The sequence below is a fragment of the Pseudomonas sp. ef1 genome, from assembly GCF_007293365.2.
Classification (GTDB): domain Bacteria; phylum Pseudomonadota; class Gammaproteobacteria; order Pseudomonadales; family Pseudomonadaceae; genus Aquipseudomonas; species Aquipseudomonas siliginis.
Window position 1 is genome coordinate 1,606,393 of sequence record NZ_CM129815.1, and the last position, 57,671, is coordinate 1,664,063.

Consider the following 57,671-nt stretch of genomic DNA (forward strand, 5'->3'; position numbering starts at 1 on the left):
GGCTGCCGTAGCCGAACAGTGGCATCAGGCCTTGCAGACTCAGCTGTTTGTCGAAGTCGGTACCACCGATGTGCACACCGCCGGTGGCGAGAATGTCATCGTGACGGTTGTCGAGACCACGACGCTCGGGCGACAGGCGCACCAGCGAGAAGTCGGAGGTACCACCGCCGATGTCGACGATCAGTACCAGCTCTTCTTTCTCGATGGTCGACTCGTAGTCGAACGCTGCCGCGATCGGCTCGTACTGGAACGACACGTCCTTGAAGCCGATTTTGCGCGCCACTTCGACCAAGGTGTCTTCGGCTTCCTGGTCAGCCAGCGGATCGTCATCGACGAAGAACACCGGGCGACCCAGCACCACTTGCTCGAATTCCCGACCGGCGGCGGTTTCGGCGCGGCTCTTGAGCTGGCCGATGAACAGCCCGAGCAGATCCTTGAACGGCATCGCCGTGCCGAGGACGCTGGTGTCGTGCTTGATCAGCTTGGAGCCGAGCAGGCTTTTCAACGAGCGCATCAGCCGGCCTTCGTAGCCTTCCAGATACTCGTGCAGGGCCAGGCGACCGTAGACCGGGCGACGTTCCTCGATGTTGAAGAAGACCACCGACGGCAGGGTGATCTTGTCGTCTTCCAGCGCGATCATGGTATCCATGCCGGGGCGCAGCCAACCGACGGTGGAGTTGGACGTGCCGAAGTCGATGCCGCAGGCACGGGCTGGAGAGGCGTCTTTCATGTCTTTCGGTTTCCGGTCAAAAAAACGGCCGCGCAGTGTATGTCAGTGCGCGGCAGATTCGAAGGCCGGTCATCCGCTATTTCGCCCCCAGACAGTTGAAAACCACCGCATCGCCCCAAACTTGCTGGCATGGGCCGGCAGACACACCGGCGGTCGCAAGAACCGTCGTCCACTGCCGATAAACTTCTGCGGCGCCACCCGGTCACAAACTTGAGATCGGTCAACCCGGCACGTGCCAATCGGCGCATGCTGGTCTCGGCGCGAAATCGATAACGGATGGTGATCCTTCCATGGACTTCAAAGACTATTACAAGATACTCGGCGTGGAGCCGACAGCCGACGACAAGGCCATCAAGGCGGCCTATCGCAAGCTGGCGCGCAAATACCACCCCGACGTCAGCAAGGAAAAAGACGCCGAGGCCAAGTTCAAGGATGCCTCGGAAGCCTATGAAGCGCTGAAAAGCGCCGACAAGCGCGCCGAATACGACGAACTGCGCCGTTATGGCCAGCACGGTCAGCCGTTCCAGGGCCCACCGGGCTGGCAGAGCCGTGGCGGCTTCGGTGGCGGCGGTGGCGACACGGGCGACTTCTCGGACTTCTTCAGTTCGATCTTCGGCAATCGCGGCCCCGGTTTCGGTGGCGCCGAGAGCCGCCAATCACGCGGACGCCGAGGGCAAGACGTGGAAATGGAACTGCCGGTCTTCCTCGAAGAAACCCTGTCGAACGAATCGAAGAAAGTCACCTTTCAGGTGCCGCAATACAACGCGCACGGCCAGCATGTCAGCAACACCAGCAAGAGCCTGAACGTGAAGATTCCGGCCGGCGTGACCGATGGCGAGCGAATTCGCCTGAAGGGCCAGGGCGCACCGGGCATCGGTGGCGGGGCGAATGGCGATCTGTACCTGACCATTCGTTTTGCGCCGCACCCGAAATTCGATGTCGAAGGCGAAAACCTGATCATCACCTTGCCCCTGGCTCCGTGGGAATTGGCATTGGGCACTGAAGTGGCCGTGCCGACCCTGACCGGCAAGATCAACCTCAAGGTCCCGGCCGGCAGCCAGAATGGCCAGCGCATGCGTGCCAAGGGCCATGGCCTGCTGAACAAGGCCGGCGAGCGCGGTTACCTGTTCGTGCAGCTCAAGGCCGTGATGCCCAAAGCCTCCGACGATGAGGTCAAGGCGCTGTGGCAGGAACTGGCGAAGAAAGCCGCCTTCAATCCGCGAGAGAACTTCTGAACCCGACGACGGAGTAGCCCATCATGAGCAGCCCCCTGATCGTTCAACTGGACCTGGCAGAATTCTGTGAGGCGGCCGACTTGTCGGCCGTCTACGTGATCGAAATCGTCGAGCACGGTATCCTCGAACCTCAGGGTGCGCAGCCCCGGGAATGGCGCTTCACCGATTACGAATTGGCCTTGGCCAAGCGTGCGGCGAAGCTGCGCCGTGATCTGGAACTGGAGTGGGAAGGCGTGGCGCTGGCGCTGGATCTGCTGGACGAGGTGAAGCAGTTGCGTGCCGAGAACCGCATGTTGCGCCAGCGTTTGGGGCGGTTGGTGGTCGAATGAATTGTTTGAGGCCGTGAGGTCCTAGCTGGCCTCATCGCGGGCCGGCCCGCTCCCGCCTGATTAATGTTTGCGGGTGTTTCGTCCGGTATGAACCGGCAGGATGGTCTGATAGTTTTCCGGGCACATGTTGGCAATGGATGCCGACTCTCGTAGCGCCAGCCATGCCGGCCAGCGCTGCGCAATCTTTGCAAGGAAGCCTGTCAATGCCAGTCAGACCCAAGCCGCCCAAGCCGGGCGCAGGCGATGTGAACACCCCTGTACGTACCACCCCGGATCCAGTTGCGCACGGTATCGAGTCGTTGCACCTGACCCCCGGTCCGTTCATTCGCAAGACCCCGCCCGATGCCAGTGAGCCCGGCAATAGCACGCAGCAAATGGAAACTGCAGTTGCCCCGCACAGCGTGTACGTCGACCCGACGCCGTCTACAACTGGTCCCGTCCCGAAGCTTAAAACCTCGGCTCTGGAGCGTTACCTGATTGCCTCGACAGCCCCTCTACCGCAAGCGGACGTTGACGGGTTTCGCGTATTCAAAGGACGCCAATACGCGGACCTGCAGGGCGGTGGTACGGTGCTGATCGGCGTCGATGCCGAGACCGGTCTGCATCGGGCCAGATTGTCCAGCGAGCTGCAGCCGTCCGGCCCTGTGCTTGCCTACGATCCGTTGACCAAGCACTGGTACGCGCTTGAAGAGTCCAGCGCGTTGCCGGACGCTGCCGCTGTCCCGGGTAAAAGCCGCAGGGTGGCGCGCCAGAGTGATGAAGACTATGAGTCTGCCGTTGAGGAGCTGCCCCACGATGGCGGTGCAACGCAGGAATACTTCTATCTGGCGTCCGAGTCGATGCCCGTCAAACCCTTCACCGCTGACGAATTGCGTGCAATGCGCAGCGAAACGCGGTTTTCGTTCCTTGCCAATCGGCCCGGGGTCTACGACCGTGCCAATAACGGCAAATACCCTTTCCGGGACATGGCCGGCCGGCCTGTCAGGATAAAGAAGCTCCAGACCCTGGCGCGTTTCGAAGACGGCAGCCGTTATACCTCCGAGCAGATCAAGCCTTACATCAAGTTTGGCGCCTACGAGCATGTCGCGCGGTTGTATGAAGAAAAGCTGCAATGGCGATTGTTCACCGAGGCCGACATGACGGTGCCCGGAGAGCGGGCCCTGGTCGGCCAGTCAATGGTGGTCGCCAACCGGCGCATCACCCGAGGCGAGGTGGTCGGTGTCTATGCTGGCGCGATCATGCCGGGACGTCTTGTGCCGCTGCCCCAGCAGTCATACACCATGAAGGTCGGCGTCCGTTATCAGCCGGGACCTGGATATTTGATCCCCTACGAATTCGCGCTGGTCGGTGACACGATTATTTCCCGGATCAACACGCGCTTTTGGTATGACGCAACGGGCAAGCCGGTTCGTCAGGCTACGGAGGGTTACAACGTCGAGTTCGTACCGTTCGATGTCGAAGCGCAACAGTGGATAGGCAAGGAACTGGTCACCCGCGACTTCATTCTCAACGCCATCTTCGCTACCGAAGACATTCCGGCGGGAACCGAGTTACGCATCGATTACAACTACAGCGATGCGGACATCGCGAAACTGTTCGCGTGATTGCCTGAGCGATCGCGACTGAATACGGACCTGCGCGTCCGTATTCAGCGCACGCCTTCATCAGAACAGAAAATAGCGCTGCGCCATCGGCAGCGTTTCCGCCGGTTCGCACCACAGCAACACGCCATCGGCCTTGACCTGATAGGTCTGTGGATCGACATCGATGTTCGGCAGATAGTCGTTGTGGATCAGGTCGGTTTTCTGCACGTCGCGGCAGCCCTTCACCACAGCGATCTGCTTCTTCAATCCCAAGGCTTCCGGCAATCCGGCCTCCTGCGCCGCCTGGCTGATAAAGGTCAGGCTGGTGGCGTGCAGCGAGCCGCCGTAGCTGGCAAACATCGGGCGGTAATGCACCGGTTGCGGCGTTGGAATCGAAGCGTTGGCGTCGCCCATCAGGCTGGCGGCAATCGCGCCGCCCTTGAGAATCAGCGTCGGCTTCACACCAAAGAACGCTGGACGCCAGAGCACCAGATCGGCCCACTTGCCGACTTCGATCGAGCCGACTTCATGGCTGATGCCATGGGTGATTGCCGGGTTGATGGTGTACTTGGCGATGTAGCGTTTGGCGCGGAAGTTGTCGTTGCCTGCGCCGTCCTGTGGCAGCGGGCCGCGCTGTTTTTTCATCTTGTCGGCGGTCTGCCAGGTGCGCGTGATGACTTCACCGACGCGGCCCATGGCCTGACTGTCGGAGCTGATCATCGAGAACGCGCCGAGGTCGTGGAGGATGTCTTCGGCGGCAATGGTTTCGCGGCGGATGCGGCTTTCGGCGAAGGCGACGTCTTCGGCAATGCTCGGGTCGAGGTGATGGCAGACCATCAGCATGTCGAGGTGTTCGTCGATGGTGTTGCGGGTGAACGGCCGGGTCGGGTTGGTCGAGCTTGGCAGCACGTTGGCAAAGCCGCAGGCCTTGATGATGTCTGGCGCGTGGCCGCCACCGGCACCTTCGGTGTGATAGGTGTGGATGGTGCGGCCCTTGAACGCGCCAAGGGTGGTTTCGACGAAGCCGGATTCGTTGAGGGTATCGGTGTGGATCGCCACCTGCACATCGTACTGGTCGGCGACGTTGAGGCAGTTGTCGATGCTCGCCGGAGTGGTGCCCCAGTCCTCGTGCAGCTTGAGACCGATGGCACCGGCCTTGACCTGTTCGATCAACGGCTCCGGCAGGCTGGCGTTGCCCTTGCCGGTCAGGCCGATGTTCATCGGAAAAGCATCGGCGGCCTGGAGCATGCGCGCCAGATGCCACGGGCCGGAGGTGCAGGTGGTGGCGTTGGTGCCGGTGGCAGGCCCGGTGCCGCCGCCGATCATGGTGGTGACGCCGCTCATCAGCGCTTCTTCGATCTGCTGCGGGCAGATGAAGTGGATATGCGTGTCGATGCCGCCAGCGGTGAGGATCATGCCTTCGCCGGCAATCACTTCGGTGCCGGCGCCGATGGCGATGGTCACATTGGGCTGCACGTCAGGGTTGCCGGCCTTGCCGATCGCGGCGATGCGCCCGTCTTTGAGGCCGACGTCGGCCTTGACGATGCCCCAGTGGTCGATGATCAGTGCGTTGGTGATCAGCGTGTCGACCACTTCGGCGGCGAGCAATTGGCTCTGGCCCTGGCCATCGCGGATGACTTTGCCGCCACCGAATTTCACTTCCTCGCCGTAGGTGGTGAAGTCCTTTTCGACTTCGATCCACAGCTCGGTGTCGGCCAGGCGCACCTTGTCGCCGACGGTGGGGCCGAACATGTCGGCGTAGGCTTGGCGGGAGATTTTCATGGGCATGCCTTGAGATTCAATTGGGTCTGAAATCGCTCGCATTACTCGCTTTCGCGAGCAGGCTCGCTCCCACATTTGATCGCGTTCTCATGTGGGAGCGAGCCTGCTCGCGAAGGGGCCAGAGCGGGCACCGTGTTGTTTAGAGATCACCCATGATGCGGCCGGCAAAGCCGAACACCCGGCGATGCCCGGCGTAATCGACCAGCTCGACTTCACGGCTTTGCCCTGGCTCGAAGCGCACCGCCGTGCCCGCCGGAATATTCAGGCGCATGCCGCGACTGGCGGCGCGATCGAAGGTCAGCGCGTCGTTGGTTTCAAAAAAGTGGAAATGCGAGCCGACCTGAATCGGCCGGTCGCCGCTGTTGGCGACTTTCAGGCTGACGGTGCGGCGGCCGACGTTGAGTTCGATGTCGCCGGGCTGGATCTGGTATTGGCCAGGAATCATCGCTGGGCTCCTTGCAGGACTTTGTAATAGAGCGCGGTCGGGCGATAGGTGCCATTGGGGTCGCAGGCGTAATCAGGGATTTCGCCGGCGCGCACGTAGCCCAGCGCCTTGTAGAAATCTTCCGCCGGCGAGCCGGCCTCGGTGTCGAGATAGAGCATGCCGCGCTTGTGCTTGGGCGCTTCGAGTTCCAGCGCCTGCATCAAATGCTGACCGAGGCCGCGCCGCCGGGCGTCTTCGCGTACCAGCAGCTTCTGCACTTCGGCGCGGTTCAGACCGTTGGCCTTTTGGCACAGGCCCAGTTGCACGCTGGCCAGCACCTGCTCGTCCTTGACCACCACCCACAGCAGCGTGCTGCCCTTGTTGATGTTGTCCTGCACCTCATCGAAATATGCGCGCGCCTGCACCTCATCGAGGTCGGCCATAAAACCGACGCTGGCGCCGTAACCGACGGCGTCGAGCAGCAGATCGATCAGGCCCTGGCGATAGTGGGCAAAGCTTTCAGCGTTGACGCGGCGCAACTGGGCGGCGTTCATCGACATCACTCCTTGTGAGTATCCGGCGGCTGTGCGCCGGGATTGAGGGTCAACTGCATGAAGGTCAGGTCGAGCCAGCGGCCGAACTTGGTGCCGACTTGCGGCATCTGCCCGGTGACGCTGAAACCGGCGCGCTCGTGCAGGCCGATCGACGCGGCGTTGCCACTCTCGATGGCAGCGACCATGACGTGTTTACCGCAGGCGCGGGCGCGTTCGATCAACGCGGTCATCAGTTGCGGGCCGAGGCCGTTGCCGCGTTGATCGCTGCGCACGTACACCGAGTGCTCGACGGTGTGGCGGAAACCGTCGAACGGCCGCCAGTCGCCGAACGAGGCGTAACCCAGCACCGCGTTGTGGCTGTCGACGATCACCAGAATCGGGTACGCCTGCAACTGACGCGCGTCGAACCATGCCTGGCGATTGCCGAGGTCGACCGCTTGTTCGTTCCAGATCGCCGTGGTGTTGAGCACGGCGTCGTTGTAGATGTCGCGGATCGCCGGCAGGTCGGCCCGGGTTGCATCGCGAATGGCGTAAGTCATGGCGCGGCCTCAGACGATCGGCTGGTGAACGGTGACCAGTTTGGTGCCGTCGGGGAACGTCGCCTCGACCTGGATTTCCGGGATCATTTCCGGGATGCCTTCCATCACTTGTTCGCGGCTGAGCAGGGTGGTGCCGTAGTGCATCAGCTCGGCCACGGTCTGGCCGTCGCGTGCACCCTCCAGCAGCGCGGCGGAGATGTAGGCCATGGCTTCCGGGTAGTTGAGTTTTACGCCACGGGCCAGCCGCCGCTCGGCGACGAGGCCGGCGGTGAAGATCAGCAGCTTGTCTTTTTCGCGTGGGGTCAGGTCCATTGTTGGAATCCAATATCGGCAGTTAAGAATGATCAGGTCGATCGCGATCTGTAGGAGCTGCCGAAGGCTGCGATCTTTTGATCTTGCTGTTAAAGATCAAGATCAAAAGATCGCAGCCTCGTTTCACTCGTCAGCTCCTACAGGGCAATGCATTTCAGGTGTTCCAGATTCGGGGGGCATAGCCTCGCGCCCCAGCAGCACAGGCCTTAGCAGTCGCCATAAATCAATCAGCCAGGCGCGGGCGAGCAACGCCTCACTGGCCAGACAACGGGCCACCAACAATCCCGGCAGTTGAGTCAAATCGCCGCGCACCTCGTGCCCCAGCGAGCGGCAGCGCTCAAGCAATTCAGCATCGATTTCACCGGTGACCAACAACGTCGCAAACACCGGATTACCGTCCAGGCCGATCGGCGAATCGAGTAAACCGTCTGCACCGACAATGCGCTGCCGTTCGTGCCAGAGCAACCGACCATCGCGGCGGATATCCAGGTGCGCCTGAAAATGCCCGAGGTCAAAACGCTCGCCGCTGGCCGGCCGACCGAGCGCGACCACGTCCCAATAGAACAGCCGTGCGTCACCTTCAAGGTCGATGGTCGTGGTCAACTCGGCCTGCGCGGCGCTGTAGACGATGGTTTCCTGCGGCAGCCATTCCAGGGTCGCGCCGGCAGCGACTTTCAAGTCGAGCTGTTGATACGCCGGCCCACCCGCGCGATACCACTTGGCGGCGCCGGGGCTGGTGATCTGTGCCCAGGCGTTGTGTTCGACGCGCGCGCTGATGTCCAGCCGATCACCACCGGCAATTCCGCCCGGCGGATGGACGATGATGTGCTGGCAGACCTCGGGGCCTTCGGCGTACAGATGCTTTTGCACGCGCAGCGGGCCGAGGTGGCGGCGCATGACCGGGCGCGTGCAATCGCCGAAACGCGCGTAGGCCAGTTCCAGCTCGGCGTGCCAGCTCGGGGTAAAAAGGGCAGGTGCAACAATCGAATTCATGGTTTGTGATTATCGTTAGGAAGCTACAGATTAGACCGGCGGGTTAGATCGTGACCAGCCCGCGTACACCTTCGGCCTCCATATTTTCACCGCGACCCTGTTGAACGATCTCGCCCCGCGACATCACCAGGTATTGATCGGCCAGTTCTGCAGCAAAGTCGTAGAACTGCTCAACCAGCAGAATCGCCATGTCACCGCGCGCCGCGAGCTGCTTGATTACCGCGCCGATTTCCTTGATCACCGACGGTTGAATGCCTTCTGTTGGCTCATCAAGAATCAGCAGGCGCGGGCGGCTGGCCAATGCCCGGCCGATCGCCAGTTGCTGTTGCTGACCACCGGACAGATCGCCGCCACGGCGCTGCTTCATTTGTAGCAGCACCGGGAACAGTTCGTAGATGAAACCCGGGACTTCTTTGGCTTCTGAGCCTGGAAAGCGCGACAGGCCCATCAGCAGATTTTCTTCTACCGTCAGGCGCCCGAAGATCTCACGGCCCTGCGGCACGTAGGCGATACCAGCATGCACGCGCTGATGCGGTTTGAACGTGGTGATCGGTTTGCCTTCCCAGTTCACCGCGCCTTCCTTGGCCGGCAGCAGGCCCATCAGGCATTTGAGCAGAGTGGTCTTGCCCACGCCGTTACGCCCGAGCAGGCACGTGACTTCGCCGACTTTCACCTCGAAGCTGAGGCCGCGCAGGATGTGGCTACCGCCGTAGTACTGATGAAGTTGTTGGACTTGTAGCATCGGAACTCCGTTAGTTGGGCTTCAAGCCGCAAGCCGCAAGCTGCAAGCAAGAGCAGTGCTGTTTATGACTTTGCTTTTACTTGCTGCTTGAAGCTTGTCGCTTGCAGCTGGCCGATTCATCGGCCGAGGTAGACCTCGATCACCCGCTCGTTTTCCTGCACTTGCTCAAGCGAGCCTTCCGCCAGAACGCTGCCCTGATGCAGCACGGTGACGTGGTCGGCAATCGAGCCGACAAAGCCCATGTCGTGCTCGACCACCATCAACGAATGCTTGCCCGCCAGCGATTTGAACAGCTCGGCGGTGAACTCGGTTTCGGCGTCGGTCATGCCCGCCACCGGTTCGTCGAGCAGGAGCAGTTGTGGGTCCTGCATCAGCAACATGCCGATCTCGAGGAACTGCTTCTGGCCATGGGACAGTAGGCCGGCCTGGCGATTGACCGAGGTGGTCAGGCGAATCGTCTCGAGCACTTCGCTGATGCGGTCCTTCTGTTCGCCGTTCAGGCGTGCACGCAAACTCGCCCACACCGACTTGTCGGTCTTCTGCGCCAGCTCCAGGTTTTCGAACACGCTCAAGGCTTCGAACACCGTCGGTTTCTGAAACTTGCGGCCGATGCCGGACTGGGCAATCTGCACTTCGCTCATCTGCGTCAGGTCCAGGGTTTCGCCGAACCAGGCCTTGCCGTGACTGGGCCGGGTCTTGCCGGTGATCACGTCCATCAGCGTGGTCTTGCCCGCGCCGTTGGGGCCGATGATGCAGCGCAGTTCGCCGACGCCGATGTACAGGTTGAGATTGTTCAGCGCACGAAAGCCGTCGAAGCTGACGCTGATGTCTTCCAAAGTCAGGATCGTGCCGTGACGCGTATCGAGGCCGGGGCCGACGCGCTGGCCGAGGCCGATCGAGTCGCGGCTGGTGCCTTCGTCCTTGTTCGGTTCCACGGGGAAAAACGCCGGCTCCAGCATGAATTCAGCACTCGCTGTGACTCTCATTGTTCACCTCGTTTCTTCAGCAGACCGATCACGCCCTTGGGCAGGTACAACGTCACGACGATGAACAGCGCGCCGAGGAAGAACAGCCAGTATTCCGGGAAGGCCACGGTGAACCAGCTCTTCATGCCGTTGACCACGCCGGCGCCGAGCAGCGGCCCGATCAGCGTGCCGCGCCCGCCAAGGGCGACCCACACCGCCGCTTCGATCGAGTTGGTCGGCGACATTTCGCTGGGGTTGATGATGCCGACCTGCGGCACGTACAGCGCTCCGGCCAGACCGCACAGCACCGCACTCAGCACCCAGACGAACAGCTTGAAACCGCGCGGGTCGTAGCCGCAGAACATCAAACGGTTTTCCGCATCACGCAACGCCGTCAGCACCCGACCGAACTTGCTCTGCGCCAGGCGCCAGCCGATGAACAGGCTCGCCACCAGTAGCAACACCGTGGCCAGAAACAGCACCGCGCGGGTGCCCGGTTCGGTGATGCCGAAACCGAGGATCGTGCGGAAATTGGTGAAGCCGTTGTTGCCTCCGAAACCGGTCTCGTTGCGGAAAAACAGGAGCATGCCGGCGAAGGTCAGGGCCTGGGTCATGATCGAGAAATACACGCCTTTGATCCGCGAACGGAAGGCGAAGAAGCCGAACACCAGCGCCAGCAATCCCGGCGCCAGCACCACCAGACACATGGCCCAGAGGAAGCTGCTGGTGCCGGTCCAGTACCACGGCAATTCGCTCCACGACAGGAAAGTCATGAACGCTGGCAAGCCATCGCCGGCCGCCTGACGCATCAGGTACATGCCCATCGCATAACCGCCGAGGGCGAAGAACAGACCGTGACCCAGCGACAGCAGGCCGGCGTAACCCCAGACCAGATCCAGCGCCAGGGCGACGATGGCGTAGCAGAGGATTTTGCCGACCAGGGTCAGCGTGTAGGCCGAGACGTGCAGGGCATTGTCTGGCGCGAGCAGTGAGAGCAGCGGCAGAACGATCAGCAGCGCGAGGATCACCCCGCCGACCGCGAGCGTGACTTTCGGCCCGGCCTTTTGTGTGGCCGTGACTAACAGAGGCTGGTTCATCAGTCGATCACCCGTCCTTTCAGTGCGAAGAGGCCTTGCGGACGTTTCTGAATGAACAGAATGATCAGCGCGAGGATCAGGATCTTGCCGAGCACCGCACCGATCTGCGGTTCGAGAATCTTGTTGGCGATCCCTAAGCCAAATGCGGCGAGCACGCTACCGGCCAGTTGGCCGACGCCGCCGAGCACCACCACCAGGAACGAGTCGATGATGTAGCTCTGGCCAAGGTCGGGACCGACGTTGCCGATCTGGCTCAGCGCCACGCCGCCCAAGCCGGCGATGCCCGAGCCGAGGCCGAAGGCGAGCATGTCCACGCGCCCGGTCGGCACGCCGCAGCAGGCGGCCATGTTGCGGTTCTGAGTGACGGCGCGGACGTTGAGGCCGAGGCGGGTCTTGTTCAGCAGCAGCCAGGTCAGCACCACCACGAACAATGCGAAAGCGATGATGACGATGCGGTTGTACGGCAGCACCAGATTGGGCAGCACTTGGATGCCGCCGGACAGCCACGCCGGGTTGGCGACTTCAACGTTCTGCGCGCCGAACAACAAACGCACAAGCTGAATCAGCATCAGGCTGATGCCCCAGGTTGCCAGCAGGGTTTCCAGTGGCCGACCGTAAAGGTGGCGGATGACCGTGCGTTCCAGCGCCATGCCGATGGCGGCGGTGACGAAAAACGCCACCGGCAGCGCGATCAGCGGATAGAACTCGATGGCCTGCGGCGCGTAACGTTGAAACATCAGCTGCACGACATAGGTCGAGTAGGCACCGAGCATCAGCATCTCGCCGTGGGCCATGTTGATCACCCCGAGCAGGCCGAAGGTGATCGCCAGGCCGAGGGCCGCGAGCAGCAGAATCGAGCCCAGCGACATGCCGCTGAAGGCCTGGCCGAGCACTTCGCCGATCAGCAGCTTGCGCTTGACCTGAGCGAGGCTGGTTTCGGCGGCGGTGCGCACGCCGGCATCGCTTTCCACGCCGGGCTCGAGCAGGCCTTCAAGACGCGTGCGTGCCAGCGGGTCGCCGGTTTCACCGAGCAGACGTACCGCCGCGAGGCGCACCGCCGGGTCGCTGTCGACCAGTTGCAGATTGGCCAGCGCCAGGCTCAGGGCGGCGTGGACGCTTGGGTCTTTTTCCCCAGCGAGTTGCCGGTCGAGAAATTTCAGCTGCGCGGGTTTCGCGCTTTTCTGCAATTGCTGCGCGGCGCTCAGACGGATTTTGGCGTCGGCGGCGAGCAATTGATGGCTGGCCATGGCGGTGTCGATCAGACCCCGCAGGCGATTGTTCAGGCGCAGGGTTTTCGCTTGGCCGTCGATCGTCAGTTCGCCTTGTTGCAGGGCGTTGAGCAATTCGATACGCGCCGGATCGGGCTGCGCGGCCCAGGCTTCCAGCAGTTTGGCCTGTTGCATCGGATTGGCCGCGACGAAGTCTTCGGCATCGCCAGCGTGGGCCAGGAGTGGCAAAAGCAGTGCAATGGCACAGATAAATCGGTAAAGGGCAGTGGGCATAGTCAGTCGCCTTGACGCGGACATTGTGGGAGCGAGCCTTTGTGGCGAGGGGATTTATCCCCGTTCGGCTGCGAAGCAGTCGTGATATCGGTCGACGCGATCAATCTGATACACCGCGACCGATGGCTTTGGGGCTGCTTCGCAACCCATCGGGGATAAATCCCCACGCCACAAAGGCCCGCTCCCACAGGGAATTGCATCAGCCTCACGCCAGGCGCGAGACTGACATCCGGTGACTCAGTTGCTCTTCACCGCATAATCCGGCTTCTTGTCGTTGCCCTGAATGTACGGGCTCCACGGTTGCGCGCGGATCGGGCCTTCGGTCTGCCACACGACGTTGAACTGCCCGTCGCTCTGGATCTCGCCGATCATCACTGGCTTGTGCAGGTGGTGATTGGTCTTGTCCATGGTCAACGTGTAACCGGACGGCGCAGCAAAGGTCTGCCCGGCCAGCGCTTCGCGAACCTTGTCGACGTCAGTGGATTTGGCTTTCTCGACCGCTTGCGCCCACATGTGGATACCGACGTAGGTGGCTTCCATCGGGTCGTTGGTCACGGCTTTATCGGCGCCAGGCAGATTGTGTTTCTTCGCATAGGCTTTCCAGTCCGCGACGAATTTCTTGTTCGCAGGATTCTCCACCGACTCGAAGTAGTTCCACGCCGCGAGGTTGCCCACCAGCGGTTTGGTGTCGATGCCGCGCAGTTCTTCTTCGCCGACCGAGAACGCCACCACCGGTACGTCGGTGGCCTTCAGGCCCTGGTTGGCCAGCTCTTTATAGAACGGCACGTTGGAGTCGCCGTTGACGGTGGAGATGACCGCAGTCTTGCCGCCGGCCGAGAATTTTTTGATGTTGGCAACGATGGTCTGGTAATCGCTGTGACCGAACGGCGTGTAGACCTCTTCGATGTCCTTGTCGGCCACGCCTTTGGAATGCAGGAACGCGCGCAGGATCTTGTTGGTGGTGCGCGGGTAGACGTAGTCGGTGCCGAGCAGGAAGTAGCGCTTGGCGCTGCCGCCTTCTTCGCTCATCAGGTATTCAACGGCGGGGATCGCTTGCTGGTTCGGCGCGGCGCCGGTGTAGAAGACGTTCGGCGACATCTCTTCGCCTTCGTACTGCACCGGGTAGAACAGCAGACCGTTGAGCTCTTCGAACACCGGCAGTACCGATTTGCGCGACACCGAGGTCCAGCAGCCGAACACCACCGCGACCTTGTCCTGGGTCAGCAGCTGTCGGCCCTTTTCAGCGAACAGCGGCCAGTTGGAAGCAGGGTCGACCACCACCGGCTCGAGCATCTTGCCGTTCACACCGCCCTTGGCGTTGATCTCGTCGATGGTCATCAGTGCCATGTCCTTGAGCGATGTTTCGGAGATCGCCATGGTCCCGGACAACGAATGCAGAATCCCGACCTTGATGGTCTCGGCGGCCTGGACAGTCCAGGTCATGCCCATCGCGGCAATGGATGCCGTGAGTGTGAAAGCCTTGATCAAACTGCGACGCTTCATTGTGCGATCTCCATGAACATTCGATTTTTTCTGGTTGGCAGATGCGGACGACTGAAGCTGTGTTTTGCAAAGGCTGTGCCCGGTCGCGTTCAGGCAAGAAAATGTCGTGCCAGAGCGCTTGCGCGCTGAATGCGTGCACCAGGAGGGGACGGCAGGCGGGCGATGGTGCGTCGAGTTGCGCCAGATTGGGGCGCCCGCTGGCACTCAGATGCGGATACAAAAGCGATAACCCTGTACCACAGCTCGAGAAAACCGACGGGCCACACTCAGTTGCTCATCCGATTCTCAGCGCAGGTTTTTATGAGTCATGTCTCAGGCCGATCCGGTCGTACCGCAAGTTCTTCAGCAACGTTCAAGCTGCCCCCACTGAGCCCGGCTTTTCTGACTGAAGAAGACGCCGCCTATTGGGTGCACACACGAATTCCACTCAACCCGGACAAAGAGTACGGCAGCGTGATCCTGCTGCGACCGGACGGGAAATTCCTCGCCACCTCTCCCATCGCAGGTGAAGCCACGCGCTTCGACTTCGGCACGATTGTGCAGACCGATGCCCTTGGCGGCATGCTCCATCCGCTGGGCTACCGATGTATCGCCAGCGTACACAGCCATCCGCCGCTACATGACCAGTTCCGCAATGGCAATCGGCGTCAGGATGAAACCCTGCTCAGGCTGTTCATGAGCTTCTATTCAGGCGGCGATTTCATTGGCGATGTGTCGGCGCGGGATTTTTTCCGCAGCGCTTACCTTTCAGGCCCGGATGGCAGCTTGCTCAAATACGTCTCGAGCGGCTCGCCCGAGGAACGCGACTACTTCCTCTGGCAGCAGTCCGGCGGGCCGTCGGGCCATCCGGCTGGGGCCTATGACGTGATGGCTGTGATCAACAGGCTGGCGACCGTGGGTGAACTCAAAGTCATTGTTTCGAATGCCGACTGGGGCTACTCGGTGGGGCGCGTACCTGCGGACTGGAAGGTCGGCGCGTCGTTTTCAAAGGGTGCGGTCACCGAACTGCCGCTGATGACCCGGGTATGCGTCAATGCCGAACGCGCCGTGCTTGCCGCCTTGAAATCCAGAGGCGCACAGACGACGGGCCTGATATTGAAAAAATTGATTGGCGAGGAGTATGTCGCCACCCATGCGCGCCCGGCCGGACTGGCTGCATGGGATCCTGAGCGAATATTTCCGGTTGATGCCCAAGGGCAATTGCAGCTGCCGAGGGGTTATTTGCTGGAGGGTTTCTACTTCGCCTCGCGGCCCGACCCTGCGCAGTTTCCACCCGCTCAGCCGTGGCTCTACGAGAACTTCTTCACGCCCCGGGAGATCGCCGTCGCTATCGAAGCGAATGCCCGCAGCAAACATCTGGCGAAAGCAGGACATGCGTTGTCGCTGTACATGCGGGCGCAGGATCATGCGATGTTGAAGTACCGCTTCAGCGGCGATTCGATCGAAGCGGCACTGAGCGTTACGCAGTCGGACGGCACGGTCGGTGACAATGGGGTGCAGGCAAGGCTGGCGGCCGGCACACTGGATACCCGCGCATTTGTCTCGATGCTGGTACTGGCCGGCACCCTGGATGTCGTGCGCGGCAGTGTGCTGTGGGCGCATCTGGGGCCGGTGGATCTGCAATGGCAACCCTTCGCGAACTTCCCCTGGCCGCGATTGAGCGGCGCTTTTCTGTGCGCCGATGATGCCGTGCGCCATGCCCATGAACTCGCCGGCCTGCGCCGTGACAAACCGTACGCCGGGTATGTTTTTCAGCGCAGCGACAAGCGTTTCGTGGTGACCGAACCGTTGCCGGGAGATATCGAAACGCTCAGTCAGGGCAGGCTTTATCCGATGGACAATCATGGGCGTCCGGTCTTTCCCGACGACCATGCGCTGCACGCCCGTTACGTCTCTCACATTGCCATGTCGCAACTTTTGCCGGTGGATACGGAGCTTTTTGGCTGGGCGTATCAGGAAGCGGCTGTGAGCTTGCAGATGTTGAGTGTGGCGGAGGTCAGGCAAGTCCTGCTCGACGAGATTGCCTTGTATGTCAGCGCGGCGCCGGACAGCCTCGTCAGGTATGAGGTCATCGGATCTGCGGGCTCCACGGAATTGGCCCGGCGCCTGGGCACGCGTCAGCATCCGGGCGCCCTGGCGCTGGAGTTGGACAGCGGCCGTAAACGCCCGCAGGACTTCATACGTGAACAGGCAGCGGCCGGACGTTTAACGGTTCTGATCGATAATGAACTGTGGGGCTATCGCGGGCGGGTGCCGCCCGCCTGGTCGCTGCGCACCACGCCCGCGCCTTTGCCCGTGCCGCAGTTGCCGGTGGTGCAACTGCCGCCGCTTCTGTATCCCCAGCCGGACAGAGACAAGCCGATCCTGCCCAAACCCACGCCACTCCCGCAACCGCAAATCCCGTTGCCGCCGCTGACGTTGCCGTTGCCCTGGAAACGCCTGGAAGGTGTGGCATTCGGCGCGATTTTCCCCTCGGCGGATGAGGCTGCACGAGACCGATGCATGGGGGACTTTCGTCCACAGGGCGAAACGCGCGCGTACTTCGGCTTCATTCTCAGGCACAAGAGCCGGCCAGAGTATGTGGCTACCGAGCTGGTGCCCGTCAGTGATCAAGGCAAAAATCTGTTCAGGCTCGATTCGGTTTTCGCCGACCTGCCCTCAGAGCCCTGGCATGCGTTGCCCGAGGGCTTCGAACTGCACGGCAATTTTTATGCGTCGCAACGAGCCGGTGATCCGACGAAAAGCCCGGATGAATGGCTGGCGCATTACTTCATCTCGCCGGACCACCTGACAGCCTCGATGTATTACGGCGGCCGGCGTCCGGTCATGGTGTCGGACGCTCCCGCAGCGCTTTATCTCGCCGTGCGCGATGGTGCTTTGCTCAAATATGTGTGGAGCAAGTCCAGCAAACTGTTTCATGACGCCTCGTCCCAGCGCACGCTTGAACAGATCAAAAGCGATCTGGCCGCTGGCAACCGTCTACCGACCGACTTTATCCATGAGGTCGCCAGCAGCGGCGAGCTTTCCGTCATGCGCACCGGTCTGTGCTGGGACCGGGCGGGGCTGGTGCCAGCCACCTGGCAACCGTACGCAAATCTCGAACGGCGCCGGCTCGGTCCGGTCTTTCTGACGGCTGACGACGCGGCCGTCCACGCCAGGACACTCGTGCCTCTGGTGACCGACAGGGTGCATGGCGGGCTGATTCTGGAGACGGTCGATAAGCGCTACGTCGCCACAGTACCCGTTGAAGTCAGCCATGAGGATTTCGATTTCACCGATATCTGCCCTGAGGAAAGTCGCGCCGCCGGATTGTTTCCTGCGGGTTGTCGCATCGTGGCGCGGTACCGCTCGCGCGTCGCCCAGGAGGTGTCGTTGGTCTTGGCGCCTGTGCAAAAGCAGGTGTACCAGAACGTGTTTTCGGTCGAGGTGCTGGAGTCGGCATTCAACAAGCGCGGCATGAAAGAGGAATACCGGGTGGCGGCGGACGGTTCCCTGGTTCGCTATACACCCGCCCCACGGGATGAATACCTGTTCTGTCCGGATGGCGCGGTGATTGGCTATCGGCCGCAAGCCGAACTGCTTTCGCAGCTGCTTGATCAGGGCGAGCGGCTGTCCGTCGTCGATGCAAAAGCGATAAGACAGCGCCTGCGCAATCGGCAATTGAAACCCGTCGAATGGGTGAACGAGCTGGCCAGGGCCGGACGTCTGTGGGTGGTCGCCGCAAGCGCGATCTGGGGGCAACCGCGCCAGATTATCCAGTGGGCACCATACTCCGGGGATCTGTTGCCGGCCGCAGATTATGACAAGGCGTTGAGCAGCCCGGTCGGCAGCCCGCTGTTCATCCAGGCAGACGCTGCCGCGCGGTACGCTCATCAACTGTCGTTGAGCAGGGATACGCAGACCTTCGGCTACGTTTTGAACGGCCCTGAAGACCTGTTGGTGTCCACTCTGCCAGTTGCGGTGCAGCGTTCGGGGTTGGCGCTGGATCGAGTGTTCGAGCAGGGCAAGCTGCCGCCAGGCTTCAGTCTGAGCGCCATTTATTTGCGAGCAGCGCTGCCACCTCTGGGCGCGCGGCCGGACGATATGCGGCACTTTTTTCTGCTGCCCAACGATGTCCAGGCAGCCTGCGCATGGGCCAACACGTCCCAGGGGTACCGGCCGATCTACTTCTCCTGCGCCGATGGCGCGTTGTTGAAATTGCAACTGCATGCATTCGAGCCCGGCACTTTCTACGATGAGTTCGGGCAAGTGCAACTGCGCCCCAATGCCTTTGTGTCGAAGGTGGAAGCGGCGGTCGATGAGCGGGGCATTGCCAGCGGTACGTTCAGATTTGTCGACTATGTCCAACGGATGGCTCATGCCGGCCGACTTGAGGTAATTGAAACGAGTGAATACTGGTCGCGGCATGGTCAGGTGGATGAACGCTGGCAGCCACGGCTGACCGAGGTGTCCAGTGAGCAACGCTGGCGCGAGCATCCGGCGCCAGCGCTGGGACCTGTCTTTCATCATCCCGATGATGCCGCCTGCCATGTTCATGGACGGGTAGCCGGCCAGGCGGTAATAGGCACCGGTTATGAGAGTGCGATTCTGGCGAACCCGTCCAGCCTTCGCTTCGTTCCGCTTGAGCCGATCGTGTATCTGGCCAACGAGGACAATCCGCTGTTGCGCATACTGCGTACCGTCGCGGATCCGGCTGTCAGTTGGCGCGATCCGGCGCCGCGTTATCCCGAGGGTTACTCGGTGATGGCCACCCATCAATTGCATGTCTCGGGCAACACCACGCTGGCGGCGGACGTGGATCAGGTCTATGCCAATTACGCTGCGCCTTCGCTGGTGCATGCGCACACCCATGCACCCACGGAAAAAGGCCTGCATATCCTGCACTACTACTATTCAACGCCGCACGATGTGCTGCTCAAGTACACACCTGCGTATTCAAGGGCGGAAAGAGATCTGTTGCTGACCCGCTCAGCCACTTTCGAGGGCGGACGCTGGATCAGCCGGCTGAGCCCTGGAGAGTTTCTTTCGCGGCTTATGGCGCTGGGTGAGTTTCGAGTGCTGATCGGCGGTTATTACTGGCGCCAGACCGGCCGCATGAACACTACCTGGCGAAGCCGTCGTCAGCAGACCCCGACACCCGGAACCGTGCGCTTGCGCGACGAGTTGTAAATGAAATGAATGAACAGGCACGAGCCGCCGCAACGGCCCGCGCCCGTCACATCAACGCTGCACCTGCGCGGAACGCTCGCCAAGTCGGGGCACGAGAAACCGGTCGAGCAACCAGACCACCACCAGCGACGCCCCCACCAGTGGAAACACCACCGCCAGCACCAGCATGATCGCCACGCCGGTTTTCCACTTCGGCAGGTCATGGCGCAGCGGCGGCACACCGAATTTGCCTTCAGGCCGACGCTTCCACCAGATCACCACGCCGCTGACGGCGCTGAGCAGAATCATCAGGCAGATCAGCAGCACGACAATCTGGTTGAAAGTGCCGAACATCTTGCCTTCGTGCAGCATCACGCCGATTTCCGTGGCGCGCGCGACGGTGCCGTAGTGCTCGAAGCGGACATCGGCGAGGACCTTGCCGGTGTACTGATCGACGTGCAGGGTGGCGTCGTTGCGCGGGTCATCAGCGAACACGGCAATGGTGAACACGCCGGTGGCGGTGGTCGGCAGGGTGATGCTGTAGCCCGGTTCAACCTTGCGTTCACTGGCGATGTTCTGCACGTCCTGCAGGCTGATGGCGGGTGCTGCGGGGCCGGCATGGGCATTGCCGTGATTCATGTGTTCGGCGTGGTCGCCGGACATCGGCATCGGCGTATTTTCCATCGCCCATGGCACGGTCTGGCGGGTGGCGCTGTTGAGGCTGCGTGCCTCGATGTCGGAGGTCGGCACGTTGTCCCACATCGCTGCCGGAAACACGTTCCACACCTGCGCGTATTGCTTGCCCCAGAAACCGGTCCAGGTCATGCCACTGAGCAACATCACCAACAGCAATGTCGCGCCCCAGAAACCGGTGACGGCATGCAGATCGCGCCACAACACTCGACCGCGGCTGTTCAAACGCGGCCATAGAATGCCCGCCGCCTGACCACGCGGCCACCACAGGAACAGCCCCGAGACCACCAGCACCACGCCCCAGCCAGCGGCCATTTCGATCAGGCGATCGCCGACTGTGCCGATCATCAATTCGCCGTGGATCGCACGGGCGATGGCTTGCAGGTTCTGCTTGGCATCCTGCTCGCCGAGGATGTCACCGTGGTACGGATCGACGAACACGTTGAGTTCATGACCGGCGTTCTTCACCACGAATTGCGCGCTGCGCTCAGCATTCAACGGCGGCAGATACTGAGTGACCTGGCCTTGTGGATAAGCGCTTTTCACCCGTTGCAGCAAGTCATCGGCCGGCACCGTGTGGTGCCCGGCCGGTACTTCGAGCAGGCTGCTGTACATCAGCGAATCGAGCTGCGGTTTGAACAGATAAATGATCCCGGTCAGGGCCAGCATCACCATGAACGGCGCGACGAACAGCCCGGCATAGAAATGCCAGCGCCAGGCCAGGTTGTAGAAATTGGATTGAGGCTTTTGCATCACGTGTGCTCCGCTTGGCTTGGTTCTTTTCGTTGTCTGTTTACCTGTGGCAGCGAGCCTGCTCGCGAAGCGGTTGTTCAGTCGATATCAATGCCGACCGTGGCGCCGTCTTCGCGAGCAGGCTCGCTCCTACATGGGTGGGTGTCAGAAACTCATATCCACTTTGGTCCAGAGCGTGCGCCCCGGTTCATTGATTGCTTGCGGGTCGTTGGCCGGATAGCCGAAGCCGGCATTGCCGGCCAGATTCAGGTGTTCGGCGTAGGCTTTGCCGAACAGGTTGTCGACGCCGCTGCTGACCTTCCAGTGCTGGTTGATGCGGTACGCGCCGTTGAGCGAGAACACGCCGAAGCCCGAGCTCTGGGCGTAATCCTTGCCGACCACGTTGCCCTTGTTCGCGTCGATGCGGTGCTGCGCGGCGACCACTCGCCACAATGCGCCGGCGCTCCACTTGGCCTCGCTGTAGGTCAGGCCGAAGCGCGCATCCAGCGGCGGCATCTGCGGTAATGCCGAGCCGTCGCTGCTGTTCTTGCCCCAGGCATAGGCCAGGGTCGCATCGGCTTTCCAGTTGTCGGTCAGGTTGTAGGCAGCTCCGAGTTCGCCACCCATGATCCGCGCGTCGATGTTCTCGGCGCGCGAGGTGCTCATGCCCATCATTCCCGGCGTGTAGTCGAACAGGATGTAATCGCGTACCACACCGATGTAACCCGAGGCCCAGGCTTCGAGGTCGGCGCTCCTGTAGTTCACGCCGAAGTCGAACTGCGTGGTCTTTTCCGGTTTGATCGAGTCGAACGCGTTGACCGATCCTGCCGGGCCGGACTTGGGCGAAAACAACTCCCAGTAATCCGGGAAGCGTTGCGCGTGGCCGAGGCCTGCATAAAGCGTGGTCGGGCTATCGGCGAGGTCATGCTCGTAACGGATGAAGCCGCTGGGCAGGGTGTCGGCGCGGGTGTCGTCGGCGGTCGGGTTGGGGCGGGACATCATCCCCGACCCTGTGGTTTGCCGGTAATCCTTGGCCGAGGCGCGATCGACCCGAGCGCCAGTGATCAAGCGATCACGCTCGGCGGCGTACCAGGTCATTTCGCTGAACACACCGTAATTGTGGAAATCGGCGTCCTTGCTGTACGGCAGCTCCTTGTAGGTATCGATGCCCATTGCACTGCGCTGACGGTGCTCGTTGGTCTGTGCGTCGAGGCCGGTGATCAGCTGAACATCAGCCCAGCGCCAGGTTGCTTTGATCCGTGCACCGAGGGTACGACGGTCGACGTTTGACGCCATCGGTCCCGCCATCATGCCGGTGCCGGACGGGGTGCGCAGGGTGTAGTTGTCCATCACATGGTCGGCGTAGTTGTAGTAGACCTGCGCTTCCAGTTTTTCCAGCACCTCGCTGATGTTGGATTTTTCCAAGCGCAGACCGAGGCTCTCGCGCAGGAATTGCGAACCGTCCATGCCGCGCCCGGCATACCGTGCCTCGCCATCGCCCTTGCCGGCGGTGAGTTCGATCAGGGTGTCGGCATCCGGCGTCCAGCCCAGCGCGATATCGCCGTTCCACTTGTCGTAACGCGAGGCGACGATGTCGTTGTTGCCGTCGCGATAGTCATCGGAATGCGCAGTGTTGCCGATCACCCGCACGTAACCCAGAGGACCGCCGGCAGCGGCGTCGACAACCTTGTCGAAACGCCCATGCGAGCCGGCCAGGATGCTGGCGTTGACGCGCGTGCCGAGTTCGCCGAAGTTCTCCGGCTCACGGTCGAACAGCACCGTACCGGCCGATGCGCCCGGCCCCCACAGGACAGTCTGCGGACCTTTGATCACCGTGAGCTTGTCGTAGGTTTCCGGCGAGATGTACGAAGTCGGCGCGTCCATCCGGCCAGGGCAAGCGCCGAGCATCATGCTGCCGTTGGTGAGGATGTTCAGCCGCGAACCAAACATGCCGCGCAGCACCGGATCGCCGTTGGTGCCGCCATTGCGCACCAGAGCGAAGCCGGGAATGGTCTTCAGGTAATCGCCGCCGTCACTGGCCGGCACCGGTTGGCGCGGATCCTTGGGGTTGGTGACGATCGTCAATGGTGAGCTTGGAGCGATGGCAGTGATCACCGTCGGGCTCAGTTCATGTTCATGGCCGGCGTGAGCGTCGGCCAGCGCCAGCGGTGTCAGCAGTACGCCGCAAAGGACGGCAATAGCGTGCCTGCAACGAATCGGCGATTCATTCAGGGCAAAGTGCGCGCGGGCAGATTCCGCGCAGGGGACAGCAGTAAACCTGGACATGACAATTTCCATCGAACAGTCGTAAACACCACGGTCGGCAGCCTGGAGCTGTCTTCTCAACCGTGTGCAATCAGAGGTGCGTGTTTACGTGGCGATGGGCGGGGCGCGGGTGCGGGCGCCGGGGAAGAAGGGTTGGCGGGCATGGCCCAGACGCGGGGAGGGTGGGGTGAAGGTAGTGGGTGGCGGGATGTTGAAAGCGACGAAATCGCCGCCGCCGGTCAGCGCCGGGCAATTGAACAGCAAGCTGCAATAGCCGCACTTTTCCCACAGCACGTGATGCGAAGATTGCGGCGGGCAATGCTCGGCAGCAGGCTGGGCGCCATGGCCGCTGTGATCCATGCCGGGCATGTCCATCGACATGTCCATGCTCATTGGCATCGACGTCGAGGCGTGCTGATCCATCGGCATCGACTGAGAAATCAGTGGACCGATGAAGATCATCAACATGGCGAACAGGGCGATCCAGCTGCCACGCGTCAGCGCTTGAGTCTGACGGTGATGCGGGACGGGCCTGGCGCGCAACGGACGCATGGGCGAAGTCAGCCGAAACAGTTACTGAGCGTGCACGTGGCCCTGGGCGGATTCCGGCGGTTTCTTCTGCACGGCAACTTCAACGCTGACGTCACCTGCTTTTTCGAAATGCAGGGTCATCGGGAAGCGCTTGCCGTCGCTGAGCAGACTGCGATCGCTCGGGTTGAGCAGCATCACGTGGTAAGCCATCGGCGCGAAGGTCACGGTGCCGCCGGCGGGGATTTCCACGCTTGGCACTTGCTGCATCTTCATCAGATCGCCCTGCATCACGTGCTCGTGCAACTGCGCTTGTGCAGCGATGGGCGAGTCGACGCTGAGCAGGCGATCGGCGCTTTTGCCGGTGTTGTGAATGATGAAATAGGCGGCGACGGTCGGCGCATTCGGCGGCAGTTCCTGCGACCACGGATGGGCGATTTCCAGCGCACCCACCTTGTATTCGTGGGCATGGGCAAAGCACGCCGGCAACAACAGCGCAGCGAGGACGAAGAGTTTCTTCAACATGGCAGTTCTCCAGAACGATTTGAAACGCGGATTCAGGGCGCGAACCAATCAGACCAGAGGGGAGGCACGGGGATTGAGACTCGGCCATTGCTGGCGCGGCGTCGGGGTTTGCAGGGAGGCGGGCGCAACGCTGCGGTTGCTTTCAAATTGCGCGAAATACAGCTGCGGCGAATGCCCTGGCAGCGCCAGCAATGGCGCCCCGCCTGAGCAACACCAGCAGTGCTGCATGTTCGAATGGTTGTCGTTTTGCGGGGCCTTCTGATCCGTGGCACCGATGTCGATCGCCACCATCTTCATGCCGCTGCCGGTGCAGAAACTGCTCCAGAGTATCTGCTCGGCCGGTGAACTGGCCGCCTGCGCCATCGCCCCGCTCAGCGGCATGGCGAGCATGTTGAACAGCACTGCAAAGCAGGCGATCCAGGCGAATGCTAACCGGCGTCGGTTCATGGGACAGGTCCGTTGGGTGGGCGATCAGGCGCGGCCCATTTAGCCTGATCAGGGCCGATAAGTAAAAAAGCGTCGTGCGGTTTGGTGTCGCAGTGCTTGCTGCAAAAGTTGTAACAGTCTGCGCCCCGTTTCGATTTCGCCGCTGTGAATGAGTTTAGCGGCTTCGACTCGCAATGCCTGGGCGAAATCCGCATCGGTCTCTATTCGTGCTCGTATGGTCTGCATAACGTCTCGACCTGCTGCTCGGTCAAGGCGCCCATCTCCCGAGTCTTCCAGTTCACAGCCCTTGATGTATTGGCCCAGATCCGCTGGGGTTTTCAGGTAGTCCCGAACGTCAAAAGGAAGAAATTTCTCTGACATTGAATATCACGCCTTTGAGTTCAAAGGCCGAAGGGTAAGTGGTATGCCTGAACGCTGAAAGGCGGTGTTGTTTTGAATTTATGTGGGTGGTGTCTGGCCGGGTTGCAGGAATCGAGACATAAATTCCGCCGAGCCGGAGTCATGTGGGAGCGAGCCTGCTCGCGAAAGCGCTGTGTCAGACAATGGAAGGCTACTGGTGCTGACGTCTTCGCGAGCAGGCTCGCTCCCACAAAGGGCCGTGCCGATTCAGTGGGAAAGGGCAGCGAGGACTTCAGCGACTGATTCAAACTCCCGATCAGCCCCCGGCAACCCCGGGCGCTTCAACACCAGCACCGGCACGCCACGCTCACGCGCCACTTCGAGCTTCGGCTCGGTGGCGCTGCTGCCGCTGTTCTTGCTGATCAATACGTCGATCTGCCGGCGCTCGAACAGCGCTCGCTCGTCTTCCAGCAGAAACGGCCCACGGGCGCCGATCACTTCGCAGCGCGTGTTGCCGGGATAAACGTCGAGGGCGCGCAGAGTCCAGAACTGGTGGGCGGGAATTTCGTCGAGGTGTTGCAGCGGTTCGCGGCCGAGGGTGAACAGCGGGCGGTGGAACGGTTCCAAGGCGGCGATGAGTTCGGCCCAGTCACTGACCTCGCGCCAGTCATCGCCTGCTTGCGGTTGCCAGGCGGGCCGGCGCAAGGCCCAGCAGGGGATGCCGGCGAGCTGTGCCGCGCGGGCGGCGTTGGCGCTGATTTGTGCGGCGTACGGGTGCGTGGCGTCGAGCAGCAGATCGACGCCTTCATCGGCGATGAACTGCGCCAGACCCTCAGCGCCGCCATAGCCGCCGACCCGAACCTGGCAGCGCAAATCGCTCGGCACCCGGCCAACGCCAGCGAGGCTGTAGATATGTTGTGGGCCGAGCGTGCGGGCAATCGCCAGCGCTTCAGTGACACCACCAAGCAGCAGGATCCGTTTCATGCAAAACCTCCGGCGTGCCCGACAATCCCGCCCTGACGATCAATGGCAAACACCTCGACCTGCACCTGTGCCGGTACCACGCTGCGGGCGAAATTCAATGCGTGGCGACACACCTCATCCCCCAAAGCGATGCCCGCCGCACTGGCCATGGCCAAGGCTTGTTGGCTGGTATTGGCTTCGCGAATGCCTTGTTGCAATGCCGCATCCGCGCCAATCGCCGCCGCCCACTCGGCCAGTTGCGGCAAGTCGATGCTCGAATGCCGTGAGTGCAGATCCATATGCCCGGCGGCGAGTTTGCTGATCTTGCCGAAGCCGCCGCACAGGCTGAGTTTATCCACAGGCACTTTGCGCAGATGCTTGAGCACCGCACCGACGAAATCACCCATCTCGATCAGGGCGATTTCCGGCAGGTCGTAGACCCGGCGCATGGTGTCTTCGCTGGCGTTGCCGGTGCACGCGGCGATGTGCAAATAGCCGTTGGTTTTCGCCACGTCGATGCCCTGATGAATCGAGGCGATGTAAGCGGCGCAGGAAAATGGCCGGACGATGCCGCTGGTGCCGAGGATCGACAGGCCGCCAAGAATGCCCAGCCGTGGGTTCATGGTTTTCAGCGCCAGTTCTGCGCCGCCCTCGACATTGACTGTGACTTCGAAGCCGCCGCCGTAGCCGGTTTCGACGGCGAGCAAGGCCAGGTGATCGCTGATCATTTTGCGCGGCACCGGATTGATCGCCGGTTCGCCGACGGCCAATACCAGGCCGGGTCGGGTCACCGTGCCGACGCCGACACCGGCGTTGAAGTGGATTCCCGGTTCGGCGGACAGTCGCACCTGTGAATAGAGCAGGGCGCCGTGGGTGACGTCAGGGTCATCGCCAGCATCCTTGATCGTCCCGGCTTCGGCGCCGTCCTCGCTCAAGCGGCAGAACTCCAGGCGCATCTGCACCTGTTTGCCCTTGGGCAGCGTGATCTGCACCGCGTCGGCGCTGACGCCGGTGAGCAACAGGCGCGCGGCGGCGAGGCTGGTGGCGGTGGCGCAGCTGCCGGTGGTGAGGCCGCTGCGCAGGGGCGCGGGTTGTTCGGCGGTTTCGTCACGCATCGAGGGGTTTTACCAGTTCCAGCAGGGTGATTGGCAACGCCTGACGCCAGGTGTCGAACTCGCCGAGCGGTTGCGCCTGGGCGACATGGATGCGCGTCAGCTCACCGCCGTATTGTTCGCGCCAGTGCATCAGGGTGACTTCGCTTTGCAGGGTCACGACGTTGGCCACCAATCGGCCGCCGGGCTTGAGCTGTTCCCAGCAGGTCTCGAATACACCCTCACGGGTGACGCCGCCGCCGATGAAAATCGCTTCCGGACGTTCAAGGCCATTGAGCGCTTGCGGCGCCTTGCCGCGAATCAGCTGCAAGCCGGGTACGCCCAGCGCATCGCGGTTGTGTTCGATCAATTGCTGACGGCCCTCGTCGGCCTCGACCGCGATGGCGCGACAGCTCGGGTGCGCACGCATCCATTCGATGCCGATCGAGCCGCTGCCGGCGCCGACATCCCAGAGCAGTTCGCCGGGCTTCGGCGCCAGGCGGGCGAGGGTGATGGCGCGCACGTCGCGCTTGGTCAGCTGGCCGTCGTGACGGAACGCCGAATCGGGTAATCCGGCGAGGCGTGACAGGCCAGTAACACCGGGTTCGGCCAGACACTCGACAGCGATAACGTTGAGATCGGCAATCGGCGCATTTTCCCAGTCACTGGCGCGGCGCTCGATCCGCCGCTCGGCGTCACCGCCCAGATGCTCCAGAACAGTCATGCGACTTGGGCCGAAACCACGTTCGCAGAGCAATTGCGCAACGGCGGCCGGACTGCTGCCGTCATTGCTCAGCAACAACAGACGCACGCCGCTGAACAGATGCGCATTGAGCGCCGCCAACGGACGCGCCACCAGCGACACAACCGTCACCTCCTGCAACGGCCAGCCCAGGCGCGCCGCGGCCAGTGCGCAGGACGAAGGGGCGGGGATGATCGCCATCTCGGCGCTCGGCACATGACGCGCCAAGCTGGCACCGACGCCGTAAAACATCGGATCACCGCTGGCCAGCACGCAGACCCGCTCGCCACGCGACTCGAGCACCGGCGCGAGGGAAAACGGACTCGGCCACAATTGCCGCTCGCCGCCGATGCACGGCGGCAGCAGATCCAGCTGGCGCTGGCCGCCGACGATCCGCGAAGCGCCCATCAGAGCACGCCGGGCGTTCTTGCCCAGGCCTTTGAAGCCGTCTTCACCTATACCCACAACGGTCAGCCAATCGCCCATTTCATACTCCAGATCCTGCGTCCAGCGAAGCGGGCGACATGATAACGCGACAATCGAAAACTGGCTGCTGTCCTTTTTTGAGGAGCGCCGACATTCAATGTTTACATTGTCTTTTGTGATTTTTCGAGTTCTTCGCAAGTATTGAATTGGCGTTCCGCTGGAAGTGCTTGTGGCTATCCGGAAGGTACTTTTTTAGTAAATTGAATAATCAAATGGATAATTGAAATGAGCGATGTTTTGAACAGTATCTCAGCACTGCCCAACCAAGGCAGTGCGACGGTGATGGGGAATAATCTGTTGTCCTACTTTTCCGGGTTGACTGCGGAAGACAAACGATTCGTCAAAGACAGTATGCGCTGGGCAGAATACAGAGCCGATTTGCGTCATGACAGAAACAGAGAGCCAGCTGCTTGGTTCGAATATTATTCTGGGGTGCTCTGGTCTGTCGGCTGGAGCCTGGAGCAAGCTCCGGTAATCCATGTTGACAAGAACTTTACCGGCAATGCGCTGGACGTCTGGGCGCGATCCTTGTCGCAACAACTGAGTCGGGAGAAAGTCGGGCTAATGAAGGAAGCGTTCCATATGCTTGAGACACATTCGGACGCCATAGACGTATTTAGAGGCAGCGCTCGGGAATGGAGCGATTTTCGTTTTTCTCCTGCTCAGTACAATTTCAATAGGGAGTTGGAGATTGTCGTTAGTAACGTTCGCTTGCTTGATGCGAAGTGGTCCTCTACCTATTTGTTCTGGACTATTCAGCATACGGGTTCGGAGCTTGATATTCGCTCCAGGCGCTTTTTGATCAGGTCTGCCGCGATAAATGAAAATCGGCTTCAGTTGGCTGCTGCAGTGCTTGATATGCGCACGCGTGAAATTGAGTTGGCTCGGGGCGCTTGATGTTAGTTGTACAGCTTTGTTTGATGGTTTGTATGACGCTCTGAAATTAAATGCATGGATTTTCGATTTGATTAACTCCGGTGCTGTGGTTAGTTTGTTTTCCACACCAAGTCGGTGTTTTAATCATGAAAGGAATCCATTTATGACTGAGCTGAATAAAGATGTAATCTCCGCTGTTGAGCGGTTTAGTTTGATTGCACAAACCAATGAGTTTATCGCTGCGCAGCCAGTGCTGCGCTCGCGTTCGGCAAGTGTTGGCAGTAGCTTGCCGATTGATAAAGATGAACTGAATGCTGCAATCATGGGCTCGGGTATTGCAGGCTTTGATGCAAGCATGTCCAAGCGCAGCAAGCGAATCGTTAAAAACACCTACATGTATGCCGATCTGGTTGCCTTGCTCAAATATCCGGCGGCCAACCAGAAAGAACAGCGCTATAACGAGTTTATGCGATTGATGAAACTGGCTGGCTGGTTTGCTTTCAGCCAGCCTTATAATCGATATACCGCTACTTCGCAAAAGCTGACCATGGACAATGTTGTCCTGTCTGTTCTGCATGCCGCTGTTGGTGCTGCGGTAGGGCAGGGCCAGGCAGCCCTTAAAGTATTGTCCTCTGTGGCAGATGCGACCATGGATGCGCTGAAAAATGAACCACAGGCCCTGACGCTGTTCGAGAACAACTCGAAGAAAGCCGAAGGTGGCAACTTTTGCATGAGTGCGGCTTCGCAGGATGATGAGGGTGGTATCACCCTGGCAATCGCTGCTGTGCAATATCTGGCTTCGGCTCAACCTACCAAAGTACTGTTTGTAGAATGGGCAACATCTGCTGTGGAGATTTATAACGCCGGCGCCACTATGTATATGGATGAGGAAGACTATGCAATGGTTGAACCGTTGATTGTCAAGGCTCTGACTGAGCAGCGTGAGAAAGCGCTCAGCTACGAATTTGGCCAATCGGTCTGAAAGTGATTAATGCCAGAGGCGCAAGCCTCTGGTTTTTTTGTGGGAGATGCAAATGTTCGCGATTTCGAAGGTTTTCGTATGCGCAGGGGCATTAGTGCTGGTGAGTAAAGAGCTGTCGGCATCTGACATTGACGACAGTCTCGATGCGCTGCTTTATTCACAAACGGTCGCCTCGCATAAAGTTCCCGATGCTGTTGAATGCGATGCATGGAATGACGCCAATAAAACGGCTTTGAAAGTCACCGGTGCTTTGTTTTTCGACGATCCGGTTATCAGCGCGCCGGTCACTACGCCCGATACTTTTACTCTGCTGGAGTTGGCTCAAGAACTCTTGCAAGGTTGGGCACCGGCAGTTTTGAACCAACAGGTAATTGCCAATCTGACCTCGCGACTGGAGAGCAACGGTGCGGCCCTTGAGTTGCTTCAGCGAAATACTCTGCAAGAGGGCAAGTCGATTCGCTTCATGCTTGGCAGCGTATCTGCGGAATCAACGATTACGATGGTCGTCATTTCGTTTGCCGTCAAAGAGCCTGTTCCGGGCAATGTGCTTGAGCAACGCTTCAATGCCGAGCAGATAGTGGGCAACCTTGCTGTTGATTGCTACAAGGCTCTTATAGATGCCGATGATTACTGTTTCTCGAGAGCCAGGATTATTGCGTTATTGGGTGAGCGGCGCGAAAAGCAGATTATCGCCCTGACCTGAGAGCGCGGCAGAGGCAACAACTGAAACCTGCCTGCCCCACCGGTCGAGACAGAGGGCAGACTTTTCATACCGGTGGGCAAAGCAGGCATAATACCGCGCCTTCGCCCGCGAAGCGCTTCTGCCACACAACCGGTCAGCCCCTTGAACGAACGCCCGATGTCCACTGCCTTACGCCCCTCGGCCTGCCCGGGGTTGCTGCGTATCGTCCAGGCACTGGACGGCGGTATCTGTCGGATCAAGCTCGATGGCGGTTCGATCAGTGCGGATCAGGCCGATGCGGTGGCCGCTGCCGCCGAAGCGTTTGCGAGCGGTGCGATCGAAGCGACCAATCGCGGCAATCTGCAGATTCGTGGTATCGGTGCGCAATCGGCGGCGCTGATCGAGCGCTTGCTGGCCGCTGGCCTCGGGCCAAAGAACGCTGCCGGCGACGATGTGCGCAATCTGATGCTCAGCCCTGCCGCCGGGATCGATCGGCAGATGCTGATCGACACGCGCCCGCTCGCAGGGCAAATCCTCGACACCTTGCAAAGTCATCCGCGCTTCCATGAGTTGAGCGCCAAGTTCGCCGTGCAACTCGATGGCGGCGAAGCCCTGGTGATGCTCGAACATCCGCATGATCTGTGGCTGTCGGCATTCGAGCGTGACGGCGAAATCCTCTGGGCATTCGGTCTGGCCGGTTGCCCGACCGATCGCCCGCTCGGCGCTGTGAGCCTGGACAACGCTCACGCGCTGGTGGTCGCCGCGCTGGAGTTGTTCCTCGACCTGGCCCGGCCAGAGCAAACACGGATGCGCCATCTGCTCGACGAGTTGCCCAGGCTCGCGTTCCTTGAGTCGTTGCGCGAGCGCGTATCGCTCAAGGCGATCAGCAATTGGCAGCGCCCGACGTCGGCAGACGCGCTGCACATCGGCGCTCATCAGCAAAACACGCAAGGTCTCTGCTACGTCGGCGCGGTGCCGCCACTGGGCCGACTTGATCCGGCGATGCTGCGTGGCGCGGCACAACTGGCCCGTCAATTTGGCGATGGCAGTCTGCGCTTCACGCCGTGGCAGAGCCTGCTGCTGCCGAACGTGAAAGCCACTGATACCGACAACGTGCTTGAGCAGTTGCGGGCGTTGGGCCTGTTGACGACCGAGGCCGAACCACTGGCTCGCCTGATCGCCTGCACCGGCGCCGATGGCTGCGGCAAAGGCCTTGCCGACACCAAACAGGATGCCCGGCAACTTGCACCTCTGCTGCCCGCAGGCCTCAGCGTGCACCTGTCGGGTTGCTCGCGCTCCTGCGCCGCCGCCCACTGCGCGCCAGCGACGCTGCTGGCCGTTGCCCCCGGTCATTACGACCTCTATTTTCGCGATGCAGCACAGCCCGGATTTGGCACGCTGCACGCCTGCAATCTTACTATTGAAGCGGCCGCGACTCTGCTCGACGCCCGCTCCCGGAGCCCCCTTGATGCTTGATTACATCCGCGACGGTCAGGAGATCTATCGCAACTCCTTCGCGATCATTCGCCGCGAGGCCAATCTGGCGCGCATTCCCGCCGATCTGGAAAAACTTGCGGTGCGAGTGATCCACGCCTGCGGCATGGTCGAGGCCATCGACGGTCTGCAATTTTCCGAGGGCGCGGGCAAGGCCGGGCGCGATGCTCTGGCGGCCGGTGCGCCGATTCTCTGCGACGCGCGGATGGTCTCCGAAGGCGTGACCCGCACGCGCCTGCCGGCCAATAACCAAGTGATCTGCACTTTGCGCGACGACAGCGTGCCGGACCTCGCCCGCGAGTTGGGCAACACCCGCTCGGCCGCCGCGCTGGAGCTGTGGCGCCCGCACCTCGAAGGCAGTGTGGTGGTGATCGGCAACGCACCGACCGCGCTGTTCTACTTGCTGGAAATGCTCGACGCCGGCGCGCCAAAACCGGCACTGATCCTCGGCTTCCCGGTCGGCTTCGTCGGCGCTGCCGAATCGAAAGCGGCGCTGGCCGCCGACAGTCGCGGCGTGCCGTTCGTGATCATGCAAGGCCGGCTGGGCGGCAGTGCCATGGCCGCCGCCGCCGTCAATGCCCTCGCCACGGAGATCGAATGATGCAGGCCAAAGGACGTCTGATCGGCCTCGGTGTCGGCCCCGGTGATCCGGAACTGATCACTGTCAAAGCCTTGCGCCTGCTGCGCGAATCGCCGGTGGTCGCGTATTTCGTGGCCAAGGGCAAGAAGGGCAATGCGTTCGGCATCATCGAGGCGCATCTGGTCGAGGCGCAGAACCTGCTGCCGCTGGTCTATCCGGTGACCACCGAGGCCTTGCCGGCACCGCTGTCGTATGAGCAGGTCATCAGCGATTTCTACGACGAAGCCGCTGTGGCGGTCGCCGAGCATCTGGACGCTGGCCGCGACGTGGCGGTGATCTGCGAAGGCGACCCGTTCTTCTACGGCTCCTACATGTATTTGCATGATCGTCTCGCCAGCCGTTATGAGGCCGAAGTCGTGCCCGGGGTGTGCTCGATGCTCGGCGGCGCTTCGGTGCTCGGCGCGCCGCTGGTGTATCGCAATCAGAGCCTGTCGGTGCTTTCCGGCGTGCTGCCCCACGAAGAACTGAAACGGCGTCTGGCCGATGCCGATGCGGCGGTGATCATGAAACTGGGGCGCAACTTTCCCAAGGTCCGTCAGGTGCTGGAAGAACTCGGCCTCGCCGAGCGTGCGTTGTATGTCGAGCGCGCGACCATGGCCAACCAGAAGATCGTGCCGATGGATCAGGTCGAGCCGATGTCCTCGCCGTACTTCTCGCTGATCATCGTCCCGGGCGAACGGTGGCAAGGTTGATGAGCCGAGCGACTCCCGCCATCGTCATTCTCGGCCAGGGCAGCCTCGCCACGGCGCGGCGCATTCAGCAGGTCTACCCGGCGGCACAGATCCATGGCCTTGCCGGACGGGTTGAAGGCGCCGACAGCCGCTATGAGGAATTCGGCGCGACCCTGCGCGCGTTGTATCAACAGGACACGCCGATCATTGCCCTGTGCGCGGCCGGCATTGTGATTCGCACGCTGGCGCCGCTGTTGCTGGAGAAAGGCGCCGAACCCGCCGTGCTGGCGGTGGCCGAAGACGGCAGCGCGGTGGTGCCGTTGCTGGGTGGACTCGGTGGGGTCAACGTCATGGCCCGGGACATCGCGGCGGCGTTGCAAGTGGCGCCGGCGATCACCACCAGCGGCGAATTGCGCTTTGGCACCTGCCTGCTCAATCCGCCAAGCGGCTATGCACTGGCGGATCTGGAATCGGGCAAACGCTTCGTTTCCGACCTGCTCGCCGGGCACAGCGTGCGCATCGAAGGCGCGGCGCCGTGGCTGGATCAGGCGCAGTTGCCGCAGGATCCGCAGGCGCAGCGGTCGATTCATGTGAGCAGCGTGCAGCGGGTGGCCAGCGCCGATGAATTGCTGATTTACCCGCGCAGTGTGGCGGTGGCAGTGAGCGCTGACGTGGCAGATCTGCCGAACGCCGTTCGCGCTGCGTTGCACCAGGCCAGTGTCGCCGTGCCGGCACTGGCGTGTCTGGTGGCAGCAGAGGCTGAAATGGCCGCATCGAGTTTGCGCGAAGCTGCGCTTGAGTTGGGCGTGCCACTGCGCTTCGTCGCAGCACAAAGCGATCTTCACACGTTGGCCCGCGTGGCAGTGCCTGCGGCGAAGGTGATCAGGGCAGAACATCTGGCGATCGCGATTGCCGAGCAACCGCTGGACGTCGCGCAGATCGGCCGCCCGCGCGGTCGCCTCACGGTCATTGGTCTTGGCCCCGGCGCCGCCGAACTGATGGTGCCAGCGGTGAAAACCGAACTGGCCCGCGCCACCGATGTGCTGGGCTACGAAACCTACGTGCGCATGGCCGGCCCGTTCCGCGACGATCAGGTGCAGCACTGCACCGACAATCGTGAAGAAATGCAGCGTGCCCGCCATGCCTTCAGGCTCGCCGCCGAAGGCCGCTCGGTGATCGTGGTTTCCTCGGGCGACCCGGGCGTATTCGCCATGGCCGCTGCGGTGCTCGAAGCCCTGCACGAATCGGACGATCCGGCGTGGCACAGCGTTGATCTGGAAATCCTCCCCGGCGTCTCCGCCTCGCTGGCCACTGCGGCTCAGGCCGGTGCGCCGCTGGGCCACGACTTCTGCGTGATGTCGCTGTCGGACAACCTCAAGCCCTGGGCGATCATCGAGAAACGTCTGGATCTGGCCGCCCAAGCGGATCTGGCCCTGGCGTTCTACAACCCGATTTCCCGGGCGCGCCCGTGGCAACTGGGCCGGGCGCTGGAGATCGTTGCGCAGCACCGCTTGCCTGAAACACCGGTGGTGCTCGGTCGAGACATCGGCCGGCCGGGGCAGACGCTGCGCACCACGACCTTGGGCGCATTGACGCCGGAACAGGTGGACATGCGCACCATGGTGTTGATCGGCTCTTCGACCACCTGCACCTTCGCCCGTGCCGGGGGCGGTGAATGGGTGTATACGCCGCGTTGGTATGGTGAAAAACCGCTGTCCTGAAAAACCCTCCGCTCATTCAATATTCAGCTTTGGGAAAGTTTGAGCGGTTGTAAGTCCGATTGAAGTTTCAAATGTTTTCCACCAGCAATAAACAATGGTCATGTCCCACAGGGCAGGGCCATTTTTTATGGCCGACGGGCGCGCCAGTCCGATAATTATTATCGCTGCCGTTACAGTGGACTGCTCCCGGTGTTATCAGATATTGCCGGGGACAAGCTTTGTATTCCTTGTTGTTTGTGTGGCGCGTATTCGCCCACTAGGGTGCTGTGTTCATAGCACTTGTCGAGTGTCGTTCAAATCAATTTACCGCTCTGCAGCGGCGCGAAAGTGCGCGCGTCAATGGGCCATTAAGTAAACAAGGAGTGTGTGATGGCTTTAAAAAACGATTACTCGTTCGGGCGAGCATTCATTTCTGCGCAAGAGTATTCCGTACTCTCAAAAGCATTGCGGGAGCTTTCTGCCACCCCCCAATATCAAGCGCTGAACGACTATTACCAGCAAGCCGGTCAAACGACTGACCCGGTGTCGTTGTTGACCCTGGCGAGCCTGTTTCAAGAGCAACTTGCAGCGCTGTTGAAACGCAATAAAAACCCTGTTCCGGTGGCTGTCGATGACATTGCGCGAGGGCTGCAACGTTATCTGTCGCGGCTTTCGACGACCGTGGAAATGTTGTCGGGGCCGACCCGGCCAGTGCCGAAAGTCATCCATTTCGTCTGGGTTGGCGGCAGCGAAGTCGGTGTCAATCAGCGCGATTACATGAATATCTGGCGCCAGGTGATGGCGGCGGAGGGTTACCGCTTCAATCTCTGGTACGACAGCGATGCGTTACTGGCTTTCGAGATGAACCGGATCATTCTCGACAGCGCCAGGGCTGATGCGATGGCATCCGGTGGTGCAGCCCTCAAGCATGCCGGGCAACTGGCGACGATGATTGAAGAGCGTGCACGGGTGTTGAAACAGCAGATGGTCGATTACCTCAGCCAGCCGAGGTGGAAGGGGCGGACCGATGAAGCACGCATCGATCTGATGGTGCGTGCTTATGGCAAGGACCGCGCGTCGCTGCAGGCTTTTCGTCAGCGCTGCCTCGACAGCCATCTGGCGATGGTGGGTCCGGATCTGCAATTACGCGATGTCACTCACGCCTTTGCCGATGACTTGTTGGCGGACGTCTACCGCCGCGAAGTGTCGATGCGCGGCAACTTCGCCGCAGCGAGCGATGTGGTGCGCTTGCAGGCGGAATTTCGTGAAGGCGGGCGTTATACCGACATGGATTATCTGCCGCCGCTGCTCGACAAGTTGGGCGGTGTCGATATCACTGATTACAGTCAGACGCAGAAAATCGCAGTCCTGCAACTTCTGTTGAACAACAATCCGCAGTTGATGCCGGGGCGCGATCCGCAGCATTACCCTGACAGGACCGACAGTCTTCCAGAGCAGCATAAACAACTTCTCGAGGATTTTGCTCGCAGCAAACCCGACGTCCTTGAACTGTTCATAGCGCCAAAAGTCGTGGAGGCTGCGGAGAACGGCTTTCGCATGGGGCTGCAAATCAATGAAGAAATGAACGCTCATTTCATCGCCCAGCCGGGCAGCGGCATGACGATGTCGATCATGCAAGTCATTCGGCTCAATTACGACGTGCTCGCGGAAGTGGAAAGACGCATGGCGAACTCGGCATCCGGATGGGCCGACGGTGAAACCCTGACCACGGTCGCGGCGACAGTCATTGAAGAGATGTTGGTCAGGTCGAACTTCACCAGCTGGAATGAAGCTTATGCCTACCAATTGCTTAAAGCGGTTGTCACCTATTATCGGGACGGTATCCGCAATGACGCGGCGGGTACGGTAACGCTCACCGGCCCTGGCGCGGCACTCGCCGGATTACATGAATATATCGAAGCCAATTGCGATCCGTTTTTCACTCGTCAGGTGCTGGCGCAACAGCGTCTGCGCGAGGGCTACAACGTCAATACCGAAGAGGAAACCATTTCCGGCTGGATCGTCAGGGGCACGGAAAAAGACTGGCTGGAGAAGGAACACGCCCGGTGGGCCGAGGGGAAGCTCAAGTCCCGTTATGCCGGACGCTTGTCCAACCTGCTCAGCGATCGAAGCCTGACCTTCGAGCGCGGCTGGCCCGTTGTCGAGGGCAAACCGGTGCTGTTGACCTCAGTGCTGCAACGCTTGATGGATGATCTGGGCGAGCCGTTCATTCGAGCGATGCGAGACAAGTTGAGCGGGGAGGTCAATTTCGCTCAAGCCGTGGTCATCGACTTCGACGCCCGTCAGCAAGTGCTGGCGCAAGGACCTGTGGTTGTGCCGACCTCCCATGGTGCGGAATCGGTCAGCCATCTCAACGAACTGTTCAGCCGGATCGCCCACGGTACGCTGCCGCTGGAACAACTGAGCCCCGCGATGCGAGTCGTGCTCGGGGGGATTTTCGGCGCGACGAGCGTGGACGATGTCGGGTTCGCCGATACCTGGCAACAGGTGCGCGACCTGGCCATCGCCACCGACCGCGACGGCACTTTTGCGCGCTACGATGCGATTGAAAAAGCCGTGCGCCAGCGCCGCTCGGCGGCGTTCGAAAACGGACTTGAACGCGACCTGCCGACGGCCACATCGACGACCCGCGAGCTCAAGGTTCAAGCCATGTCCGAGCCGCTGACGCTGCGCCAGTGGGGCGAACGTATCGGCCAGATCAAGCACAGCGCGCAGCGGGAGTTTCGCACGCAGATCCTGCAGCGCAGCGGACAAGTGCGTGACACCTTTTTCAAGGCTGGCGCGGTGTCGGTCAAGCAGTTGCCGCAGGATCTGTTGCAGCGCAACGCGGGCGACCCGGGGCGCCGCTGTTATCCGCTGGCGCTGCTGATGGGCGCCGCCGTTGCAGCTGGCGAGTCGGCGGAACGGGCGTTGGTCGGGCATGTCGCCAGCGCCAGCGCGAGTCCCGACGAACTTGTATCGCGGGCGTTGCGCAGTGCGCTGGACGAACTGCGCGCCTTACCCACCGGCGAGGTCGGCAGCGTTCGCGGCGTGCAACGCCTGGACAGCATCATCGCCGCGCTGAACGTCAGTGCGGCGCCTGCGGTGCTGCTGCTCGACACTGGCGACCACGCCCTGCTGCTGGCCAAAGTGCGAACCGGTGAGCACGCGGCCTATCGCTTCTACGATCCCAACTTCGCCCTCTACGGATTTGCCGATGGCGCGCAGTTGCAACGTGGCGTAGAGCGTTATCTGAGCGCGGATGATAACGCGCTGGCGAAGCTTTATGGTCTGGGTGAGATGGCCACGGCGCAGTTCACCGTCACTGAGCTGGACATTGCGGCGATCGCCGAACGCAGGCTGTCATCGGCTCTGCGTGTGGACAGTTTTCTGCACAACGTTGCGCTGGCCGATCCACAGGGAGCCTCGATCTGGCACAAGCAAGCGCTGGTCCGTACCCGATCTCTTGGGGAAAACGCTCGACTGGGCACCAGCCTTGCGCAACTGGACGCACGCTATTGGGCCAGCGAGTTCGAGCAGGCGACCGAGCGTTTGCGCCGTGAGCACAACCTGGCGCGTGATTACGTGCCGTTGCTCGATACCCACAGCAAAAACGCCGACGGCGGCCACAGCATTACCCTGATGGATCTGCGCAATGCGCAAAATGCCCGGACGGTCAGCACCCGGGATTCGCGCTTTCAGAGAATCAGGCAATACGTCGAACGACTCGTGCAGGGCGGTGCGGCCAGGCCCGGTCAGACGGCTGATCACGACGGTGGCAGCCGACTCAGTTTCGCCTTTGCGATCCAGACGCTGATCAGTGAAATGCGCCAGCGCGAGTACCGCGCTGGCGATACAGCGCCGACACTGACCGTCGCCCTGCAACTTCAGGTGTACGTCAGTTATGCACAGCTGGGCTTTGGTGTGGCCAGCGATGCAGTGCAGGTCATCCAGTTGGTGCGCCATTTAGCGGTGGCCGAGCGGGCGTTGCAGCAGACCTCGTTCTCCGCACGTCTGGCAGGGCAGGCCGCCACGGGCGTCGGGGTGGCATTTTCCGTGGCCAATATCGGCTTCGACATCTACAACCTGACGCAGGCAGAGAATCATGAGCAGCGGGCGCGATTCTCCACGTCCCTGGCGTTCAATACGGCGGCGCTGGGTCTGGATATTGTCGCCCTGGCGGCGGGCGGAACGGTGGGCGCGTTCGCCGCAGCGTTGGCCGTGCCGCTACTGGGCGTGGGTATCGGGGTGACCGCGATTGCCAGCAATCTCGGGCAGATCATGGACAAGGCTGCGGCCATCGGCGAGTACCTCTCGCAGATTCACGACGCTTATCAGCAGTCTTACGAAAGCGTTGGTGCGGTCTTGCAGTTCCCCGCACTGGCAGTGATTACCGAGGTGGATCTGCACAGCAGAAGGGTGGCGTTCGAAGGGCAGAAGTTTTACCCCTGGAAGGGCAGTGCACTGGAATTGCCGCAATACGACGATGATCCGGCCAGGCGGCATGCTGCGATCAACATCCCCAGAGCCTTTCAACGCCCTGCTGTCGGCAGCGTCTGGGGTACTTTGCCCACGATGGTGGTGCTGCCTTGTTCGCCAATCTGTTACTACGGCTATGAATATCAACTCGGCAGCGCCGGGACCGTGCCCTTTTCAACAACCCGCTACCCGCGGTTGCACGACCGCCTGGCACATCAGCTGGAATATGACGCGCTCGGTAACCGGGTGTTTTACCTGTTCAGTACGCCATTTGCGCCACACATCCTCTACAAGCTGCATCCGGTATTCATGGCCACGACGATCAAGGTGCAGTTGAGCGCAGAGGTCAGTCAGCTGTTGGTTCCGGACCTGCCGCCAGAGTGGCGCGAGAAGATTGCCTACCGGATCACCGCACCGCAGGGGCAATTCCGGATTCGATTGGTGCCAGGCCTGCTGGCGGTGAATTTCGAGCAAGCGCGGGGCTGGGAACAGGTGACCTGGACGGTGCAGGCGTCCTGGGCACGGGTCGAGCATGTCAGCTTTCGTGCAAAACCACGGGACAGCATCGACAGCGCACCTGACATGCTGGTCGATGGCCTCGTGTTGAATCGTTTTGACGGCGTCATCGAGCTGGCCGAGGGGCTGTTCCGGATCGACTGGACGGGCCGCAGCCTGCATCTGATCGGCGTTGTCCTCGACTACGAAAACAACGCTGCGACTCAACTGCGTAGCGCCAACATGACCGCCAGCGGCATCCCGGCGCCGGTGCAGCGCTATTTGCGCGCTCAGGTCGCAAGCGGGCAACTGACCGCAGCCTATTTGCCGTTGCGTAACTTCAGAGTGCCGTTCGATTCGCCGAACCGGCCAGTGGTGACTACCGGCTATTACGACACTGCGCGGGATCGGGTGCTGTTCGCGCGTAACCTGCCGCTGGAGGTGAACGAGGGTGTGGTTCTGGCAGGCGTCAACGCCGGCCATGCGTGGTTCTACCATCCCGATCATCCATCGGTATGGCGGGTCGATGTGCTGACCGGCACTGTCCAGCATCGCTACCGTCTGAAAAATCCGCGTACAGGTTCGACCATCATCGGCTGCCGACAACAAGCCGATGGAGCGCTGCGGATTACGCAGAAGCTGACGGCAGAAGCGTTGCATGGCACCACCACGGTCGAGTACCGGATCAGCGGGCAGCATGTAGAACTGACCGCTTGCCAGATCGCTTTTGCCGCCGATGACTATCGGTTCGAGCCGCGTGAAGCGCTTCGACAAACCGATGCCCCGGACATGGGCGTCTCGTCAGACATGGCCGCCAGCAGCAGTGATTGGTCTTGTGCTCCGTTCATTGTTGTCGAGGGCTATGCCGGGTCGCAGTTGCGCGACAGGGCTTGGCTGAACAAGACGACGGGCAAGTGCATTCAGGCCAGGCAAGACCTGTCCTGGCCCGAAGACTTGTTGATGCTGATGCCGTCCAGCCCTGAAAACAACGCGGTGCTGTTCTATAGCCAGCAGGAGCGGACGATCAGCCGCGGCATCGAACCCCGTGTCGGTCATTGGCAGAATGTGGTGATCGAACACGATGTGGTCGAAATCAACCAGGCGGACCAGCGCTACCTTGCTACCAAGGACGACGGCCGTCTGTTCGAGGTCGATATCGTCGACGTGCCGGCAGCGGCAGCGATCGACGAGGTGATTGTGTTTCAGTACGGGGTACCTTCCCTTGCGCACAGAAGCGATGAGGCATGGCTCGATCAGGCCGATAAACCCTCGATTCTCCGGTTCGCCGGCGTTGGGCAGCGCTGGCTGCAGCGAAATCCCGATTGGTTGAGCGCATTGCCCTCGCTGGCCACGGTCGCAGCGTTGCTGCCGTTCCCGGTCTTCGGTTTACGAGATGGGGCAGGTCAGGCGTTCCTGACTGTGTGGTGTGTCGATGGCAAAGTCGCTGTGGCCGATATCGGTCAGGGCAAGGAGCTGGCGCTGCTCGGTCTGACCCCGGATCAAAGCGCTGTCTGGTTGCTTGAGGTCAGCGCCGGACAACTTTTCCGCCAGCCGCTGATGGCGATCGAAGCACTGCGGGGAGTGTTTGCCGCTGACCATCGTTTGCTGAAACCGGAGGTGCTCGACAGGCCTGAAAAGGTCTGGACGTCATGGACTTTTGCTGAGGTGCGGCGCCAGGGTGAAGGGCTGATTGCGCAGACCCTCGACGGGGTGCATCTGCAATTGCTGGATAACCAGCCGGCAATGATCGTTGGCGTGGAAAATCGCTGGTCTCATGTGCCGGGGCAGAGCGATGAACAGTTACGTGCACGCCTGCGAGCATTGTTGCACGGGCATGCCCACGCGCCTGTCATACAAGTGGCAAGTGCAACCGGACGCTATCTGTATTACCTGCCGCAACTTGATCAGCTGTTCGATCTGGCCGGGCGCAGTGACGGACAGTGGTCGGCATTCCTCGGTACGCGCGGGTCGAAGCAGCCGATGCTGTTCGACCCGGTCGACCAACTGATTTTCAGCGCCGGCCCGAACGACGGCGTCTGGCTGCCCGACAGTTATGCCCATCGCGACGCCGAGGTCATGGTGCTTGAGGTAGGTGATGACATCACAGAGATCGAAACATTGTTGCCCGATGGCGTCACCAGGCTGCTGCTGACTTTCGGTGCGCAGACCTCGGGTTATCGGCTGGCGCAAGCGTCCTTCCAGCGGTTGGACTGCATCGTGGTCGATGGACGACAGGCTTCGGATGCTGAAACGGCAGAACCTTGCCTGCTGGATCTGGATCTGGACGAGTGCGGGCATTGGTGGATGTCACGGGTCGATGACGGTGTGGTACTGACCGATCCGGACTCCGGGCACAGTCTGATATTGCGTAATTTCGACGGACAGCGCCCACTGCTACTGATGCTGCCCATTGCCGGGCGGCCACACACGTTCACGCTGGCTCAAGGGCTGGAAGCGTTTGCCACTGTGCGCGGCGCAGAGGCCACGGTCAGCCTGACAGCGGTGATCGCAGCGCTGCGCTGATGTCTCTACGCACAGCAAAACGCCGCGAACGGTAACCGTACGCGGCGTTTCGTTGTGGCGGTTGCGCTGCAACAACACTCAAGGCACTAGATAGCCTTTCACACCGGTAAAGATGATTTGCGCCGCCAGTGCGCAAACAAACAATCCCATCAAGCGGCTGACAATCTGCAAGCCCTGATCGCCGAGAATCCGCTCGATGCGATTGGACAGATACAGCACCACTCCGACAGTAAAACTGGCCAGGGCGATACTCATGATTGCAGTGAGCTTGTCGTCCCAGTGCGGCTGGCTGACGCCCATCACCAGCAAGGCGCCGATGGTGCCGGGGCCGACCGTCAGCGGGATGGTCAGCGGCACGATGGTCACGTCCTGCTGCACATTATCAGCCTGCACCGCCGGTTTGCCCTGAGCCATGCCCAGCGCGGAAATGAACAACACGCTGCCGGCACCGATGCGAAAGGCGTCTACGGTGATGCCGAAGACATCGAAAATCACCCGCCCGAACAAATAGAGCAGCACACTGGAAATCAGTGTGGCGAGGGCGACCTTCCACGCCAGACGCCGCTGTTCCTTGCGCGAATAGCCACGGGTCAGGCTGATAAAGCAGGACAACACGAAGAACGGGCTGTAGAGCACCAGCATCTTCAGATAAACGCTGAACAACACATGGAGCATGATGCAAGCTCACTGGCGATGGAGTCGGGGGGAGTCTATCAGGCACCGCAGATTCTGTCGGTTTACGACGGCTGGGTCGTGGCCCGGTTCTGCTGATCGCGTTGGGCAACCCAGTGTTCGATCAACTCGCGCAACTGGGAGAGCTCGACCGGTTTGGACATGTGCCCGTCCATGCCGGCCTGCCGGGCGCGCTCCTTGTGTTCGGCAAGAATGTGCGCGGTGAGGGCTACAACCGGTGTGCGGATGCGCTGATTGCTGACTTCCCAGGCGCGCAGTTGCTGAGTGGCGGAGAAGCCATCAAGGATCGGCATTTCACAATCCATCAGCACCAGGTCGTAACGCTGGGCCTTCATCGCTTGCAGCGCTTCTTCGCCATTGCTCGCGGTGTCCGGTTGCAGGTTGAGCTTGCCGAGCATGCCACGGATCACTTTGGTCGAGATGGTGTTGTCTTCGGCGACGAGGATGCGGAAGTCGCTCGGCACTTTGGCCGCTGTGGCCGCCGTAACGACCTGCGGCTGGAACGCGACCTGGCCCTTGTTGCGTTGATTGAGCTCGTCAGCCAGCGTGGTCTTGAGCGTATAGCCGGCCACCGGTTTGGCCAGTATTCGTTTGATCCCCGAATTGCGCGCAATGATCTTGCTCGGCGCGTTGCTGATGCCGGTGAGCATGATCAGCAGAATGTCGTGGTTCAGGCTCGGGTCTTCCTTGATCTTCGCTGCCAGTTGCATGCCGGTCATGCCGGGCATGTTCTGGTCGAGCAGGACCACGTCGAAGTAATCGCGCAGGTGCGCCTTGGTGCGCAGCAGCGCCAGCGCTTCCTTGCCCGACGGCACGGCGCTGACATTCAGGCCCCAGGCGCTGCACTGCTGCACCAGCACTTTGCGGCAAGTGTCGTTGTCGTCGACCACCAATACCCGCGCGCCTTGCAGCGGGCTGTCCAGATCGGAGGTCGGATGTTCGAGGCGATCCGGGTCCAGTGGCAAGGTCAGCCACAAAGTGCTGCCCTGGGTGGCACCACTCTTGATGCCGAACTCGCCTTGCATCAGACGGATAAGTTGGCGCGCAATCACCAGGCCGAGATTGCCGCCCAGGCGATTGGCCGAGAGGAAGTGCTTGCTGTGCAATTCGGCGTGCAACAGTGCTTCGCGCTCTTCCGGCTCCATCGGCACGCCACTGTCCTGCACGGCAATGCGCAGGCGCGGCTTGCTGCTGCGCTCATCCAGTGCAACGACGATCAGCACTTCGCCTTCTTCGGTTTTCTTCAGGGCGTTTTCCAGCAGGCTCAGCAAGGTCTGGCGCAGGCGCGTCGGATCGCCGCTGATTACCCGTGGCACTTGCGGCTGGATGAAGCTGATCAGCTCGACGTTCTGTTGTTCGGCCTTGGCCCGGTAGATGCTCAGGCAATCATCGATCAAGGCGTTGAGGTCGAACTGCACGTCATCGAGTTCGATCTGCCCGGATTCGAGCTTGGAGATGTCGAGGATCTCGTTGATCAGCGTCAGCAGTTCGTTGCCGGCGCTGTGGATGGTCTGCACGTAATCGCGTTGCTTGACCGACAGCGGCGTGCCCAGCAGCAGCTCGGTCATGCCCAGTACGCCGTTCATCGGTGTGCGGATTTCGTGGCTGATCTTGGCGAGGAATTCGGCTTTGGCGTTGATTTCGGCGTTGCTTGCCGCCAGGTCGCGGCTGATGCTGAAACGACTTTCAGTGATGCTGCGCTGTCGCTCGCCCAAGGCGACGCTCATCAGCAGACCGCTGATGCAGATGAACACCATCAGCGTCATGATCAGGCCTTGCGGCGTGACCAGGGTCAGCCCCAGCAGCGCCGGCAGGATAACCAGGGTGCCGATGTTGAACACGATCATGGCGGCGACGAACAGACGCGCCGGGCGATAGCCCTTCTGCCAGTGATAGAAACCCACCAGCAACATGCTCAGGCCGGCCAGTGCGACCAGTGCGTAGGTGATGATGTTCAGCGGCAAGGTGTTGACGAACAACAGCAACAGGCTGCACGTGACGATCAACAGAATGTCGCCCCACAGCAGTTTGTTCAGCGGATGCTGGCCCAGTGGTGCAAAGAAGCGCAGGGCGTACATCAATCCGGCTGGGGCGGTCAGCAGCAATGCCAGATAAGCGCCCGGCGTCTGAATGGCTTGCCAGTTCGGCAGCCACGGACCGGCGAGGTTGAGCAACAGGAACAGACTCAGCCCGAGCAGACCTTCACAGATCGCCAGCCACAGACTGCTGCGCGAGCGCGAGTAGGCGTAGCGCACCAGGTTGTGCAGCAGGAGCATGGCGAGGCAGCCGAACAGCAGGCCGAAAATCAGCGTCTGCTTCTGATCGGCTGCGCCCTCGATTGCCGCTTGCAGGGTGATGTGCGGGCGCAGCTGATGGCCGGAGACCATGCGTACGTAGACGTCCAGCGGCTTGTCGGCCTGGGGCAGGGGCAGCATGAAATCGCTGCTTGGCAAAGGATGTTCGGCCTGCGGCCGTTCGTTGCCGGTATTGCGTTGCTCGATCAGCCGGTCGCCGTCAAGCACGTAGAGATTGAGTTGGGACAGGTCGGGGGCAAAGATGCGCAGCACTTGTTCGTGCTTGCCCGGTGCCAGTTTGAAGCGCAGCCACAGGGCGCCGTCGGGTTCGGCCGCGGTCAGACGGTCAAGCTCGATGGGGCTGAATTGATTGGTGTAACGAGCGGAGCGGATGTCGCTCAGTTGCAGGATGCCCTGATCGTCAAGCAATACCGACCAGCCACTGCCTTGCGCGGCCTGGGCCGGGAGCATGCAGAGCAAGGTCATCAGCGTGACGGTGAAGCTTATGGCAATCCTGAGCCAGCGCACGGCGAAATCCCTTCGTAGGTTGATGCCAGAATATAACGATGCGCGACGACCGAACAGCCCGGCGAGGAATGGCATCCCGCGCCAGGCCTGATGGATCGCTTACTCCTGGGTTTCGCCGCGTTCACGGGCAATGGCGCGGTAGCCGATGTCCTTGCGGTAGAAGCAGCCTTCCCAGTCGATGGCAGCGGCAAGTTTGTAGGCCTGCTGCTGAGCTTCACCCACGGTGGCGCCCATGGCAGTGGCACACAGTACACGACCACCGGCAGTAACGACCTGACCGTCCTTCAACGCGGTGCCTGCGTGGAAGACTTTGCCTTCCAGACCTGACGCTGCGTCCAGACCGTTGATCGCTGCGCCTTTGGCGTAGTCGCCCGGGTAGCCGCCAGCAGCCAGAACGATGCCAACGCTCGGACGCGGATCCCACTGTGCTTCAATTTTGTCCAGTGCCTGCGCCAGCGCGGCTTCGACCAGCAGCACCAGGCTCGATTGCAGACGCAGCATCACCGGTTGGGTTTCCGGATCGCCGAAGCGGCAGTTGAACTCGATGACTTTCGGGTTACCGGCCTTGTCGATCATCAGACCGGCATAAAGGAAACCAGTGTAGACGTTGCCTTCCTCGGCCATGCCGCGCACGGTCGGCCAGATCACCTGATCCATCACGCGCTGGTGCACGTCGGCGGTGACCACCGGGGCAGGGGAATAAGCACCCATGCCGCCAGTGTTCGGGCCGCTGTCGCCGTCGCCGACGCGTTTGTGATCCTGGCTGGTGGCCATCGGCAGCACGTTCTTGCCGTCGACCATGACGATGAACGAAGCTTCTTCGCCGTCGAGGAATTCTTCGATCACCACGCGTGAACCGGCGTCGCCAAACGAGTTGCCAGCGAGCATGTCACGCACGGCGTCTTCGGCTTCGGCCAGGGTCATGGCGACGATCACGCCTTTGCCGGCAGCCAGGCCATCGGCCTTGATCACGATCGGCGCGCCTTTCTCACGCAGATAAGCCAGGGCCGGCTCGATCTCGGTGAAATTCTGGTAATCGGCGGTCGGAATCTTGTGGCGGGCGAGGAAATCCTTGGTGAAGGCTTTCGAACCTTCCAGTTGCGCAGCACCGGCAGTCGGACCGAAGCAGTCCAGGCCACGGGAGCGGAACAGATCGACCACGCCAGCCACCAGCGGCACTTCCGGGCCGACGATGGTCAGGGAAACGTTCTTTTCCGCGAAGTCGGCCAGTTGCTCCAGCGCCAACACGTCGATGGCAACGTTCTCGCACTTGGCTTCAATGGCGGTGCCAGCGTTGCCCGGTGCAACGAAAACCTTCTGCACACGCGGATCCTGAGCCACTTTCCAGGCCAGAGCGTGTTCACGGCCACCGCTGCCAATGATCAAAACATTCATTTCAAAAACCTCAAATTCTGTGGGGCGCTGCCAAACCTCTGTGCTCGGACCCTGTAGGAGCTGCCGAAGGCTGCGATCTTTTGATCTTGCTATATAAAAACAGGATCAAAAGATCGCAGCCTCGTTTCACTCGTCAGCTCCTACACAGAGCCTGCATCCAGAGGGAGCGGAATCAGTGACGGAAGTGGCGCATGCCGGTGAATACCATTGCGATACCGGCTTCGTCGGCAGCGGCAATCACTTCAGCATCACGCATCGAACCGCCCGGCTGGATCACCGCAGTGATGCCGACCTTGGCCGCATTGTCCAGACCGTCGCGGAACGGGAAGAACGCGTCGGACGCCATGACCGAACCGGCCACCTGCAAACCGGCGTGCTCAGCCTTGATCGCGGCGATGCGTGCCGAGTTGACGCGGCTCATCTGGCCGGCGCCGACACCGATGGTCTGGCGGTTCTTGGCGTAGACGATGGCATTGGATTTGACGTATTTGGCGACTTTCCAGGCGAAGATCAGGTCGTGGATTTCCTGTTCGGTCGGCGCGCGCTTGGTCACCACTTTCAGGTCATCGGCGCTGATCATGCCGATATCACGGCTCTGCACCAGCAGGCCACCGTTGACGCGCTTGTAATCCCAGGCAGCGGCGCGCTCAGCCGACCACTCGCCGCAGGCCAGCAGGCGTACGTTGGCTTTGGCGGCAACAATGGCACGAGCTTCTTCGCTGACGCTTGGGGCGATGATCACTTCAACGAACTGACGCTCGACGATCGCTTTGGCGGTCTCGGCATCCAGTTCACGGTTGAAGGCGATGATGCCGCCGAACGCCGACTCGGTGTCGGTGGCGTAGGCCAGTTCGTAAGCCTGACGAATGCCGCCCTCAGCGTCCGGGCTGACCGCCACGCCGCACGGGTTGGCGTGCTTGACGATCACGCAGGCTGGCTTGACGAAGCTCTTCACGCATTCCAGCGCAGCGTCGGTGTCGGCCACGTTGTTGTACGACAGTTCTTTGCCTTGCAGCTGGGTGGCGGTGGCGATGCCGACTTCGGCAGGCCTGGCTTCCACGTAGAACGCCGCGCTCTGGTGCGGGTTCTCGCCGTAGCGCATTTCCTGGGCCTTGATGAACTGGCTGTTGAAGGTGCGCGGGAATTCGCTGCGACCTTCAGTGCTCAAAGTTTCAGCGCCCTGGTTCACGGTGCCCATGTAGTTGGCGATCATGCCGTCGTAGGCGGCGGTGTGTTCGAAGGCCTTGAGCATCAGGTCGAAACGCTGGGCGTAGGTCAGGCCGCCGGCCTTGAGGTTTTCCAGGACGTTGGCGTAATCGCTGGCATTCACCACGATGGCCACGTCTTTGTGGTTTTTCGCTGCCGAACGGACCATGGTCGGCCCGCCGATGTCGATGTTCTCGATGGCGGTCGGCAGGTCGCAGCCTGGCTTGTTGATGGTCGCTTCGAACGGGTACAGGTTGACCGCTACCAGATCGATCGGCTTGATGCCGTGCTCGTTCATGATCGCGTCGTCAGTACCGCGACGACCGAGGATGCCGCCGTGGATTTTCGGGTGCAGGGTTTTCACCCGACCGTCCATCATCTCGGCGAAACCGGTGTAATCCGCGACTTCCACTGCAGCAACGCCGTTGTCACGCAGCAGCTTGAACGTTCCGCCGGTGGAGAGGATCTCGACGCCCAGAGCTTCGAGCTCCTTGGCGAATTCGAGGATCCCGGTCTTGTCGGAAACGCTGATCAAGGCGCGGCGGATCGGCAGGCGGGTAGTCTGGTCGGTCATCTCAATTTCCATCAAAAGCAAAGGAAGTCAGCAAAAAAGGCGACCGTTTTTTACGCGGGCGCCTTTCTGGTTTGATTGAATGCTTACAGCAGATCGTACTGCTTGAGTTTCTTGCGCAGCGTGCCGCGGTTAAGTCCCAGCAGCTCACTGGCCTTGGTCTGGTTGCCCTTGACGTAGTTCATCACGCTTTCGAGCAGGGGCGCCTCGACTTCGGACAGCACCAGGTTGTACACATCCGTGACGGACGCGCCCTCAAGGTGGGCGAAATAATTGTGCAGCGCCTTCTCGACACTCCCGCGAAGGGTCTGGCCTTCTTCGCTCGGCGTGTTGAGGTGCTGTTTCAAATTCACGTTGTCGCTCACGGGTGTTGTTCCACTCACTAAAGTCTCGGTCATCATCGTCATGCGGCCACCCCTTCTTCGTCCCCTGTCAGGCTCTTGTAACGCTCGGCGAAGAACTCCCGAACGTCGGCGCATTGTGTTTCCGTACCATCCAAACGATTGAAACGGGCGCGAAACTCCCTGGCGCCCGGCAAGGTTGCGAGATACCAGCCCACATGCTTGCGGGCAATGCGCACTCCCATCACGTCACCATAAAAGGCGTGAAGGGCAGCCAGATGCTCCAGCAGGATGCGTTCCACTTCGCTCAGTTCCGGCGCCGGCAATTTCTCGCCGGTGCGCAGGAAGTGTTCGATCTCGCGAAAAATCCATGGCCGCCCTTGAGCGGCCCGGCCTATCAGCAGGCCATCGGCACCGGTCGCATCAAGCACGTATCGGGCCTTTTCCGGCGAATCGATATCGCCGTTGGCAAACACCGGGATCGACACGGCCTGCTTGATCGCGGCAATCGTGTCGTACTCGGCTTCCCCTGTGTACAGATCGGCGCGGGTGCGGCCATGCACGGCCAGCGCAGTAATCCCGGCCTGTTCGGCGATCTTCGCCACGTTCAGACCGTTCTTGTTTTCGCGATCCCAGCCCGTGCGGATCTTCAGGGTGACCGGTACATCAACCGCGGCCACTACGGCCTGCAGGATCTCGGTCACCAGTGCTTCGTCTTTCAGCAACGCGGAGCCGGCGGCCTTGTTGCAGACCTTTTTGGCCGGACAGCCCATGTTGATATCGATAATCTGTGCGCCCAGCTCGACGTTGGCCCGTGCCGCATCGGCCAGCATCTGCGCGTCGCCACCGGCAATCTGCACCGAGCGCGGCTCGGGATCGCCTTCGTGGATCATGCGCATGCGCGACTTGCGGGTATTCCACAGGCTCATGTCACTGGTGACCATTTCCGAGACTACAAGCCCTGCGCCCAGACGCTTGCACAGCTGACGAAAGGGCTGGTCGGTGACGCCCGCCATCGGGGCGAGAATCAAACCGTTCTGCAATGTATATGGGCCGATGCGTACCGCCGACATAGGACTTCCCTGAAGTGGGGCCGGATCATGAGAGTTCGAAAAAGGGTGGGCATGATACCCGCTCTCGATGACTGGTTAAAGGCTGAATTGAACAAAATCTGAACAGTTATTCTGTTATCGCCAACGGTTTGGTCGGCCGCGATCAGTCAGAAAAATGCCGTCAATCGGGAAACGCTGAAGCGGTTCACTCCGGTGAGTGGAAGTTCAGGCTGTAATTCACCGCTTTCGGCCCCGGATCGAGAATATCCAGGGCGATGTGGATCGGCGTCTGCGGCGGCATTTCCGCGAGGCCTTCGAGATCGCCGCTCAGATACTCGCCGGGTTTGAAGCGACGACTGGCGATCAGGTGACCGTTGAGGTCGGCAAAACGCAGTTCGAGCAAGGGAAACGGCTGGGAAAACGTCGCCCGGTTGTAAATGATCGCGTCGACCACCAGCGCCCCGCTGAAATCGGGATGGCTGCGCACCACCAGGTTGCTGCTCTTGATTTTGCCGATATCGACTTTCGACGGCACGGTGCAGCCGATCTGCGGGCAGATCTGCTGGAACCACGGTCGGTATTGATCCTGCCGCGCCAGTTCCTCGAAGTGATAGGCAACGTACTGAGCGGCAAGGCCGCCGGCCGCCAGCAGCACCAGCACCAGCCAGAGCAGGCGCCGGCCCCAGGGCGAGCGGCGCTGCTGCCAGTCCAGTTGCAGCGGGTCGTCGGTCAGATCCTGCAAAACCTCGGCGCGCACCCCGGGCTCGGCCCGTTCGCGTTTTTTGCGCGGCGAAGTGATCAATGGCAGATCGTCGTCATCGTTGTCGTCGCTGGCTGACAGGCGTTCGCGACGGGCGTTGGGGTCGATCGGGTCATGCAGGCGCAGTTGCGGGATCGGCGGCTCGTCATCCAGGTCCACCGGCTCCAGCGACAGCGAAGGTTCGGTGCGCTCGGGTTCGAGGGTTTCGACGCCGTCAATATCCGGCTCGATATCCGGCGCTACGCTGCGCTCATCCGCAGGCTCGCTGAACAGGCTGTCGGGCCAGGTGCCTTCGTCCGGTTCCGGGCTGTCGCGCCGTGCGCTCAAGGATTCTTCGCGGGTACGGCCGAATTCGGCGGCCGGCTGGATTTCGCGCTGTTCGAGGCGGGCGAGTTCTTCGTCCAGATCGAGGCTGTCCAGATCCAGTTCCGACGCGCTCCATTGCTTCTGGCTGATGGCGCGCGGTGCGGGGATCTGTTCGACGACCGCAGAATCGCTGACAGGCGCGGGCGCTTCAGGCAGCGCTGGTGCGAGCGGCGTCACCGTGTCCTTGCCAGAATGTTGCTCGAGCAGCTGCTTGGCGGCATTGAACACTTGCAGGCAGGAGCCGCAACGAACCACCCCGCGCGCCACGCTCAATTGAGCATGGTTGACGCGGAAACTGGTCTGGCAATGCGGGCATTGGGTGACGAAACTGTCGGTCATGCGGCGATCCGGTTCAGGCAAGCGGTCATTTTAGCGCCGACGCCCGGTGATGCGCACCCAGCCGTCGCGATTGGCGATCGGGTCGAGCTCGAAGTCCTGCGCATAAGCTGCCGCTACTTCTTCGCCCTGCTCGGCGAGAATGCCCGACAGCGCCAGGCGCCCACCGCTCTTGACCAGGCTGGACAGTTGCGGCGCCAGCGACACCAGCGGGCCGGCGAGAATGTTGGCGACCAGCACGTCGGCCTGAACTTGCGGCAGATCCTCGGGCAGGTACAGCGGGAACAGCTCATCGGCAATGTTGTTGCGCCCAGCGTTGTCGCGCGAGGCTTCCAGCGCCTGCACGTCGATGTCGGTGCCCACGGCTTCCTTGGCGCCGAGCAGCAGGGCGGCAATCGCCAGAATCCCCGAGCCACAGCCGAAGTCGAGCACGTGGCAGTCTTTCAGATCCTGGCCGTCGAGCCATTCCAGGCACAGTGCGGTGGTCGGGTGGGTGCCGGTGCCGAACGCCAGGCCCGGGTCCAGCAGCAGGTTGACCGCATCAGGCTCGGGCGCGGCGTGCCAGCTCGGCACGATCCACAGGCGCTGGCCGAAACGCATCGGCTCGAAACCGTCCATCCAGCTGCGTTCCCAGTCCTGGTCTTCGATGACTTCGCTGTGGTGCTCGGGCAACGGGCTGCCGGTCAGCAGCTCCAGGTGGGCGAGGACCGGTTCCGGTTGCGTGCCGCCTTCAAACAGGGCCAGCAAGTGAGTGTGCGACCACAGTGGCGTGGTGTTGAGTTCCGGTTCGAAGATCGGCTGGTCTTCGGCGTCCATGAAAGTCACCGACACGGCGCCGACTTCGAGGAATGCGTCCTCGTAGGTTTCGGCTTGTTCCGGGGTGATGGCGAGACGAACTTGCAGCCAAGGCATGGCGGGCACCTTTGAAAATCTGTGGGGCAGCCCGAAGCTGCAAAAGCGCGCAGTTTACGCCAGGTCGCCGGCAAAGTGGACACACCGCTTGGCTGTTACACATTCGCGGCCGCGATATACATATGTATGGCCTGAGCACTTTTGTCGGCAAATAGAGTGAGCGCTCATCTCTACGCGACAAAAGGCTGGGCGACATGGCGGATCAACAAGGAACTGTAGAAGAAAAACCACCGATAGCCGCTGCGTCTACGGGGTCGGTGCAGGAGATCCTGCTGCGCATCACGCGCTGGCAGGTGATGATCGACAAGCGCTTGAACAGCCAGATGACGTTGCTCGAGGCGCTGGAGCATTTCGCTTTGACTGAACTGCGCAGGCATTACCCGGACGGCCATTTCGCCCCGGGCTTTGTGGTTGCGCTGCTTGACGCCATTCTGCAAAAGCTTATCGACGGCCGGCCAGTCATGTTCCTGGCGCTCCAGGACGCGCCATTTCGCTGGCCGGGGGGCGCTGACACCGGTTTACCGTCCAGCCGTCATGAGCATGTGATCCGGACGGTGGATAGCGTTTCGTTGCACTTCCTCGACCAGTACAAAAAATACCTGCGAGAACATTGGGCGACAAAAGGGCAGGAAGCGCTGTTTGATCGCCTGATCAAGCGCAAGCTGCGGCGCTATATCAAGGACATCGAGTTGCTGTTGCGCCGTGACCAACTGGCGGGCCTGACACTGGATCAATTGCGCAGCAAAATCGACCGGGCTCAGGCCCGTAGCACGCGTCGGTACCGGTTGACTGCCCTGGCAACCGGCGCAGAGAAAAAGATTCTCGAGGCGCATTCCTTCGCGCAACTGCCGTCATGGATCAAAGCGCTGAAGGAGCCGGATCGCGCCTTGTTGCGCGATTATCAGGAGCAGACGTCACTGGCGCAGGCAGCTCTCGATGACCTGCTGCAGGGCCACGGCTCGTTGCGCGACTTTGCCCGCCAGCAGGCCATCGAATACATTCAGCTCAAGCTCGACATGGCGGTTGAACCAGACCGGATCGATGTGCGGCTCAGATGGCGCTCGGCGGTCGGTGAGCCGACCCACAATCGCAGCCTCAGTGACCTGCTGGCATGCGGGCCGATCGGGCAGGACTTCGCAGCGGTACTGGAGATCAGCAGTCCTGCGCCGTTGCGCAACCAGTCACTCAAGCCGGCATTCATTGCCGACATGCTGGCGGAACAGGATTATCCGGCGGACTACCTGGGAGCCCTCGCCGAGCAGTACCAGCGCACCGACGTGCAAAAGGCACTCATCGACTGGTTCACCGTACGGCTCAAGCAGAGCGCATTCGTCGCGCGCTGCGCAGCTCATCTGGCGGATTCCGACCATGAGCGTCTGGAGCAGATGTGGTCTGGGCAAGCGGCAATGAAACCGCTGCAAGTGGCCGCTTTGACGCTGCCCAACGACATGCAATGCGCCGATCTTCTGGTGTTCTACCAGGCAGAAACTGAGCAAGCGGTGAATAACCTGGTGCTGTACGCGCCCAACAAACCCGACGGTCAGGAGTGGGTCCGGTTGCCTTCGATCGCGGCGTTGACCGGCGAAGTATGGAGCTGGACGCAGAGCGAATCCGGTCGCGAGTATCTGTTGCAGCAGCTTTCGCCGACGGCACATCACCCGGCACGTGATTATCTTGTGGCTGCGGCGGCCAGTCCTGCTCTCTGGGGCATGCAGAGTGACCTTCGACGAACGCCCTTGCCGTTCGACGAGTGCGTCGAAGCCGCTGCAAAAATGGCCCTGGCAAACAACCTGCAGCGGGTCGAGCAGGACAATTCGCTGCGCTGGTACACGACGCTCGCGCTCGAGGCTCGCCGGCGCATCAGCAGTCTGAATCAGGAACTGATCGTTCATCAGCAGGTGTTCAACGAGCTGCTGGGCGGTTTCGAGGTTTTTGTCGATTTCGCCAGGCGCTCGGTTGCCGCAGCGATCACGCCCTATATGCGCAGCAAGAACGTGCTGGAACCGGTCGATCCCGCCACTGTGTTGATCGATTACAACCCTGGCGTCGCTGACCGCAGGAAGCAGCAGGTGGCCACGCTGCTCGACCTGGCCATTCACGGCTACGATGACAACTCCGGCATCGAACATCCGAAAAAAGGCGTGCGATCGTCGGTTGGCCAGGATCTGAGCCAGGTGCGCAGCGCCGATCTGGCGTTGTATCTGCGCCGGGCGTGGCTGGGTGAAAAATACGCCAGCGAGATCCGTGGCAAATATCTCGACCCGCGTGATGCTGCCTACGAACCGCGTCGCTTTGCCTACCGCAACGTGCTGCTGTCAAAGATGGACCGTGATTTACGCGTGGCCAGAAGTCAGGCGCGATTGAGCGACGCGGTGTATTCAGCGCTGGTCCGTCAGGTCTCTCTGTTGAGCCAGGTGCCAGCGCCGGGTACGCATTTTCCGGGCGCCAGCATGGTTGAAAGTGACGGTGTGTTCAGGTTCACCGTGCGCCATCACGTCGTGCTCGGGGTGTATGTGCTGACCTCGTTCGACCCCGAGCCGTCCTGGTGGCTGTACACGCCTGATGCCCCCGACGGAATTGTAGTGCGCGCGTATCAGTCACTGTTCGGCGACATCGCCGGCGCTTTGCATGACTACTTGATGGCGCGTACGCCGGTTGCCGCGCGCAGCATCGTGTCGCGCACCCTGTATGCGATTGCGGCCAAAAAACAACGCGTCGATACGCTGCAGGAAGCGCAGCGCTTGATTGACGCCCGCAGCGAGTTCAATGCGTACATCGAGCGCGCGGTCACGGATGTGCAGGACATCACCACCAGCCGCGCGCAAATGATCGAACGCCAAGTGGTCAAGGGGCTGATGTTTGCAGCTGCACCGTTTTGCATGGTGTTCCCTCCATTTGCCTTGCTGCTCGATGTCGTGTTCATTGCCGTCAGCGCCGGTCAGGCGGTCGCTGCGCATCTGGAGGGCGACATCGATGGTGCTCTCGGCCACTGGCTGGAGGCGTCGTGGGGGGCGCTGTTTGCCATGGTCGGCGCAGGCAGTGCGATCAAGTGGCTGTGCGGTGCGGCCAGAAGTCTGAAGCACACCATGAGGCCGGTCTCGTTGTTGTCAGAGCGTCTGAATACCGTGGCTCCGCTACGCAGGGACGCGCTGCCGGCGATCCGGGAAGTACGCTTTCATGCCAGGCAGGCCGTCAGCAAGACGCCCGAACATTTGCAAAGGGTGAGCGAAGAAGGCGTCTTTTTCGGCACCTGGCGCAGCCCGCCGAGCGCTGCACAGCCGCAACCGGTCTATTACATTCGCAACAGAGGCAAGTACTTTCTGGTCAGGGAAAATCCGCATTTCGGTGGCCTGAGCCTGGTCGATGCCCGTCGCCCGACCGCCATCTATCAGCAACCGATTCAGCTTGCTCCGGGGGGCAAGTGGACACACGCCAGGGTCGGACTAACAGGAGGCAACGTGCGCAACCTTGGGCGCGTGAACAATTTGAATGATGCTTTTCCTGGAGGTGTCGAGCCCGTGCTGAACCGCGGCGCGCTGCAGGGCGAAGCCGTGGTGGCGGCTTTCCGTCCCGGATCGCAGGATAACTACCTGTTTTCGTTGAATGCGCAGAGTTGCGTCATCGCCTCGCTGTATAACCCGACGACGAGAGTGGGTGCGGTCATTCATTTTGATCACAATATTCGCCCGTTGATCGAGCGAAGTGTCACGCAGGTGCTGGAGCGTCTGGGGGGAACACCGCAGAACATTCGCGCCACGCTGGTGGGTGGCGACTGGCTGTCGGCGGGTGCTGACATCGGCGGTCCGGTCAGGCGAGTGTTGCGCGAACAGGGCCTGCAGCCGACCTGGGATTACTGGTCATACTCGTCGTGCCTGGGCAACAGCTATGGCGTGGTGCTGAATCTGAACAATGGAGTCTCGAGAGTGTTCAAGCATTCCTCTGGTCAGATTGGCAGGTTGTACAACCCGCTTATCGCCAGATCGAGCTATGCCACGGACGGGCTCTCGATACGTGCCCGAAACTTTACGAGGCGGTTCACCCGCAGACCGTTACATGAAAACGCAGCAGGAGCGGTGGTTGACGAGGCTGGCCTGGGGGCATCTGCCACAATGGTCGAGCAGCAGGCTTTCTCCACGGTAATGGTCTGATCTGCTTCTTGCAGGCATAAAAAAACCCGATCCGCAGGGATCGGGTTTTTCATGCCGCTTCAGCCTTACGACTGTTTGGCCAGCTTGTGCTCGAGGTAGTGAATGTTCACACCGCCCTTGCAGAAGCCTTCGTCACGAACCAGATCACGGTGCAGCGGGATGTTGGTCTTGATCCCGTCGACCACGATTTCGTCCAGGGCATTGCGCATGCGTGCCATGGCTTCGTCGCGGGTTGCGCCGTAAGTGATCAGCTTGCCGATCAGCGAGTCGTAGTTCGG

The 57,671-nt window shown here is 61.2% G+C and carries 42 protein-coding genes and 1 pseudogene (2 of these 43 only partly in view); 13 read left to right on the forward strand and 30 right to left on the reverse strand.

Annotated elements, in window-relative coordinates; genetic code table 11:
- A protein-coding gene (locus FEE99_RS07335) for an Hsp70 family protein (RefSeq protein WP_024011396.1) crosses the window boundary here: on the reverse strand, positions 1-730 show its 5' portion. 539 nt of this gene lie to the left of the window's left edge; 730 of the gene's 1,269 nt are visible here — the first part of the coding sequence; its start codon is at positions 728-730; the stop codon falls past the left edge of the window.
- Between the two features lie 290 nt (positions 731-1,020).
- Between FEE99_RS07335 and FEE99_RS07340 the strand changes: the two genes are divergently transcribed.
- The 3 genes from FEE99_RS07340 (at position 1,021) to FEE99_RS07350 (ending at position 3,898) form a co-directional block, all read left to right on the forward strand.
- Positions 1,021-1,965: a DnaJ C-terminal domain-containing protein gene (locus FEE99_RS07340; RefSeq protein WP_024011397.1), complete on the forward strand. Its 945-nt coding sequence runs from the start codon at positions 1,021-1,023 to the stop codon at positions 1,963-1,965.
- Between the two features lie 23 nt (positions 1,966-1,988).
- Positions 1,989-2,294, forward strand: coding sequence for a chaperone modulator CbpM (locus FEE99_RS07345; protein ID WP_041480698.1), 306 nt, complete (start codon positions 1,989-1,991; stop codon positions 2,292-2,294).
- Between the two features lie 203 nt (positions 2,295-2,497).
- Complete coding sequence (locus tag FEE99_RS07350; protein ID WP_041480697.1) at positions 2,498-3,898, forward strand: SET domain-containing protein; 1,401 nt, start codon at positions 2,498-2,500, stop codon at positions 3,896-3,898.
- Between the two features lie 60 nt (positions 3,899-3,958).
- On the opposite strand, the gene ureC is transcribed toward FEE99_RS07350, so the two are convergent.
- From ureC to urtA, 11 genes and pseudogenes are all read right to left on the reverse strand, one after another.
- The gene (ureC, locus tag FEE99_RS07355) at positions 3,959-5,659 is read right to left on the reverse strand and encodes an urease subunit alpha (RefSeq protein WP_041480696.1); all 1,701 of its coding nucleotides are present in this window, start codon (positions 5,657-5,659) and stop codon (positions 3,959-3,961) included.
- A gap of 139 nt (positions 5,660-5,798) precedes the next feature.
- The gene (locus FEE99_RS07360) at positions 5,799-6,104 is read right to left on the reverse strand and encodes an urease subunit beta (RefSeq protein ID WP_024011400.1); all 306 of its coding nucleotides are present in this window, start codon (positions 6,102-6,104) and stop codon (positions 5,799-5,801) included.
- Positions 6,101-6,637, reverse strand: coding sequence for a GNAT family N-acetyltransferase (locus FEE99_RS07365; protein WP_041480695.1), 537 nt, complete (start codon positions 6,635-6,637; stop codon positions 6,101-6,103). The genes FEE99_RS07360 and FEE99_RS07365 overlap by 4 nt, the downstream gene beginning before the upstream one ends.
- A gap of 5 nt (positions 6,638-6,642) precedes the next feature.
- Positions 6,643-7,176, reverse strand: coding sequence for a GNAT family N-acetyltransferase (locus tag FEE99_RS07370; protein ID WP_041480694.1), 534 nt, complete (start codon positions 7,174-7,176; stop codon positions 6,643-6,645).
- 9 nt (positions 7,177-7,185) lie between these two features.
- Positions 7,186-7,488 (reverse strand): urease subunit gamma, encoded by a 303-nt coding sequence (gene ureA, locus FEE99_RS07375; RefSeq protein WP_003221215.1) that lies wholly within the window; start codon positions 7,486-7,488, stop codon positions 7,186-7,188.
- Between the two features lie 154 nt (positions 7,489-7,642).
- Positions 7,643-8,481 (reverse strand): annotated as a pseudogene (locus FEE99_RS07380) (urease accessory protein UreD).
- A gap of 43 nt (positions 8,482-8,524) precedes the next feature.
- Positions 8,525-9,223 (reverse strand): urea ABC transporter ATP-binding subunit UrtE, encoded by a 699-nt coding sequence (urtE, locus tag FEE99_RS07385; protein WP_041480692.1) that lies wholly within the window; start codon positions 9,221-9,223, stop codon positions 8,525-8,527.
- A gap of 116 nt (positions 9,224-9,339) precedes the next feature.
- Positions 9,340-10,209, reverse strand: a complete 870-nt coding sequence (gene urtD, locus FEE99_RS07390; RefSeq protein WP_041480691.1) for an urea ABC transporter ATP-binding protein UrtD — start codon at positions 10,207-10,209, stop codon at positions 9,340-9,342.
- Positions 10,206-11,285 (reverse strand): urea ABC transporter permease subunit UrtC, encoded by a 1,080-nt coding sequence (gene urtC / locus FEE99_RS07395; RefSeq protein ID WP_041480690.1) that lies wholly within the window; start codon positions 11,283-11,285, stop codon positions 10,206-10,208. The genes urtD and urtC overlap by 4 nt, the downstream gene beginning before the upstream one ends.
- On the reverse strand, positions 11,285-12,787 hold the full coding sequence (gene urtB, locus FEE99_RS07400; RefSeq protein ID WP_041480689.1) for an urea ABC transporter permease subunit UrtB: 1,503 nt from the start codon (positions 12,785-12,787) through the stop codon (positions 11,285-11,287). Before urtB ends, urtC begins: the two co-directional genes overlap by 1 nt.
- A gap of 237 nt (positions 12,788-13,024) precedes the next feature.
- On the reverse strand, positions 13,025-14,290 hold the full coding sequence (urtA, locus tag FEE99_RS07405; RefSeq protein ID WP_016771886.1) for an urea ABC transporter substrate-binding protein: 1,266 nt from the start codon (positions 14,288-14,290) through the stop codon (positions 13,025-13,027).
- A gap of 270 nt (positions 14,291-14,560) precedes the next feature.
- Between urtA and FEE99_RS07410 the strand changes: the two genes are divergently transcribed.
- The gene (locus FEE99_RS07410; RefSeq protein ID WP_178089432.1) at positions 14,561-19,459 is read left to right on the forward strand and encodes a DUF4329 domain-containing protein; all 4,899 of its coding nucleotides are present in this window, start codon (positions 14,561-14,563) and stop codon (positions 19,457-19,459) included.
- A gap of 51 nt (positions 19,460-19,510) precedes the next feature.
- On the opposite strand, the gene FEE99_RS07415 is transcribed toward FEE99_RS07410, so the two are convergent.
- From FEE99_RS07415 to FEE99_RS07455, 9 genes are all read right to left on the reverse strand, one after another.
- Positions 19,511-20,884: a PepSY-associated TM helix domain-containing protein gene (locus tag FEE99_RS07415; protein WP_041480688.1), complete on the reverse strand. Its 1,374-nt coding sequence runs from the start codon at positions 20,882-20,884 to the stop codon at positions 19,511-19,513.
- Between the two features lie 144 nt (positions 20,885-21,028).
- Positions 21,029-23,149, reverse strand: a complete 2,121-nt coding sequence (locus tag FEE99_RS07420) for a TonB-dependent copper receptor (RefSeq protein ID WP_041480687.1) — start codon at positions 23,147-23,149, stop codon at positions 21,029-21,031.
- Positions 23,150-23,233: 84 nt separating this feature from the next.
- Positions 23,234-23,680, reverse strand: a complete 447-nt coding sequence (locus FEE99_RS07425) for a DUF2946 domain-containing protein (RefSeq protein ID WP_041480686.1) — start codon at positions 23,678-23,680, stop codon at positions 23,234-23,236.
- 21 nt (positions 23,681-23,701) lie between these two features.
- Positions 23,702-24,181, reverse strand: coding sequence for a copper chaperone PCu(A)C (locus FEE99_RS07430; RefSeq protein ID WP_041480685.1), 480 nt, complete (start codon positions 24,179-24,181; stop codon positions 23,702-23,704).
- Positions 24,182-24,229: 48 nt separating this feature from the next.
- On the reverse strand, positions 24,230-24,628 hold the full coding sequence (locus tag FEE99_RS07435) for a DUF2946 domain-containing protein (protein ID WP_041480684.1): 399 nt from the start codon (positions 24,626-24,628) through the stop codon (positions 24,230-24,232).
- A gap of 48 nt (positions 24,629-24,676) precedes the next feature.
- Positions 24,677-24,988: a hypothetical protein gene (locus FEE99_RS07440; RefSeq protein ID WP_041480683.1), complete on the reverse strand. Its 312-nt coding sequence runs from the start codon at positions 24,986-24,988 to the stop codon at positions 24,677-24,679.
- Positions 24,989-25,234: 246 nt separating this feature from the next.
- Positions 25,235-25,951 carry a cobalt-precorrin-6A reductase gene (locus FEE99_RS07445; RefSeq protein ID WP_041480682.1) on the reverse strand — a complete coding sequence of 239 codons (717 nt, stop codon included), beginning with the start codon at positions 25,949-25,951 and terminating at the stop codon, positions 25,235-25,237.
- Entirely contained in the window at positions 25,948-27,045 is a 1,098-nt protein-coding gene (locus tag FEE99_RS07450; protein ID WP_041480681.1) for a cobalt-precorrin-5B (C(1))-methyltransferase, read from the reverse strand. The genes FEE99_RS07445 and FEE99_RS07450 overlap by 4 nt, the downstream gene beginning before the upstream one ends.
- Positions 27,038-28,249 (reverse strand): bifunctional cobalt-precorrin-7 (C(5))-methyltransferase/cobalt-precorrin-6B (C(15))-methyltransferase, encoded by a 1,212-nt coding sequence (locus tag FEE99_RS07455; RefSeq protein WP_041480680.1) that lies wholly within the window; start codon positions 28,247-28,249, stop codon positions 27,038-27,040. The genes FEE99_RS07450 and FEE99_RS07455 overlap by 8 nt, the downstream gene beginning before the upstream one ends.
- A gap of 225 nt (positions 28,250-28,474) precedes the next feature.
- Here FEE99_RS07455 and FEE99_RS07460 point away from each other — a divergent pair, with 225 nt between their 5' ends.
- The 8 genes from FEE99_RS07460 to FEE99_RS07495 all read left to right on the forward strand — a co-directional run bounded on the left by FEE99_RS07460 (position 28,475) and on the right by FEE99_RS07495 (position 42,791).
- Positions 28,475-29,146: a hypothetical protein gene (locus FEE99_RS07460; RefSeq protein ID WP_041480679.1), complete on the forward strand. Its 672-nt coding sequence runs from the start codon at positions 28,475-28,477 to the stop codon at positions 29,144-29,146.
- Positions 29,070-30,107: a hypothetical protein gene (locus FEE99_RS07465; RefSeq protein ID WP_156497527.1), complete on the forward strand. Its 1,038-nt coding sequence runs from the start codon at positions 29,070-29,072 to the stop codon at positions 30,105-30,107. The genes FEE99_RS07460 and FEE99_RS07465 overlap by 77 nt, the downstream gene beginning before the upstream one ends.
- Positions 30,108-30,159: 52 nt before the next feature.
- A complete protein-coding gene (locus FEE99_RS07470) occupies positions 30,160-30,810 on the forward strand; it encodes a hypothetical protein (protein WP_041480678.1) in 651 nt (216 codons plus the stop codon).
- Between the two features lie 156 nt (positions 30,811-30,966).
- Complete coding sequence (gene cobG / locus FEE99_RS07475) at positions 30,967-32,265, forward strand: precorrin-3B synthase (RefSeq protein WP_041480677.1); 1,299 nt, start codon at positions 30,967-30,969, stop codon at positions 32,263-32,265.
- A complete protein-coding gene (locus FEE99_RS07480; RefSeq protein ID WP_041480676.1) occupies positions 32,258-32,884 on the forward strand; it encodes a precorrin-8X methylmutase in 627 nt (208 codons plus the stop codon). Before cobG ends, FEE99_RS07480 begins: the two co-directional genes overlap by 8 nt.
- Entirely contained in the window at positions 32,881-33,615 is a 735-nt protein-coding gene (locus FEE99_RS07485) for a precorrin-2 C(20)-methyltransferase (protein WP_370695113.1), read from the forward strand. Before FEE99_RS07480 ends, FEE99_RS07485 begins: the two co-directional genes overlap by 4 nt.
- Positions 33,615-35,315 carry a precorrin-3B C(17)-methyltransferase gene (cobJ, locus tag FEE99_RS07490; protein ID WP_041480675.1) on the forward strand — a complete coding sequence of 567 codons (1,701 nt, stop codon included), beginning with the start codon at positions 33,615-33,617 and terminating at the stop codon, positions 35,313-35,315. The genes FEE99_RS07485 and cobJ overlap by 1 nt, the downstream gene beginning before the upstream one ends.
- 369 nt (positions 35,316-35,684) lie before the next feature.
- Positions 35,685-42,791 carry a TcdA/TcdB pore-forming domain-containing protein gene (locus FEE99_RS07495; RefSeq protein WP_052392227.1) on the forward strand — a complete coding sequence of 2,369 codons (7,107 nt, stop codon included), beginning with the start codon at positions 35,685-35,687 and terminating at the stop codon, positions 42,789-42,791.
- A gap of 78 nt (positions 42,792-42,869) precedes the next feature.
- Here the strand turns inward: FEE99_RS07495 and FEE99_RS07500 are convergent, their stop codons facing one another.
- The 8 genes from FEE99_RS07500 to prmA all read right to left on the reverse strand — a co-directional run bounded on the left by FEE99_RS07500 (position 42,870) and on the right by prmA (position 53,245).
- Complete coding sequence (locus tag FEE99_RS07500) at positions 42,870-43,466, reverse strand: MarC family protein (protein WP_016771870.1); 597 nt, start codon at positions 43,464-43,466, stop codon at positions 42,870-42,872.
- 62 nt (positions 43,467-43,528) lie between these two features.
- Positions 43,529-46,306, reverse strand: coding sequence for a hybrid sensor histidine kinase/response regulator (locus FEE99_RS07505; RefSeq protein ID WP_041480749.1), 2,778 nt, complete (start codon positions 46,304-46,306; stop codon positions 43,529-43,531).
- A 99-nt stretch (positions 46,307-46,405) separates the two neighbouring features.
- Positions 46,406-47,701, reverse strand: a complete 1,296-nt coding sequence (gene purD / locus FEE99_RS07510) for a phosphoribosylamine--glycine ligase (RefSeq protein ID WP_041480674.1) — start codon at positions 47,699-47,701, stop codon at positions 46,406-46,408.
- 172 nt (positions 47,702-47,873) lie between these two features.
- Positions 47,874-49,481: a bifunctional phosphoribosylaminoimidazolecarboxamide formyltransferase/IMP cyclohydrolase gene (gene purH / locus FEE99_RS07515; RefSeq protein WP_041480673.1), complete on the reverse strand. Its 1,608-nt coding sequence runs from the start codon at positions 49,479-49,481 to the stop codon at positions 47,874-47,876.
- 83 nt (positions 49,482-49,564) lie between these two features.
- The gene (gene fis / locus FEE99_RS07520) at positions 49,565-49,885 is read right to left on the reverse strand and encodes a DNA-binding transcriptional regulator Fis (protein WP_002555375.1); all 321 of its coding nucleotides are present in this window, start codon (positions 49,883-49,885) and stop codon (positions 49,565-49,567) included.
- Positions 49,882-50,892 (reverse strand): tRNA dihydrouridine synthase DusB, encoded by a 1,011-nt coding sequence (gene dusB, locus FEE99_RS07525; RefSeq protein WP_041480672.1) that lies wholly within the window; start codon positions 50,890-50,892, stop codon positions 49,882-49,884. The genes fis and dusB overlap by 4 nt, the downstream gene beginning before the upstream one ends.
- A gap of 184 nt (positions 50,893-51,076) precedes the next feature.
- Complete coding sequence (locus FEE99_RS07530) at positions 51,077-52,336, reverse strand: DUF3426 domain-containing protein (protein WP_041480671.1); 1,260 nt, start codon at positions 52,334-52,336, stop codon at positions 51,077-51,079.
- A 30-nt stretch (positions 52,337-52,366) separates the two neighbouring features.
- Positions 52,367-53,245, reverse strand: a complete 879-nt coding sequence (gene prmA / locus FEE99_RS07535; RefSeq protein WP_041480670.1) for a 50S ribosomal protein L11 methyltransferase — start codon at positions 53,243-53,245, stop codon at positions 52,367-52,369.
- A 194-nt stretch (positions 53,246-53,439) separates the two neighbouring features.
- On the opposite strand from prmA, the gene FEE99_RS07540 reads away from it, so the two are divergent.
- Complete coding sequence (locus FEE99_RS07540) at positions 53,440-57,393, forward strand: type III effector 1 (protein WP_041480669.1); 3,954 nt, start codon at positions 53,440-53,442, stop codon at positions 57,391-57,393.
- Between the two features lie 65 nt (positions 57,394-57,458).
- On the opposite strand, the gene accC is transcribed toward FEE99_RS07540, so the two are convergent.
- Positions 57,459-57,671 carry the end of an acetyl-CoA carboxylase biotin carboxylase subunit gene (gene accC / locus FEE99_RS07545; protein ID WP_024011424.1) on the reverse strand. It continues 1,143 nt past the right edge of the window, so the window shows 213 of its 1,356 coding nt (coding positions 1,144-1,356); its start codon lies beyond the right edge, outside the window; it ends in the stop codon at positions 57,459-57,461.

Excerpts from the sequence above, each read along its gene's own strand:
- FEE99_RS07340 (WP_024011397.1), top strand. The coding sequence starts at position 1,021 with ATGGACTTCAAAGACTATTACAAGATACTCGGCGTGGAGCCGACAGCC.
- FEE99_RS07345 (WP_041480698.1), top strand. The coding sequence starts at position 1,989 with ATGAGCAGCCCCCTGATCGTTCAACTGGACCTGGCAGAATTCTGTGAG.
- FEE99_RS07350 (WP_041480697.1), top strand. The coding sequence starts at position 2,498 with ATGCCAGTCAGACCCAAGCCGCCCAAGCCGGGCGCAGGCGATGTGAAC.
- ureC (WP_041480696.1), bottom strand. The coding sequence starts at position 5,659 with ATGAAAATCTCCCGCCAAGCCTACGCCGACATGTTCGGCCCCACCGTC.
- FEE99_RS07360 (WP_024011400.1), bottom strand. The coding sequence starts at position 6,104 with ATGATTCCTGGCCAATACCAGATCCAGCCCGGCGACATCGAACTCAAC.
- FEE99_RS07365 (WP_041480695.1), bottom strand. The coding sequence starts at position 6,637 with ATGAACGCCGCCCAGTTGCGCCGCGTCAACGCTGAAAGCTTTGCCCAC.
- FEE99_RS07370 (WP_041480694.1), bottom strand. The coding sequence starts at position 7,176 with ATGACTTACGCCATTCGCGATGCAACCCGGGCCGACCTGCCGGCGATC.
- ureA (WP_003221215.1), bottom strand. The coding sequence starts at position 7,488 with ATGGACCTGACCCCACGCGAAAAAGACAAGCTGCTGATCTTCACCGCC.
- urtE (WP_041480692.1), bottom strand. The coding sequence starts at position 9,223 with ATGCTACAAGTCCAACAACTTCATCAGTACTACGGCGGTAGCCACATC.
- urtD (WP_041480691.1), bottom strand. The coding sequence starts at position 10,209 with ATGAGAGTCACAGCGAGTGCTGAATTCATGCTGGAGCCGGCGTTTTTC.
- urtC (WP_041480690.1), bottom strand. The coding sequence starts at position 11,285 with ATGAACCAGCCTCTGTTAGTCACGGCCACACAAAAGGCCGGGCCGAAA.
- urtB (WP_041480689.1), bottom strand. The coding sequence starts at position 12,787 with ATGCCCACTGCCCTTTACCGATTTATCTGTGCCATTGCACTGCTTTTG.
- urtA (WP_016771886.1), bottom strand. The coding sequence starts at position 14,290 with ATGAAGCGTCGCAGTTTGATCAAGGCTTTCACACTCACGGCATCCATT.
- FEE99_RS07415 (WP_041480688.1), bottom strand. The coding sequence starts at position 20,884 with ATGCAAAAGCCTCAATCCAATTTCTACAACCTGGCCTGGCGCTGGCAT.
- FEE99_RS07420 (WP_041480687.1), bottom strand. The coding sequence starts at position 23,149 with ATGTCCAGGTTTACTGCTGTCCCCTGCGCGGAATCTGCCCGCGCGCAC.
- FEE99_RS07425 (WP_041480686.1), bottom strand. The coding sequence starts at position 23,680 with ATGCGTCCGTTGCGCGCCAGGCCCGTCCCGCATCACCGTCAGACTCAA.
- FEE99_RS07430 (WP_041480685.1), bottom strand. The coding sequence starts at position 24,181 with ATGTTGAAGAAACTCTTCGTCCTCGCTGCGCTGTTGTTGCCGGCGTGC.
- FEE99_RS07435 (WP_041480684.1), bottom strand. The coding sequence starts at position 24,628 with ATGAACCGACGCCGGTTAGCATTCGCCTGGATCGCCTGCTTTGCAGTG.
- FEE99_RS07440 (WP_041480683.1), bottom strand. The coding sequence starts at position 24,988 with ATGTCAGAGAAATTTCTTCCTTTTGACGTTCGGGACTACCTGAAAACC.
- FEE99_RS07445 (WP_041480682.1), bottom strand. The coding sequence starts at position 25,951 with ATGAAACGGATCCTGCTGCTTGGTGGTGTCACTGAAGCGCTGGCGATT.
- FEE99_RS07450 (WP_041480681.1), bottom strand. The coding sequence starts at position 27,045 with ATGCGTGACGAAACCGCCGAACAACCCGCGCCCCTGCGCAGCGGCCTC.
- FEE99_RS07455 (WP_041480680.1), bottom strand. The coding sequence starts at position 28,249 with ATGGGCGATTGGCTGACCGTTGTGGGTATAGGTGAAGACGGCTTCAAA.
- FEE99_RS07460 (WP_041480679.1), top strand. The coding sequence starts at position 28,475 with ATGAGCGATGTTTTGAACAGTATCTCAGCACTGCCCAACCAAGGCAGT.
- FEE99_RS07465 (WP_156497527.1), top strand. The coding sequence starts at position 29,070 with ATGAAAATCGGCTTCAGTTGGCTGCTGCAGTGCTTGATATGCGCACGC.
- FEE99_RS07470 (WP_041480678.1), top strand. The coding sequence starts at position 30,160 with ATGTTCGCGATTTCGAAGGTTTTCGTATGCGCAGGGGCATTAGTGCTG.
- cobG (WP_041480677.1), top strand. The coding sequence starts at position 30,967 with ATGTCCACTGCCTTACGCCCCTCGGCCTGCCCGGGGTTGCTGCGTATC.
- FEE99_RS07480 (WP_041480676.1), top strand. The coding sequence starts at position 32,258 with ATGCTTGATTACATCCGCGACGGTCAGGAGATCTATCGCAACTCCTTC.
- FEE99_RS07485 (WP_370695113.1), top strand. The coding sequence starts at position 32,881 with ATGATGCAGGCCAAAGGACGTCTGATCGGCCTCGGTGTCGGCCCCGGT.
- cobJ (WP_041480675.1), top strand. The coding sequence starts at position 33,615 with ATGAGCCGAGCGACTCCCGCCATCGTCATTCTCGGCCAGGGCAGCCTC.
- FEE99_RS07495 (WP_052392227.1), top strand. The coding sequence starts at position 35,685 with ATGGCTTTAAAAAACGATTACTCGTTCGGGCGAGCATTCATTTCTGCG.
- FEE99_RS07500 (WP_016771870.1), bottom strand. The coding sequence starts at position 43,466 with ATGCTCCATGTGTTGTTCAGCGTTTATCTGAAGATGCTGGTGCTCTAC.
- purD (WP_041480674.1), bottom strand. The coding sequence starts at position 47,701 with ATGAATGTTTTGATCATTGGCAGCGGTGGCCGTGAACACGCTCTGGCC.
- purH (WP_041480673.1), bottom strand. The coding sequence starts at position 49,481 with ATGACCGACCAGACTACCCGCCTGCCGATCCGCCGCGCCTTGATCAGC.
- fis (WP_002555375.1), bottom strand. The coding sequence starts at position 49,885 with ATGACGATGATGACCGAGACTTTAGTGAGTGGAACAACACCCGTGAGC.
- dusB (WP_041480672.1), bottom strand. The coding sequence starts at position 50,892 with ATGTCGGCGGTACGCATCGGCCCATATACATTGCAGAACGGTTTGATT.
- FEE99_RS07530 (WP_041480671.1), bottom strand. The coding sequence starts at position 52,336 with ATGACCGACAGTTTCGTCACCCAATGCCCGCATTGCCAGACCAGTTTC.
- prmA (WP_041480670.1), bottom strand. The coding sequence starts at position 53,245 with ATGCCTTGGCTGCAAGTTCGTCTCGCCATCACCCCGGAACAAGCCGAA.
- FEE99_RS07540 (WP_041480669.1), top strand. The coding sequence starts at position 53,440 with ATGGCGGATCAACAAGGAACTGTAGAAGAAAAACCACCGATAGCCGCT.